At 60.8% G+C, this 57,671-nt stretch carries 53 protein-coding genes (1 of these 53 running past the window's edge); 20 read left to right on the top strand and 33 right to left on the bottom strand.

Annotated features, from left to right (window positions below):
* From maiA to E7813_RS18885, 3 genes are all read right to left on the bottom strand, one after another.
* Nucleotides 1-504, bottom strand: partial view of a maleylacetoacetate isomerase gene (gene maiA, locus E7813_RS18895; RefSeq protein WP_291576444.1) — the 5' portion only. 156 nt of this gene lie to the left of the window's left edge; 504 of the gene's 660 nt are visible here — the first part of the coding sequence; its start codon is at nt 502-504; its stop codon lies off the left edge, out of view.
* Nucleotides 505-556: 52 nt separating this feature from the next.
* A complete protein-coding gene (locus tag E7813_RS18890; RefSeq protein WP_291576442.1) occupies nt 557-736 on the bottom strand; it encodes a hypothetical protein in 180 nt (59 codons plus the stop codon).
* 92 nt (nt 737-828) lie between these two features.
* The gene (locus E7813_RS18885; protein WP_291576440.1) at nt 829-1,680 is read right to left on the bottom strand and encodes an alpha/beta fold hydrolase; all 852 of its coding nucleotides are present in this window, start codon (nt 1,678-1,680) and stop codon (nt 829-831) included.
* A 171-nt stretch (nt 1,681-1,851) separates the two neighbouring features.
* Between E7813_RS18885 and E7813_RS18880 the strand changes: the two genes are divergently transcribed.
* A complete protein-coding gene (locus E7813_RS18880) occupies nt 1,852-2,205 on the top strand; it encodes a hypothetical protein (protein ID WP_291576438.1) in 354 nt (117 codons plus the stop codon).
* A 151-nt stretch (nt 2,206-2,356) separates the two neighbouring features.
* Here E7813_RS18880 and hemC read toward each other — a convergent pair whose 3' ends face one another.
* On the bottom strand, nt 2,357-3,340 hold the full coding sequence (gene hemC, locus E7813_RS18875; RefSeq protein WP_291576436.1) for a hydroxymethylbilane synthase: 984 nt from the start codon (nt 3,338-3,340) through the stop codon (nt 2,357-2,359).
* Nucleotides 3,341-3,430: 90 nt separating this feature from the next.
* Nucleotides 3,431-6,577, bottom strand: coding sequence for a multidrug efflux RND transporter permease subunit (locus tag E7813_RS18870; protein WP_291576434.1), 3,147 nt, complete (start codon nt 6,575-6,577; stop codon nt 3,431-3,433).
* 181 nt (nt 6,578-6,758) lie between these two features.
* On the opposite strand from E7813_RS18870, the gene E7813_RS18865 reads away from it, so the two are divergent.
* The 8 genes from E7813_RS18865 to E7813_RS18830 all read left to right on the top strand — a co-directional run bounded on the left by E7813_RS18865 (nt 6,759) and on the right by E7813_RS18830 (nt 13,120).
* Nucleotides 6,759-7,538 carry an ABC transporter permease gene (locus tag E7813_RS18865; RefSeq protein ID WP_291576432.1) on the top strand — a complete coding sequence of 260 codons (780 nt, stop codon included), beginning with the start codon at nt 6,759-6,761 and terminating at the stop codon, nt 7,536-7,538.
* Between the two features lie 3 nt (nt 7,539-7,541).
* Entirely contained in the window at nt 7,542-8,330 is a 789-nt protein-coding gene (locus E7813_RS18860; protein WP_291576430.1) for an ABC transporter permease, read from the top strand.
* A gap of 10 nt (nt 8,331-8,340) precedes the next feature.
* Entirely contained in the window at nt 8,341-9,126 is a 786-nt protein-coding gene (locus E7813_RS18855; protein WP_291576429.1) for an ABC transporter ATP-binding protein, read from the top strand.
* A 67-nt stretch (nt 9,127-9,193) separates the two neighbouring features.
* Complete coding sequence (locus tag E7813_RS18850; RefSeq protein WP_291576427.1) at nt 9,194-10,252, top strand: ABC transporter substrate-binding protein; 1,059 nt, start codon at nt 9,194-9,196, stop codon at nt 10,250-10,252.
* Between the two features lie 72 nt (nt 10,253-10,324).
* Nucleotides 10,325-11,638, top strand: a complete 1,314-nt coding sequence (hisD, locus tag E7813_RS18845) for a histidinol dehydrogenase (protein ID WP_291576426.1) — start codon at nt 10,325-10,327, stop codon at nt 11,636-11,638.
* 105 nt (nt 11,639-11,743) lie between these two features.
* Complete coding sequence (locus E7813_RS18840; protein WP_291576424.1) at nt 11,744-11,923, top strand: hypothetical protein; 180 nt, start codon at nt 11,744-11,746, stop codon at nt 11,921-11,923.
* Between the two features lie 29 nt (nt 11,924-11,952).
* Nucleotides 11,953-12,165 (top strand): hypothetical protein, encoded by a 213-nt coding sequence (locus tag E7813_RS18835; protein WP_291576422.1) that lies wholly within the window; start codon nt 11,953-11,955, stop codon nt 12,163-12,165.
* Between the two features lie 34 nt (nt 12,166-12,199).
* Complete coding sequence (locus tag E7813_RS18830; RefSeq protein WP_291576420.1) at nt 12,200-13,120, top strand: TAXI family TRAP transporter solute-binding subunit; 921 nt, start codon at nt 12,200-12,202, stop codon at nt 13,118-13,120.
* A 64-nt stretch (nt 13,121-13,184) separates the two neighbouring features.
* On the opposite strand, the gene E7813_RS18825 is transcribed toward E7813_RS18830, so the two are convergent.
* From E7813_RS18825 to E7813_RS18780, 10 genes are all read right to left on the bottom strand, one after another.
* Nucleotides 13,185-13,406: a hypothetical protein gene (locus E7813_RS18825; protein ID WP_291576418.1), complete on the bottom strand. Its 222-nt coding sequence runs from the start codon at nt 13,404-13,406 to the stop codon at nt 13,185-13,187.
* A gap of 231 nt (nt 13,407-13,637) precedes the next feature.
* Nucleotides 13,638-14,513, bottom strand: a complete 876-nt coding sequence (locus tag E7813_RS18820) for an MBL fold metallo-hydrolase (protein WP_291576416.1) — start codon at nt 14,511-14,513, stop codon at nt 13,638-13,640.
* A gap of 84 nt (nt 14,514-14,597) precedes the next feature.
* A complete protein-coding gene (locus tag E7813_RS18815; protein ID WP_291576414.1) occupies nt 14,598-16,220 on the bottom strand; it encodes an ABC-F family ATP-binding cassette domain-containing protein in 1,623 nt (540 codons plus the stop codon).
* 197 nt (nt 16,221-16,417) lie between these two features.
* Nucleotides 16,418-17,167 carry an ABC transporter permease gene (locus tag E7813_RS18810; protein ID WP_291576412.1) on the bottom strand — a complete coding sequence of 250 codons (750 nt, stop codon included), beginning with the start codon at nt 17,165-17,167 and terminating at the stop codon, nt 16,418-16,420.
* A gap of 68 nt (nt 17,168-17,235) precedes the next feature.
* A complete protein-coding gene (locus E7813_RS18805) occupies nt 17,236-18,036 on the bottom strand; it encodes an ABC transporter ATP-binding protein (RefSeq protein ID WP_291576410.1) in 801 nt (266 codons plus the stop codon).
* On the bottom strand, nt 18,033-19,022 hold the full coding sequence (locus tag E7813_RS18800; RefSeq protein ID WP_291576408.1) for an ABC transporter substrate-binding protein: 990 nt from the start codon (nt 19,020-19,022) through the stop codon (nt 18,033-18,035). Before E7813_RS18800 ends, E7813_RS18805 begins: the two co-directional genes overlap by 4 nt.
* Before the next feature lie 24 nt (nt 19,023-19,046).
* Entirely contained in the window at nt 19,047-20,609 is a 1,563-nt protein-coding gene (locus E7813_RS18795; RefSeq protein WP_291576406.1) for a carboxyl transferase domain-containing protein, read from the bottom strand.
* A 7-nt stretch (nt 20,610-20,616) separates the two neighbouring features.
* Nucleotides 20,617-20,838: a biotin/lipoyl-binding carrier protein gene (locus E7813_RS18790; protein ID WP_291576404.1), complete on the bottom strand. Its 222-nt coding sequence runs from the start codon at nt 20,836-20,838 to the stop codon at nt 20,617-20,619.
* Nucleotides 20,839-20,868: 30 nt separating this feature from the next.
* A complete protein-coding gene (locus E7813_RS18785) occupies nt 20,869-22,398 on the bottom strand; it encodes a carboxyl transferase domain-containing protein (RefSeq protein ID WP_291576402.1) in 1,530 nt (509 codons plus the stop codon).
* Nucleotides 22,399-22,416: 18 nt separating this feature from the next.
* Nucleotides 22,417-23,028 carry a GntR family transcriptional regulator gene (locus E7813_RS18780; RefSeq protein ID WP_291576400.1) on the bottom strand — a complete coding sequence of 204 codons (612 nt, stop codon included), beginning with the start codon at nt 23,026-23,028 and terminating at the stop codon, nt 22,417-22,419.
* Nucleotides 23,029-23,547: 519 nt separating this feature from the next.
* Between E7813_RS18780 and hemE the strand changes: the two genes are divergently transcribed.
* A complete protein-coding gene (gene hemE / locus E7813_RS18775) occupies nt 23,548-24,591 on the top strand; it encodes a uroporphyrinogen decarboxylase (protein ID WP_291576516.1) in 1,044 nt (347 codons plus the stop codon).
* A gap of 72 nt (nt 24,592-24,663) precedes the next feature.
* Here hemE and E7813_RS18770 read toward each other — a convergent pair whose 3' ends face one another.
* The 5 genes from E7813_RS18770 to E7813_RS18750 form a co-directional block, all read right to left on the bottom strand.
* Entirely contained in the window at nt 24,664-25,947 is a 1,284-nt protein-coding gene (locus E7813_RS18770) for a TRAP transporter large permease subunit (RefSeq protein ID WP_291576398.1), read from the bottom strand.
* The gene (locus E7813_RS18765) at nt 25,948-26,505 is read right to left on the bottom strand and encodes a TRAP transporter small permease (RefSeq protein WP_291576396.1); all 558 of its coding nucleotides are present in this window, start codon (nt 26,503-26,505) and stop codon (nt 25,948-25,950) included.
* Between the two features lie 71 nt (nt 26,506-26,576).
* Nucleotides 26,577-27,641 carry a TRAP transporter substrate-binding protein DctP gene (dctP, locus tag E7813_RS18760; protein ID WP_291576394.1) on the bottom strand — a complete coding sequence of 355 codons (1,065 nt, stop codon included), beginning with the start codon at nt 27,639-27,641 and terminating at the stop codon, nt 26,577-26,579.
* Nucleotides 27,642-27,701: 60 nt separating this feature from the next.
* The gene (locus E7813_RS18755) at nt 27,702-28,706 is read right to left on the bottom strand and encodes an acryloyl-CoA reductase (protein ID WP_291576392.1); all 1,005 of its coding nucleotides are present in this window, start codon (nt 28,704-28,706) and stop codon (nt 27,702-27,704) included.
* 26 nt (nt 28,707-28,732) lie between these two features.
* On the bottom strand, nt 28,733-29,998 hold the full coding sequence (locus E7813_RS18750; protein ID WP_291576390.1) for a CoA transferase: 1,266 nt from the start codon (nt 29,996-29,998) through the stop codon (nt 28,733-28,735).
* A gap of 322 nt (nt 29,999-30,320) precedes the next feature.
* Here E7813_RS18750 and E7813_RS18745 point away from each other — a divergent pair, with 322 nt between their 5' ends.
* Complete coding sequence (locus tag E7813_RS18745; RefSeq protein WP_291576388.1) at nt 30,321-31,421, top strand: CaiB/BaiF CoA-transferase family protein; 1,101 nt, start codon at nt 30,321-30,323, stop codon at nt 31,419-31,421.
* A gap of 72 nt (nt 31,422-31,493) precedes the next feature.
* On the top strand, nt 31,494-32,648 hold the full coding sequence (locus tag E7813_RS18740) for an acyl-CoA dehydrogenase family protein (RefSeq protein ID WP_291576386.1): 1,155 nt from the start codon (nt 31,494-31,496) through the stop codon (nt 32,646-32,648).
* Nucleotides 32,649-32,655: 7 nt separating this feature from the next.
* Here E7813_RS18740 and E7813_RS18735 read toward each other — a convergent pair whose 3' ends face one another.
* A complete protein-coding gene (locus tag E7813_RS18735) occupies nt 32,656-33,360 on the bottom strand; it encodes a class I SAM-dependent methyltransferase (RefSeq protein ID WP_291576384.1) in 705 nt (234 codons plus the stop codon).
* Between the two features lie 106 nt (nt 33,361-33,466).
* Complete coding sequence (locus tag E7813_RS18730) at nt 33,467-34,390, bottom strand: LysR family transcriptional regulator (protein ID WP_291576382.1); 924 nt, start codon at nt 34,388-34,390, stop codon at nt 33,467-33,469.
* A 210-nt stretch (nt 34,391-34,600) separates the two neighbouring features.
* On the opposite strand from E7813_RS18730, the gene E7813_RS18725 reads away from it, so the two are divergent.
* Genes E7813_RS18725 through E7813_RS18715 form a run of 3 tightly spaced genes read left to right on the top strand, consistent with a single transcriptional unit; the run spans nt 34,601 to nt 37,775 of the window.
* Nucleotides 34,601-35,554, top strand: a complete 954-nt coding sequence (locus E7813_RS18725; RefSeq protein WP_291576380.1) for a tripartite tricarboxylate transporter substrate binding protein — start codon at nt 34,601-34,603, stop codon at nt 35,552-35,554.
* Nucleotides 35,555-35,595: 41 nt separating this feature from the next.
* Nucleotides 35,596-36,237, top strand: a complete 642-nt coding sequence (locus E7813_RS18720) for a tripartite tricarboxylate transporter TctB family protein (RefSeq protein WP_291576378.1) — start codon at nt 35,596-35,598, stop codon at nt 36,235-36,237.
* 11 nt (nt 36,238-36,248) lie between these two features.
* Nucleotides 36,249-37,775, top strand: a complete 1,527-nt coding sequence (locus tag E7813_RS18715; protein WP_291576376.1) for a tripartite tricarboxylate transporter permease — start codon at nt 36,249-36,251, stop codon at nt 37,773-37,775.
* Here E7813_RS18715 and glmL read toward each other — a convergent pair.
* The 6 genes from glmL to purU all read right to left on the bottom strand — a co-directional run bounded on the left by glmL (nt 37,772) and on the right by purU (nt 44,253).
* Complete coding sequence (gene glmL / locus E7813_RS18710; RefSeq protein WP_291576374.1) at nt 37,772-39,220, bottom strand: methylaspartate mutase accessory protein GlmL; 1,449 nt, start codon at nt 39,218-39,220, stop codon at nt 37,772-37,774. The genes E7813_RS18715 and glmL overlap by 4 nt on opposite strands.
* A gap of 25 nt (nt 39,221-39,245) precedes the next feature.
* Nucleotides 39,246-39,701 carry a methylaspartate mutase subunit S gene (gene glmS / locus E7813_RS18705; protein WP_291576372.1) on the bottom strand — a complete coding sequence of 152 codons (456 nt, stop codon included), beginning with the start codon at nt 39,699-39,701 and terminating at the stop codon, nt 39,246-39,248.
* Between the two features lie 13 nt (nt 39,702-39,714).
* Nucleotides 39,715-41,190 (bottom strand): hypothetical protein, encoded by a 1,476-nt coding sequence (locus E7813_RS18700; protein ID WP_291576370.1) that lies wholly within the window; start codon nt 41,188-41,190, stop codon nt 39,715-39,717.
* Nucleotides 41,191-41,319: 129 nt separating this feature from the next.
* On the bottom strand, nt 41,320-42,150 hold the full coding sequence (locus tag E7813_RS18695; protein ID WP_291576368.1) for an aspartate dehydrogenase: 831 nt from the start codon (nt 42,148-42,150) through the stop codon (nt 41,320-41,322).
* 70 nt (nt 42,151-42,220) lie between these two features.
* Nucleotides 42,221-43,141 carry an NAD(P)-dependent oxidoreductase gene (locus E7813_RS18690; RefSeq protein WP_291576366.1) on the bottom strand — a complete coding sequence of 307 codons (921 nt, stop codon included), beginning with the start codon at nt 43,139-43,141 and terminating at the stop codon, nt 42,221-42,223.
* Between the two features lie 251 nt (nt 43,142-43,392).
* Nucleotides 43,393-44,253: a formyltetrahydrofolate deformylase gene (gene purU, locus E7813_RS18685; RefSeq protein WP_291576364.1), complete on the bottom strand. Its 861-nt coding sequence runs from the start codon at nt 44,251-44,253 to the stop codon at nt 43,393-43,395.
* Between the two features lie 355 nt (nt 44,254-44,608).
* On the opposite strand from purU, the gene E7813_RS18680 reads away from it, so the two are divergent.
* The gene (locus E7813_RS18680) at nt 44,609-45,913 is read left to right on the top strand and encodes a sorbosone dehydrogenase family protein (RefSeq protein ID WP_291576361.1); all 1,305 of its coding nucleotides are present in this window, start codon (nt 44,609-44,611) and stop codon (nt 45,911-45,913) included.
* A 159-nt stretch (nt 45,914-46,072) separates the two neighbouring features.
* On the opposite strand, the gene E7813_RS18675 is transcribed toward E7813_RS18680, so the two are convergent.
* The 5 genes from E7813_RS18675 to E7813_RS18655 form a co-directional block, all read right to left on the bottom strand.
* Nucleotides 46,073-47,491, bottom strand: coding sequence for a M20 family metallopeptidase (locus tag E7813_RS18675; protein WP_291576360.1), 1,419 nt, complete (start codon nt 47,489-47,491; stop codon nt 46,073-46,075).
* A 112-nt stretch (nt 47,492-47,603) separates the two neighbouring features.
* Nucleotides 47,604-47,987, bottom strand: a complete 384-nt coding sequence (locus tag E7813_RS18670; protein WP_291576358.1) for a cupin domain-containing protein — start codon at nt 47,985-47,987, stop codon at nt 47,604-47,606.
* Between the two features lie 23 nt (nt 47,988-48,010).
* Nucleotides 48,011-49,384, bottom strand: a complete 1,374-nt coding sequence (locus tag E7813_RS18665) for an FAD-binding protein (RefSeq protein WP_291576356.1) — start codon at nt 49,382-49,384, stop codon at nt 48,011-48,013.
* A gap of 58 nt (nt 49,385-49,442) precedes the next feature.
* Nucleotides 49,443-50,147 (bottom strand): SDR family oxidoreductase, encoded by a 705-nt coding sequence (locus E7813_RS18660; protein ID WP_291576354.1) that lies wholly within the window; start codon nt 50,145-50,147, stop codon nt 49,443-49,445.
* 34 nt (nt 50,148-50,181) lie between these two features.
* Nucleotides 50,182-51,984 carry a thiamine pyrophosphate-binding protein gene (locus E7813_RS18655; protein WP_291576352.1) on the bottom strand — a complete coding sequence of 601 codons (1,803 nt, stop codon included), beginning with the start codon at nt 51,982-51,984 and terminating at the stop codon, nt 50,182-50,184.
* A 193-nt stretch (nt 51,985-52,177) separates the two neighbouring features.
* Here E7813_RS18655 and E7813_RS18650 point away from each other — a divergent pair, with 193 nt between their 5' ends.
* From E7813_RS18650 to E7813_RS18635, 4 genes are all read left to right on the top strand, one after another.
* Complete coding sequence (locus tag E7813_RS18650) at nt 52,178-53,071, top strand: IclR family transcriptional regulator (RefSeq protein ID WP_291576350.1); 894 nt, start codon at nt 52,178-52,180, stop codon at nt 53,069-53,071.
* A 149-nt stretch (nt 53,072-53,220) separates the two neighbouring features.
* The gene (locus E7813_RS18645) at nt 53,221-54,459 is read left to right on the top strand and encodes an ABC transporter substrate-binding protein (RefSeq protein ID WP_291576348.1); all 1,239 of its coding nucleotides are present in this window, start codon (nt 53,221-53,223) and stop codon (nt 54,457-54,459) included.
* A 103-nt stretch (nt 54,460-54,562) separates the two neighbouring features.
* The gene (locus tag E7813_RS18640; RefSeq protein WP_291576346.1) at nt 54,563-55,438 is read left to right on the top strand and encodes a branched-chain amino acid ABC transporter permease; all 876 of its coding nucleotides are present in this window, start codon (nt 54,563-54,565) and stop codon (nt 55,436-55,438) included.
* A partial coding sequence (locus tag E7813_RS18635; RefSeq protein WP_291576343.1) for an ATP-binding cassette domain-containing protein occupies nt 55,435-57,671 on the top strand: 2,237 nt, incomplete at its 3' end. The genes E7813_RS18640 and E7813_RS18635, both read left to right, overlap by 4 nt.

Genomic DNA, 57,671 nt, shown 5'->3' with positions numbered 1-57,671 from the left:
GATGCAGATGTCCGCAAGGCCCGGCTCGGCGCCGAGAGCGAATGGCGCCGGAGCGCGCTGCGCGAGCAACCGCTCGTAGGTCGCGAGCCCTTCGACAGTCCAGTGCTTGCCCCACTCCTCGATCGCCCCGGCATCGGCGCCGAAGGTCGTGGCGAGATGATTGCGGACGCGCGGTACCGTCAGCGGATGCACGTCGGCGATCGTCGTCAGCGCCAGCGAGCGCGCATAGGCCCGCTCTTTGATGTCGCCGGGTATCAGCTTCGGCGTGGGCTGGATGTCGTCGAGATATTCGATGATCGCCAGCGACTGAAAGATCGAATGGCCATCATGAATGAACGTCGGCACCACGCGTTCGGCATTGACGGCCTTGTAGCCAGGCTCGAATTGTTCGCCGGAGAGAATGTCGATGGGGATTTCCTCGAATGGCAATCCCTTGAGCCTGAGCGCTACCCTTACGCGGAATGATGCGATCGACCGCCAAAATCCATAAACCGTTATACTCATCGGAAGTCCCCCTTGCCGTGACCCGCGCCGCGAATGCCGATCGGACGACCCTTCACTGCGCCGGCGTTTCGATGGTGTTGCAGTTGGTCCGTCCCGACATCAGGCAATCCTGCATTTTGCTCGCCGCGGTCAGTTCATGGGCCAGCCATACTCCGACGACCAGCAGGACGACCGCGATGGCAAGCCCCGCAAGTGCGGTGTGCCGGTTGCCGCCTTGATCGGGTTCGTCCATCAGAACTCCTGCATCTCGAAAAAACAGACTATAAGGATTTCTATGGCGCGCCAATTCAGATTGCTGCACTCGCCGGCAGCAAGCGCCCACGATTAATCGATGTTGGGATCGCTGTGGCTGCCGTAGCCGCTGCTCGGGTCCAACACCACCGGCGGGGCGTCGGAGGGACGCAACTCACTGGCGTTATTCTGCCCCAGGAATTTATCGAGGGTCGCCTGGATTTTCTCCTTGACGCTGTCGGGGCCGCGGTCGCTCATCTGGACGTGCTGCGCGTCGGTCTGGACCACTTCGATACCGGCCGCCTTCGATGCGGCCTTGTCGGGGACCACGCCGGGATCGGGCTTCCAGTCATTGGAACGGAACGACAGGATCTTGGGCCCATGCATCACGAACGGCACCCTCAGATTGTCGAGGGTGACGACCCGCTGCACCATGTCAGGATGTTCCTTGGCAAAGAACATCGAGATATCGCCGCCGTTGGAATGGCCGACCAACGTCAGATGGTCATAGTCGGCGTGGGGCTGGATCTTCTTCAACTGATCGATCGCGAACAGGATGTTCTGCTCGCCGCGCTGATAGACCGGAAGCCGGCCGACATAGGGCGATCCTTTCACGGTCATCAGCGGCGCATCGGTCGGCAGATCGTGCTGGATGCTGGCGACGAAATAACCCCGCGCCGCCAGCACGTTTGCGAGAAAGGAATATTCTGTGTACTTGACGGTGTTGCCGTGGCTGATAATCGCCACAGGCATGGTTATATATCCCGCATCGGCCTTCAACTCGTTGTCCCACCGCACTGCAATATCGACGTCAACGGGACGGTTGCGGGCGGTATCCACCAGGTTGAGCGTCTCGTGCCTGATGGCGAATTTGCTGAACGCGAAATAGCCGCCGATGGCAACAACCACCAAAACGCATACCGCTATGAGCCATCCGCGCTTCATTCTGTCACCTGAAAAAATGCCTGCGAGGAACCTCCCGGCTTGGCAGCGGTTAACGAACCAGCCCTGACAATCGCCGGCCCGTTGGAAAACACTAGACGAAAACACTGAACCATGGGCATTCGTTCCCGCACTAGCCGATTTGCTCATATCCTGGAGCGGGTTGGCCTTGCCATGGCCGGCGCGTCTTGCGGGCTGTTTGTTGCGGCGCACTTGGGCCGAACCGGCATTGAAATATTAACCTCGCTCGCCGCGATCTTCGCCATGACGATCTATGGCGCCGTCGGGTTTTACCTCGGGATCGATATTCCTCCGCACGCCGCCCTCGCCGGAAGGACGGATCCCGCCGAACTTTTCAGCGCGATCGGGACGTTCCTTGCCACGATCGCCGCTTTCATTTCGGTCTTTATCATCGTCGTCGACGGCGATCCTGCCTTGCTCTGGACGATGGTGATTGGAGCCTTTTGGCTGCTCGGCGTCACGCTGCAAATCATTGCCGGCGCAATTGCGCGAACCCGCGCCTGCTAGCCGCATCTTGGAGTGTCGGCGCCGGAAAGGTCCTGGCGCGCTTCGACCGGGGGCACCTCGCCGTCTCAGCGGTCTCGACGATCCGGCCGCCGCCCATGAAGAGAACCCGGTTCGCCACACTCAGGGTGCGCTGACTTAGAGTGCGCTGACTTCAAGGCTCGAGTCGCGTACGCGCGATGATTTCGGCGGCACCCTTGTCCAGCAGTTCAAGCCCGACCGCACGACCCAACTCCCTCGGGCGTTCGGCCGGACCGCTGTGCGTCACTTCGATGAACTGCTGCCCGGTCTCATCCAGCAACGACGCGGTCAGCGTCATTTGCGGGCCGTCGATGGTGGAATAGGCTGCAATCGGCGAATTGCAGTGGCCGTTGAGCACCCATAATACCTCGCGCTCGGCGTCGCAGCTTGCATGCGCGGCGGGGTCGTCTATCAGGGAAAGATAGCTTCGCGTCTGCCAATCGCCGGCGGCGCATTCCACCGCGACGATGCCCTGCCCTGCCGCCGGCAGCATCTCCCGGGTTGAAAAATCATAAGCGATGCGATGGGCGAGGCCGATGCGTTCCAACCCGGAGCGCGCCATGATCAATCCATCGGCCGGACCGGCCTCGCCGCCGCCGGGCAAGCGCTGCCTCTCGCCGGAATCGAGCTTCCGAACCCTGGTGTCGGCGGCGCCACGAAAGTGAATAACCTCCACTTCCGGAAACAGCCGCCGCAGGTAGGCTGCACGCCGCACGGCATTGGTGCCGATCTTGAAGCCCTTGCCCCCCGAGCGCCCGATATCCTCGATTGAAACTCCAGCGCGCAGTACCAGCGCATCGGCCGGCGGGGCGCGCACCAGCGTCGCGCCGATCACAAGGCCCGGCGTGTCTTCATTGCCGGGCATGTCCTTGAGCGAATGCATCGCGGCGTGCAGTTCGCCTGACCTGACCGCGGCGCGAATTTCAGCGACGAAAGCGCCGCCCTTGCCGCCATGCATCAGCAGCTTGCCGGTCTGGTCGGTATCCCCCACGGTTTCGAACCTGACGATCTCGACCTCAAGGTCCGATGCAACGACCGACAGGCGCCGCGCAATGTCCTCGGTCTGGGCAATCGCCATCGTGCTCTTGCGGGTACCGATACGCATCGAAACTGCCACCACCGGCGCTCCATTCCATAACCGCGCAAAGGATCGCGGCTTGCTCGGAGGCAGATTAAGACCAGCCCTCGCCGGAATGCAAACGGCGGGCTATTCCGCAGCGTGCTTTTGCTCATCATATGGAATGTCCAGCCGGGAGTGATCGGCCTTGTCGGACCGCGCCCAGCGCGACAACGCATTGGAAAGGTTGTCGAGATAGAGGTACACGACCGGCGTCGTGAACAGCGTCAGCGCCTGGCTGACGATCAGGCCCCCCACCATCGCATAGCCGAGCGGCTGGCGGATTTCCGAACCGGTGCCGGTGCCCAGCATCAGCGGCACGCCGCCGAGCATCGCCGCCATGGTCGTCATCATGATCGGGCGAAACCGCAGCAGCGCCGCCTTGCGAATCGATTGTTTCGGCGACATATGCTCGTCGCGCTCGGCCGCGATCGCAAAGTCGACCATCATGATACCATTCTTCTTGACGATGCCGATCAACAAAATGATGCCGATCAAGGCGATCAGGCTGAAGTCGAATCCGAACGCCATCAGGATCGCGAGCGCGCCGACGCCGGCCGAAGGCAGCGTGGAGAGAATGGTGAGCGGATGAATGTAGCTTTCATAGAGAATGCCGAGGATCAAATACACCACGACCAGGGCGGCCATGATCAGCAACGGAACGGTGCCGAGCGACTGCTGGAACGCCTGTGCGGTGCCCTGGAAGCTGGAGTTGAGCGTGGCCGGTGCATCCAGATCGATCACCGATCTCTGGATCGCCTCGGTTGCCTGCCCGAGCGCCACGCCCTGCGCGAGATTGAAGCTGATCGTAATCGCCGGGAACTGACCCTGATGGCTGATGGAAAGCGGCCGCACCGGAACCGTCGTCCATTTTACGAACTCGGATAGCGGCACCTGATCGCCCGTGGTCGGTGACTTGATATAGAGCTTGTTGAGGGTGTCGAGATTACCCTGCAGTTCCGGGAGGATTTCCAGGATCACGTGATAGGAATTGAGCTGGGTGAAATACTGGGTGACCTGACGCTGGCCGAACGCGTCGTAGAGCGTGTCATCGATCAACTGCGGGTAGATGCCAAAGCGCGAGGCGGTGTCGCGGTCGATCGTCAGCGTCAGCGTGGTACCCCGGGTCTGCTGGTCGGTAGCAACGTCACGCAACTCGTGCAGGGTCTGCATTCGGGCCAGAATTTTCGGCGCCCACTCGTTCAACTCGTCGAGGTTGGCGTCCTGCAGCGTGTATTCGAACTGCGTGCGTGTCGCGCGACCGCCGAGGCGCACGTCCTGCGACGCCTGCATGAACAGGCGCGCACCCTCGACCTTTTCGGCCTGCGGACGCAGCCGCGCGATGATCTGCTGCGCGTCGGATTTGCGTTCGTCGCGCGGTTTCAGCGTAATATACAGGCGGCCCGTGTTGAGGGCGCTGCCGCCGCCACCGATGAACATGGCGATACTGTCAACATCGGGATCGTTCTGCACGATGTTGCCGAGTTCCTCCTGGTGGCGTTTCATGTCCGCAAAGGAAATGTCCTGACCTGTCTCGGAGGTTGCGGTGAGAAAGCCGTTGTCCTGCTGCGGAAAGAAACCCTTGGGAATGATAACGAACAGATAAACCGACAATGCCAGCGTCGCGAAGAAAATCGCGAGTGTCGTCAGGCTCCAGCGCAAAGCTAGGTCCAGACCGCGCTCATAGGAACGGAGCATGGCGTCGAACGCACGCTCGCTCCATTGATAGAATCGGCCGTGTTTCATGTCCTTGTGCGCGCGAAGGAAGCGTGAGGCCATCATCGGCGTCAGCGTCAGGGACACCACCAGCGATACGAAAATGGCCATCGCCAGCGTCACCGCGAATTCGCGGAACAGGCGGCCGATGATGCCGCCCATCAGCAGCAGCGGAATCAGCACCGCGACCAGCGAAACACTGATCGACACGATCGTGAACCCGATTTCGCTGGCGCCCTTGAACGCCGCCGCCAGCGGTTTGTCGCCTTCCTCGATATAGCGCGTGATGTTTTCCAGCATCACGATGGCGTCGTCGACGACGAAGCCGACCGCGATCGTCAGCGCCATCAGCGACAGATTGTCGAGCGTATAGCCGAATGCCCACATCAGGGAACACGCGCCAAGCAGCGCCAGCGGCACCGTGACGCTCGGGATGATCGTCGCCCATACGCTTCGCAGGAAGATGAAGATCACCATCACCACCAGCGCGATGGTGATCAACAGCGTAAACTGCACGTCTTCGACGGCGGCGCGAATTGTCAGGGTGCGATCGCTGATAATCTTGATCTTGATGGCGGGCGGAATGGCGGCAATCAGCCTCGGCAATTGCGCCTTGATGCGGTCGACGGTGTCGATGACGTTGGCGCCGGGCTGCTTGAAGATAACGAGAAACACACCGCGCTTGCCGTCGGCCCAGGCCGCCTGCTTTACGTCTTCAGGACCTGACACGGCCTGGCCGATGTCGCGGATCCTGAGCGGGCCGCCATTGCGATAGGCGATGATGACATCGTTCCAGCCCTTCGGGTCCAGCATCTGGTCGTTGGCATAGATTGTATACGCGCGCTTGTCGCCGTCGATATTGCCTTTCGGGCTGTCGACCGTCGTAATCGCGATCTGGTTGCGGATGTCTTCCAGCGACAGGCCCTTGGCGACCAGTTTCGCCGGATCGATCTGAACGCGAATCGCCGGCTTTTGCTGGCCGCCGATGAATACCTGGGCCACGCCGGCGATCTGGCTGATCTGCTGCGCAAGCTGGGCGTCGGTGCCGTCGCTGACTTCGGTCAACGGCAACGTGTCGGATGTCGCCGACAACAGCAGGATCGGCGAGTCGGCTGGGTTGACCTTGCGGTAGGTCGGCGGCGAAGGAAGATTCTTCGGCAACTGGCCGCTCGCGGCATTGATGGCCGCCTGGATGTCATTGGCCGCGCCATCGATGCTCCGGTTCAGATCGAACTGGATCGTGACGGCGGTGGAGCCTAGCGAACTCGTCGACGTCATCTGGGCGATACCGGGGATTTGCGCCAGTTGCCGTTCCAGCGGCTGCGCCACCGACGATGCCATGGTCTCGGGGCTGCCGCCGGGCAGCGACGCGGAAACCTGGATGGTCGGAAAGTCGACCTGGGGCAGCGGCGCGACGGGAAGCAGCGGATAGGCGACCAGGCCGACAAACAGAATGCCCGCCATCAGCAGTGAGGTTGCAATCGGGTATCGGATAAATGGCGACGAGATGCTTTCGTCCATGCACGATCACCCCTTGGCAGCGTTGCTCCGAGCCTCGATCGCGTTCCGCAATGCGCCGAGGTTTCAGGCTGCATCTTGATGTGCATTTACCCGCGGCCAGAATATCCGCGGTGCGTTGACAAACCAGACGTTCGGAAGGCAAATGAATGCGACTTTATGATAACGGGCTCGGGAACGAACGATGAGCGGGCATCGGCGAATTTGGGCCGGATGGGCGACGCTCGCGGGGCTCGTGTTATTCTGGTTCGGATTGACGACATGGACGGGGATCGTCTCGGCAGGACGCTTTCCATCGCCCGCGGCCTTTTGGCTTTCACTGGTTCAGATCATGACGCGCGGCTACGCGGGGGGACAGCTTGTCACCCATGCGTGGCACAGCCTCGAACTTGTCGCGATGGGATTTCTCGTCGCCATCGCCACCGGCGTGCCGCTGGGCCTGTGGATAGGCTGGAGCCGGCGCGCTGAAGCGGCAATCAACCCGGTATTCCTGATCATCCGGCCGATCCCGCCACTGGCCTGGATCCCGCTGGCGATATTGTGGCTGGGCCTCGGCGACGCGGCCAAGATCATGGTGATCTGGTTTGCCGCCTTCGTGCCATCCGTGATCAACACGTTTAGCGGCGTCCGCACCATCGAACGGCCGGTGATCGAGGCGGCGCAGATGCTGGGAACGCCGCTCTGGCGATTTGTCATCGAGATTCTTTCGCCGGCGGCCGCACCCATGATCTTCACGGGAATGCGGCTGTCGTTGCAGGCGGCCTGGACCACGCTTGTCGCGGCCGAGCTTGTCGGCGCGCTGGTGGGAGTTGGGGTTGTCCTCAACGTGGCGCAGCAGGACATCTATCCGGGCATGATCCTGGTCGGGATGCTGACGGTCGGCGTGTTGGGCTTTGCCACGACCTGGCTGCTGAGCCGCGTGGAGCATCGGGTGCTGGCCTGGAACGTTGCGGCAAAGGATTGAGCGATGAGCGGCCGGCCTCTCAGTTTGGGCGAAACCATTGCGTGGGGCCTGGCCGGCCTGATCCTGTTTCTTGGCATCTGGACGACGCTTTCGATCTCGGGCCTCGTGCCGCGACAATTTTTGCCCACGCCGCTGGGGGTCATCACGCGCTTCGTTCAGCTTCTGACCACGCCATTTGCCGGTGCCACCTTGCCGCAACATCTTGCGTCCAGTTTCCAGCGATATTTATCCGGCATGATGCTGGCCGCGCTGGTCGGGGTTCCCCTCGGGCTTTTGATGGGATGGTTCAGGCTGCTGGACGACATCCTGTCGCCGATCTTCGAAGGGCTTCGTTTTATCGCGCCCATTGCCTGGGTGCCGTTTGCCGCGCTGTGGTTCGGCACCGGGATCGGCGGGCCGGTAATGATCATCTTTGCCGGCGCCTTTCCACCCTGTCTGATCAATGCCTATCGTGGGGCTCGTTTCGTCGATCCGCGCCTGATCGAGGCTTCGCAAATGCTCGGCACCGGCCATTTGCGCACGATCCTGGAAGTTCTGCTGCCGGCTTCGATTCCCTCGATTGTCGCCGGACTGCGCGTCGCCGCCGGCCTTGGCTGGCAATCGCTGGTAGGCGCGGAGCTGATCGTCGCGGCAGCCGGCGTCGGCTTCATGATGGTGCAGGCCCAGGCCAATGTTTCCACACCCACGGTGATGACCGGAATGATCGCGATCGGGATCGCAGGGATGCTGATCGATGTGTTGTTGCGGTACGGCGAGGCGCTGATCCTGCGCCGGCGCGGACTGGTCGTTTAAGGGAATCGCCGTGGGCTCGATCCGTTTCGACAGCGTGAACAAGGTTTTTGGCGGCGTGAAAGCGCTCGATGACATCAATCTCGAAATCGCCGAGAAGGAATTCGTCGCTATTGTCGGCCCGTCAGGCTGCGGCAAAACCACATGCCTGCGTATCGTCGCTGGATTCGAAACCCCGACCTCGGGCATTGTCAGCGTCAACGGCAAACGTGTCACGGCCCCCGGACCAGACCGCGCGGTGGTTTTTCAGCAATTCGTCCTCTTCCCCTGGAAGACCGTCCGGCAGAATATCGACCTTGGGCTGCGCAACAAGAATTTCGCCGGCGACGAACGAGAGCGGCTTATCCGGAGCGTTCTGGATTTGATGAACCTTGAAAGCTACGCCGATGCGTTTCCGCACCAATTATCCGGCGGCATGCAGCAGCGCGTGGCGATTGCCCGCGCCTATGTGCTCGACCCGGAGGTGCTGTTGATGGACGAACCCTTCGGAGCGCTGGATGCGCAAACCCGTGTCCTCATGCAGGAAGAACTGGTCCGGCTCAGTCGCGTCAATCCGCGAACCGTGCTATTTATCACCCACTCGGTTGAGGAAGCGGTTTATCTCGCCGACCGCGTTGCCATCATGACCCGGAGGCCCGGCCGCATCAAGGAAGTGCTCGACATCAAAACCGTCCGTAATGAGGAACGCTGGAATCGCTTCCAAAGGATCGAAGACGTGATGGATCTCGATTCCTTTATCCATTTGCGCACCCACGTTTGGAAATCTCTGAGAGAGGAGAAACGTGAAGATCGGCAATAGTCTTACACTGGACGGCTCGATGCCATCCGGTTCCTCGCGTCAAAAACAAAACCCGGAAGGAAACACCATGATCTCGAAGGCAATCAGGAGTGCTGCCGCGGCAGTCATTATCGTGAGCGGGTGTGCGCTCCCGTCCGTTACCCGGGCGCAAACCGCAATCGGTGTCAGCTATCAGCCATCGCTGTATTGGGCGCTGCCCTTCCACTACGCCAACGTTAAGGGCTGGTGGAAGGAGGTTGGTCTTGTGCCCAATTTCTCGACGTTCCCGGCAGGCGCGCCCCAGATCGCGGCATCGGCGGCAAAATCGTGGGATGTTGGCGGAACCGGGTCGGTGCCAGCCGTGCTCGGCGCGGTGCGCTTCAATATCCTGACCATCGGAATTACCAACGATGAATCCAAGGCCAACGCCATGCTGGTGCGTGGCGACAAGTTCGACGCCATCAAAGCCAATCCGCAACTTCTCAAAGGCCAGCGTCTGCTGCTGACGACGAATTCCACCGTGGACTACGCTTCACGAAAGTGCCTGACAAAATTCGGACTCGCGCAAAACGACATGCAGTTTGTCAATCTCGGCCAGGCGCAGATCATAACGGCGCTGACGTCGAACAACGGAGACATCGCCGGGGTCTGGGCGCCGAACACCTACACCCTGGAGGACCAGGCCAACGCCAAATACCTGTGTTCAGGCGCCGATGCCAATGCCGTCGTTCCCGGAGCACTGGTGGTACGGGCCGATTTCGCCAAGGACCATCCGGACGATGTCGCAAAATTCCTCGCGGTGTTTTTGCGCGGCTGGTCCTGGGCCAAGGCCAATCCCGCCGAAGCACGCACGCTGGCGCTTGATTTCTACAAGCAGGGCGGTCTTGAGGTGACCCCGCGCGCGATGGACCAGGAATTCGCGCTGCGGCCGGTTTTCTCGCTTGATGAGCAACTCAAGATCATGTCGCGCGCCGGCGGCGCATCGACCGTCGACGGCTGGTTCGCCGAAATCGGAAAGTTCCTCACCGATGTCGGAACGATACCGTCCAGCCCGGATCCCAAGGAGTATATCAAGGATGACTTCCTGAAGCGCGTCGCGGCCGACCCCAAGCTGCGCGCCTTCGCAACGGAATTCGACAAGAAGTGATTATCGGCCGGCCCGGCGCAAGATCCGCCGGGCCTGCCTGACCCTATGCCATCGCTGGAAGAGGCCCGCCGGATGTCCGTCACTTATCTGAAGAAGGCCGCAAAAACCCCCGAAACCGAATCCGGCGCGGCGCGTATCGTGGTTGCTGAAATGCTGGCGGCGATTGAAACCGGCGGCGAGCGGGCCGTGCGCGACTACGCCCTCAAGCTCGACAAATGGTCGGGCGATATCGTGCTGGACCAAACGGCGATCGAACGGCAAACCCGCGATATTCCAAAAGCGGTGAAGGATGACGTCACCTTTGCCGTGAGCCAGGTACGGCGCTTTGCCGAAGCCCAGCGTGCTTCGGTTCATGATTTTACGCTGGAGATCGCGCCCGGCCTTGAGCTCGGACAGAAGCTCGTCCCGGTCAATACCGCAGGATGCTATGTTCCCACCGGCCGCTACGCCCACATTGCCTCCGCCTACATGTCGGTCGCCACCGCCAAGGCGGCGGGGGTCAAGACCGTCATCGCCTGCTCAGCGCCATACCGGGACCGGGGTATCCACCCTCACGTCCTGTACGCGATGCATATCGCCGGCGCCGACATCATTATGTGCCTCGGTGGGGTTCAGGCCATCGCCGCCATGGCGAACGGTCTTTTTACCGGACGCAAGGCCGACATCGTCGTCGGTCCCGGCAACAAGTTCATCGCCGAGGCCAAGCGCATGCTGTTCGGCAAGGTCGGCATCGACGTCTTTGCCGGTCCGTCCGAAGTCGCTGTCATCGCCGACGACAGCGCCGATCCGCTCATTGTTGCGACCGATCTGGTCGGACAGGCGGAACACGGCCACGAAAGTCCGGCGTGGCTGATCACGTCATCGTCCCGCATAGCTGACGAAGTCGCCCGTCTGGTTCCTCGCCTCATTGCAAATTTACCTGCGACCGCGCGCGATGCCGCCGGCGCTGCATGGCGGGACTATGGCGAGATCGTGCTATGCGACACCAACGAGGAAATCGCCGAAGTCTCGGATTCATATGCCTGCGAGCACCTGGAAGTTCATTGCGATGATCTCGACTGGTGGCACGCACGTCTCACCAATTATGGGTCTCTGTTCCTTGGCGAAGAGACCAACGTCGCGTTCGGCGACAAGGTATCGGGACCGAACCATATTCTTCCGACGAAGCTCGCGGCGCGTTATTCGGCCGGCCTGTCCGTGCATAAATTCCTCAAGCCGCTGACCTGGCAGCGCATGAACCGGGAAGCGTGCAAGCTGATCGCGCCGGTCGCCGCACGCATCTCGCGTCTCGAGGGCATGGAAGCACACGCCCGCACCAGCGATGTCCGCATGGACAAATATGCGCCGGGCTCCAATGTCGATCTCGGTTCGCCTGTCGAGGCCTGAGGGCCTTTTTCCGGCTTGCGCCGCGGGATCATGGGGCTTGCGCAGCGCCCAGGGTTGCGAAACACTTGCCGCGTAGCGTCAGTTGCAAAACAGGAACGGGTTTACATGAGTGAGCCAAAAGACACGGAAACCGCCGCCAGCAAGTTCGATGACAAGCTTCAGAAGCTTATCAAGCGAGCCAGAAAGCAGCACGGGATGCTGTGGCCCTCGGTGGTTTCCAAACTTGAGCTGGCTCGCGCCGATGTCCGGTCGATGATCAAGGTTTATGAATCAGGACCGAAATGACGTCCTTATCCCCTGCTTGAGATCCTGCGATGATCAAGGCAACCAAGTTTTTTCGAAAGCAGGCCGAGAAGGCCGAGCGAATGGCGCAGGCCACGCCGGACCAAGAAGCTTCGCAAAATCTGTCGAACCTGGCGCAAGCGTATCGCAGCCAGGCGGCCGCGCTGAAGAAAAACGAGAAGAAGTCCGCCAAGAGCAAGAAGAAGTCCGGCAAGAAGCCAGGCAAGGTGAAGGGGCGCGCGTAACGTGATACCAAAAACGGTTGGATGCGTTGCGCTGTTGAGTTTGGCCGTTCTCGGGCACCCGCCGGTAAGGGCTCAAACCACCGTGCCCGTGACGCTGATGACGGCAGGCGACGGCAGTGCGTTCCTGCCATACGGCCAGGGTATCGTCACCTATCTTGCGTCCAAGGGCATCACCGTCGAGATCAAGAAAAGTGCCGGCTCCAACGAGAACCTGTCTGCCGTCGACGCGCTTGCCACGACCATCGGCGCCGCCTTCATGGGCTCGGCCTATGATGCCGTGAACGGCACCGGCTGGGCGATGGGACACAAGCACGAGAACCTGCGTGCGTTGTTTCCGATGTACGATACCTCGTTCCAGATTGCAGCGCTGCGCAAAAGCGCGATTGGTTCGCTCGCCGACCTTGACGGCAAAAAGGTCGGCGTCGGCCCGGCAAAAGGTCCAGCGGAGGTGTTCTTCCGGGCCGCCGCCGAAATCGCACATGTCAAACCGATCATCGTCAACGGCGATCCGGCCCTGCTGGTAAGACTCGTGACCTCCGGCGAGATCGACGCGCTCTGGCAAGGCGCCGTGGTACCCATTCCGTCGCTTGGCGAAGTGGCCAATCAGGCCGACGCCGTGATATTCGGGCTCTCCGACGCCGAGGTCGCCGCGATGCTGGCGAAATTCCCGCAGCTTGCGGCGACGACCGTTCCAGCCGGAACCTACAAGGGGCAAGCAACCGAAATCAAAAGTGTCTCGGCGTGGAATTTTGTCGTCGCCAACAAGGATCTGCCGGTCGATACGGCCTACGCGATCACCAAGGCGGTGCTGTCGGCGAACGACCCGAAATCGCAAATCTATCCGACCGCCGCCGGCACCCTCGCCGTCAATGCTGCCAGGAACCGGATCATGCCGTTCCATCCGGGCGCGATGCGGTTCTATGCCGAAGCCGGCGTCAAGCTTCCATCGCCGTGAAGTTTGACCGGGCCGCCGGTCGCGCAGGGGTCTACCCGCAAAGCAACGGTAAAGGATGAGACACTTACCGCTGCGTATTGTGTATCAAGGCCGAAACGGGGCTCGCGGGAAACAATGAAGCCGGTGAAAAATACCAGATTCTGGTGACCACGATCACAACAACCAGGAGCCAGAAAGTGTACTGACCGACAGCACTTAAAATGACCGAGGCAGCATTCGGCTGCCTCTCATCCGATGCTGCCCCGGGCAAGGGCTCGCCGTAAGGTTCAAATTCTTGGATCGACATCCTGGTCACTCCGGCAACTCCAGCGCGTTGTCCGCACCTCGCTAATGTCGCTAGAATTGCCGCCAAAACAATGGGTCCGGCTTTTCGAAATTTGGCCAAAGGCAGACACTTTCTGCTCCTTTTTCAGTCCGGAATAGATGATTCTCTGCCGCCCGATTACAGATCGAAAATCCGGTCGGGCCCCTGCAGAAAGAAGGCGATTACGGCGGTGGCACGCCGGAGTGTAGGCGGTCAATCGCGCTTGAACCGGTAATTGAAACGATCCCCATCGGCCGTAACCAGGCCCACGGTCGGTGTCGGGAAATGAATCGGCAGAATGAGCGTATCGGTTTCCGCGACCGAGGACAGGAATTTCCGGCGCGACTGCGCCGATTGCTTGGCATCCCAATCCGGCGTTGCCGACCAGTCCGGCTCCCGGCACTGGATCACGTGGTGCATCATGTCGCCGGTCACGACCGCGCGCTGTCCGCGGGAGAAAATGTTGACGCAGCAATGGCACGGCGAGTGCCCGGGCGTCGGCGTCAACGTGATGGTATCGTCGAGGGCGTAATCATCGTCGACCAGAAGCGCCTGGCCTGCTTCCACGATCGGCAGGCAATTGTCCCGGAACACCGTTCCGGGCGGATTGGCCCCCCGCGCACTCTCCGCTTCCCAGGCCGCATATTCGCCCTTGTGAAATATGTATTTCGCGTTCGGGAACGTCGGCACCCAGCGTCCATCACGCAGGGTAGTGTTCCATCCGGTATGGTCGATGTGAAGATGGGTACAGAACACATAGTCGATCTTGTCGTAAGTGACCCCGAGCGCAAACAGCTCGTTTCGCCAGCGCTCCTTGCCGGGAAAATCGAACGGCGGCGGATGACCCTTGTGCTCACCGGTGCAGGTGTCCACCAGGATGGTGTGGTGCGGCGTTCGGACCACGAAGGTCTGGTAGGTGATGACGATCATGCCCAGCGCCGCGTCGAACACCTCCGGCTCCATCGAGGGCAGATGCTTCCTGAACACCGCCTCGTCATAGGCCGGGAAGAAATCCTGCGGCCGCCGCCACGGGCCTTCGCGTTCAATCACCGCGTCGATGGTGATGTCGCCGATCCTGATCTGCCTCATCCTTGCTTTCCCCTGGAATGGTTGAGGCGAACCTAGCGGGAGGCCGTCGATCCTTCAAGCCGCGCGCCGCTCTGCTTACCGGAATCAGCTACGCAAACCCGGAGCCTCGTGGCCGGTGCGCGCCACATATTCCGTGTAGCCGCCGCCATACTGATGAATACCCTCGGGCGTTAGTTCGAGCACCCGATTGGACAGGGCGGCGAGAAAATGCCGGTCATGCGAGACGAACAGCATGGTGCCCTCGTATTCCGACAGCGCCGCGATGAGCATTTCCTTGGTCGCCATGTCCAGATGGTTGGTGGGCTCGTCCAGCACCAGGAAGTTCGGCGGGTCGTAGAGCATCATCGCCATCACCAACCGCGCCTTCTCGCCACCCGAAAGCACCCGGCATCTCTTTTCCACGTCGTCGCCGGAGAAACCGAAGCAGCCCGCCAGCGCACGCAACGAACCCTGCCCCGCTTGCGGGAACGCGTCCTCCAGCGACTGGAATACCGTACGCTCGCCATCCAGCAGATCCATGGCGTGCTGCGCGAAGTACCCCATCTTCACGCTGCCACCCAGCGATACCGTGCCGTCGTCCGGTTGCGCGGCGCCTGCCACCAGTTTCAGCAGCGTGGACTTGCCGGAGCCGTTGATGCCCATCACGCACCAGCGTTCCCTGCGGCTCACCATGAAGTCCAGTCCCTGATAGATGGCGCGGTTGCCATAACCCTTGTCCACTTTCTTCAGGCTCACCACGTCTTCGCCCGAGCGAGGGGCCGGCGGAAAATCGAAAGACACCGTCTGGCGGCGCCGCGGCGGTTCCACTCGCTCGATCTTGTCCAGCTTCTTTACCCGGCTCTGCACCTGCGCTGCGTGCGAGGCGCGCGCCTTGAAGCGCTCGATGAAATTGATTTCCTTCGCCAGCATCGCCTGCTGGCGTTCGAACTGGGCCTGCTGCTGCTTTTCGCTCAGCGCGCGCTGCTGCTCGTAGAATTCGTAATTGCCCGAATACGCCGTCAGCGCGCCGCCGTCGATCTCCACCACCTTGGTGACGATGCGGTTCATGAACTCGCGGTCGTGCGAGGTCATCATCAGTGCGCCCTCGTAACCCTTGAGGAATCCCTCCAGCCAGATCAGGCTCTCGAGGTCGAGGTGGTTACTCGGCTCGTCCAGGAGCATGGCGTCGGGGCGCATGAGAAGGATACGGGCCAGCGCCACGCGCATCTTCCAGCCGCCCGACAGCGCGCCGACATCCGCCTCCATCATCTCCTGACTGAAGCTCAGCCCCGCGAGCACTTCGCGCGCCCGCCCTTCCAGGGCGTAGCCGTCCAGTTCCTCGAAGCGCCCTTGCACCTCACCGTAACGCGCGATGATCTCATCCATCTCCTCCGCCCTGCCGGGGTCTCCCATGGCGGCCTCCAGTTCCTTCAGTTCGGCGGCAACCGCGCTGACAGGGCCGGCGCCGTCCATCACCTCGGACACGGCACTGCGGCCGGACATCTCGCCCACGTCCTGGCTGAAATAGCCGATGGTGACACCCCGATCGACGGCGACCTGCCCTTCGTCGGGCTGCTCCTGGCCCGTGATCATCCGGAACAGCGTCGTCTTGCCGGATCCGTTGGGACCGACGAGGCCAACCTTCTCGCCCTTCTGGAGCGCCGCCGAGGCCTCGATGAAGAGGATCTGATGACCATTCTGCTTGCTGATGTTGTCGAGACGAATCATAATTCACAGGCGTTCGGGAAAAGTTGCGGCCGCTCTTAGGCCATATGGCGCATCCAGGGAAGAACAAAACCGTCAATCGCGGCGCGAACCGCGGCCTGGTTTTGGCGTCCGCAAATGTCGATTGTAGCGATGGGAGCACCAGGGCTCGACCATCGGACCGACGGGTCAAATTGCGATTTGGCCGGTATCGGCTTCAGTCAGGTATTATCAATGCCTTCACGGAGCAAACCCCATCGCATTGTCGTGCGCTGTTCGATCGGTCGCAGCAACAGACGATCGAGTAAAAGCCAAACGATCCCTATGCTCAGCATGCCCACAACGATGCGGGCGGACTGGAAATATTGCTGGGCGTTGAAGATCTGGTAACCGATGCCGTCCGTGCTGGCGATCATTTCGCCGCCGACCAGCGAACGAAACCCAAAGGCGATCCCAAGACGGATACCTGTCATCAAATTAGGCAAGGTGGCCGGAAATATGATGTGACGGATGATGGCTGCGCGCCCCGCACCCAGTGTTTGCGAGGCCTCGATCAGCACCGGCTGAATCAGCCGGATCCCGGTCAGCAGGTTGTGCAGAATCGGAAAAAATACCGACATGACGATGATAAAGATGACGGCGCCCTTGCCCAGTCCGAACCAGAGAATTGCAAAGGGAATCCAGGCCAGACCGGGAATCGCCTGCAGCAGGTTGACGAGCGGATCAAAAAAATCGCGGCTAACGCTGTGAAGTCCCATCAAATAGCCGAGCGGAAGCGCGATCGCCGCACCGACAAAGAAACCCCAGCACAGGCTGATCAGGCTGACACCGAGGCTGCTCAGCAACACACCGGATTCGAGATCGGTCACGAACGCACGGAAAACCTGGAATGGCGATGGAAACAGCACGCTCGGCCAGATATCCAGCACGGAGAGTACCTGCCAGATCAAAACGCCGACGGCGAACGGCATGATCTCCTTGATCAGCCAGGCCAGCCACCATGCTGTCAGCGGCAGCCGCGACGACGGCGCGGATGCCGTCATGACGACATCTCCACAGGAGCATTGGCGCCGTAAAGCAGGCGCGTCAATTGCTCGCGATAGTCGTTAAAACGCCGCTCGCCCGCAAGCTCATCCCATCGGCGCGGCCGATCCAGCTCAATCTTCATGTCCGCGATCACGCGGCCGGGCCGGCCCGACAGCACGACCACCCGATCCGACAGGAAAACCGCTTCCTCAATCGCATGGGTCACGAACAGCACCGTGGTGCGCTCGCTTGCGGAGATCGCGGTCAGCTCTTCCTGCAGACGTTGCCGCGTCATGGCGTCAACGGCCGCGAAAGGCTCGTCCATTAACAGTATCTTGGGATTGTTCGCCATCGCGCGGGCCACCGCCGCGCGCTGGCGCATTCCGCCGGAAAGATGGTGGGGATACTTTTGTTCGGAGCCCTTAAGGCCGACAAGCTCGATGAATCGCCGCGCGATCTCGGCCCGCTCTTCTTTCTTGATGCCTTTGAGAAGCAGGCCGAACTCCACATTGGCCTGGGTGGTCTTCCAGGGAAACAATGCATATTCCTGAAACACCATGCCACGGTCGGCGCCGGGGCGGGACACCCGCTGTCCGGCCACACTGATCTCACCCGAGTTCGGCTGGTCGAGTCCGGCGACGATCCGAAGCAAGGTGGATTTTCCACATCCCGACGGCCCTATCACCGATACGAATTCATGATGATCGACGGTAATCGAAACCGCCTGAAGCGCTTCGGCCTGGCCGCCGATGTTCGGATCGAAATGCGACTTGCAGATATTGCGGACCGAAAGTAATCCAGCGGCGGTGTTCATTTGAGCAAGTCCGCCGCCCTGGTTTTCAAGTCCGCGGTGACCTTGTCGAGGCTCTTGAGATTCTGGTCGATGTCGATCGGCCTGGAAATCAGGCCCTCGGTCGCAAGATACGCCGACGTGCTCTTGATCGATTGCCGTGTGAAGTCATCGACCAGCGGATCGTAGCTCAGCCATTTGAAAGCCGCGGTGATGTATTTCGGGTCGACCTTGAGAAAGGCCGCCTGGAAAGCCGTCGCTTCCGCCGGATGCTGCCTCAGCCACTGCTGGGACTCCCACAACGCCTCGACGGCGTCGGCGACACGATCGGGATGCGCCTTGGCCCAGTTGTTGGTGATCAGGAAGAAACCGCCGCCCTGGACGTATTGTCCAAGGCGCATCAGCAGCGACGCCTTGCCTTGCATCGTGTCTTCGGTGAGCGTCAGAAACGGCTCCAATCCGACCATGGCGTCGACCGATCCCTGCACCAGCATTTGGCCCATGCTGCCGTAGGACGCGTTGACGCGCTTGACGGCGTCGGCCGGCAATCCAGCCTTGAGCACGACCTGGCTCAGCCCCTGCGCCGGCGCAGTGCCCTGCGGCACGGCCACCGTCTTGCCGCGAAGGTCCGCCGGCGAATTGATGTGAGATTCCTTGCGGACCAGGATGCCGTAGGAATCTCCACCCTTGGCATACATCGCATAGGCCGTGAACGGCAGTTCGGTTGCCCAGGCGACGACGGTGGATTCAATCCCTCCGCCCGACCAGTCCACCTGGTCGGCGGCGAGCGCCTGATTGGCCTGCGCGCCAGTCGCCAGCGGAATTACTTCGACGTCGAAGCCGTGCCGGCGGAAAATCCCGGCTTGAACACCGACGGTGAACGCGGCCTGCGAAGCCGTGGTGAGCACTCCGAGACGAACCTTGGTAGGCGGTGCCGATTGCGCACTCGCCGAATTCAGGATCGCGGCGGATGCAAGCGCCAGCGCGATCCAGAATTTCGATATGGTCATGGCTTTCTCCCGTATGTCTGGCGCTTATGGACGCACGCCGTATTTTGGTTTTGGCCCGAGGCTGGTTGCGAGCCTGCCTCGTGCGGCATTTAGAAACCGGCACAGAAATGCCCGGGTCTCGCGCGGATCGATAATGTCCTCGATCGCGAAGGCTTCGGCGGTCCTGAACGGCGAAGCATATTCCCGCAACTCCGCTTCGAGTTCCTTTTCACGCGCGGCCGGATCGGGCGACCGCTCGATCTCACGGCGGAACGCTGCTGCGACACCGCCTTCGATCGGAAGCGAACCCCATTCCGCCGACGGCCAGCCCACCTTCAGGTCAAGACCGTTCTTGTCGCAAGTGGCCATTCCCGCCATGCCGTAACACTTTCGGATAATGACGGTGAGGATCGGAACGGTGGCCTGCATCGCCGCGTGAACGGCGCGCATGCCGTCCCTCAGCGTCGCCGCCTGCTCGGCCTGCAGACCAACCATGAAACCGGGGACGTCGACAAGAAAGACAATCGGAATATGAAAGCAATCGCAGAGATCGATGAAATGAATTTGCTTGCGGGCGGCCGCCCCGTCCATGGCGCCGCCGTAGATCATCGGATTGTTGGCGATGATGCCGACGACCTGGCCGTCCATGCGGCCCAGCGAGGTGATCAACGCGCGACCGAACCTCGGCTGGATTTCAAACAGCGAATCCTTGTCCGCCACCAGACTCATCAACCGCCGCATGTTGTACGGCTTGCGGCGCTCGCGAGGCACGATCGAAAGCAGTTCCTCGTCGGCGCGGTCGGCCGGATCGCTGCAAGCAATCGTGGGCGGAAGCTCCCAGACGTTTTGCGGCATGTAGCTCAGGAACCGGCGGATCTGACCAAAGGCGGCCTGTTCGGTTTCGGCGACGTTGTCGATGGTTCCGGCCAAATCGACCGCAACCTTCGACCCTCCGAGATCTTCCTTGGTGATTTGCTGCCCGAGTGAACGCTTCACCACCGGCGGGCCGGCGGCGAACACTTGGCTGGTGTTTTTCACCATCACGGTGAAGTGCGACAGGATGGCGCGCCCGGCCGGCCCGCCGGCCGCCGTGCCCATCACGCCGCTCACCACCGGCACTTCGCCGAGCAGTCTCACGGATTGCTCAAAGCCGTGAATACCGGGGAGCACCGAATAACCGCGGCGCTCAGCCGAGGTGACGCTGCCGCCCGATCCGTCGATCAGATTGACGAGCGGGATGCGATAATTGTGGGCGAGATCCTCGACGAGTCCGCCCTGCCCGCCCTTTCTGCGCGAGCTGCCCCAACTGGTGCCGCCTCGAACGGTAAAATCCTCGCCGCCGATCGCGACATCGCGCCCGTCGATCCTGGCAAGCCCCATGACGTAGGGCGCTGGCGTCACCGACTGGAGCACCCCATCGGCGTATTTCGCGCTGCCGGTCAGCCGGCCCACTTCCTGGAACGATCCTTGATCGACCAGACCCGCTACCCGCTCGCGGATGGTCATCCGACCGGCGTCATGCTGGCGTGCGACCATCTCGGGACCGCCGAGTTGGTCGGCAAAGGCTCGGCGCCGCGCGATCTCGTCAGCTTCGGCTTGCCAGCTCATGACCGCCTCATGTTTCCAGGGTCACGACGGATTGTCCCTCGGTAATCGCATCGCCCTCCGCGACCAGGATCGAGGCGACCGCGCCTGCCTGCTCTGCGATGACCGGGATTTCCATCTTCATCGATTCGATCAGCACGAGGGTGTCGCCCTCGGCGACCTTCTGCCCGAGCGTCACCTCGATTTTCCAGACCGATCCGCTGACCTCGGATTTCGCTGCGAGCTTGGCCATGTTATGTCGTCCTCTATCGGCTGATGCTGTTCAAAAACTCGTCGGCCAGGCGCGCATCAGATGCTCGCCCACGCCCTTGGTCCGGCGAAGCTGATGAACCTCCAGCAGGCGGATCAAATGGTCACGCGTCTCTTCCGGCCGGATCACCGCCTGGATGCTGAAGATTTCGGCAATTCCATAGACCGAATTGTCGCGCTCCATCTCCCGCAAGGCGTCGGCGAATTCAGGGCTGTCCGGTTGATGCCCGTGAACGATGCGAACCGCAAAATGCGGATCCATGAAACTGATCTCGGCCCCGGGCCACGCCGCCACCTCATCCGAGTTCCGGCCGCCGCCCATGTTGAGGTAGGCCTGGCCGTAGCTCTTGCGCAGGATGACGGAGAGCTTCGGCACCGTGCATAGCGAGAGCGCGTTCATGAAATTCATGATCTTGCCGGGCGCCCGCCGGCGTTCGGCTTCCGGCCCGATGCTGAATCCCGGCGTATCGACCAGCAACACCAGCGGGATGTTGAAGCTGTCGCACAGCACGAGGAAACTCGTGATCTTGTCGCACGCGTCCGTGTCGAGCGCGCCGCCCTTGAACAAGGGATTATTGGCGACGATCCCGATCACCTGGCCGTCGAGACGCGCCAGTGTGGTGACCGCAACCTTGCCGAACTGCGGCTTTAATTCGAACAGACTGTCCCGATCGGCCAACGCGGCGATGATCTTGCGAACGTCATAGACCTGGGTGCGCCGCGGCGGCAGCAATTGTCCAATTCCGGCGGCGTTGGCGCCCGCTCCTTGCGGCACGGCGCGTGGCGGAGATTCTCCGTTGTGGCCTGGCATATAGGACAGAAACTTGCGGAGCGCGGCGATTGCCTCCTCGTCGGTATCGACGAAGCGGTCGACCAGGCCGGTGGTTTCGGCATGAAGCTGCCACCCTCCGAGGGTCTGCGGGTCAACGGTTTCGCTGAGCGCCTGCTCGACCAGGCTTGGGCTCGACACCGCCAATACCGCGCCCTTGCGCATCACCGAGAAATCCGAGCAGCAGGTATACCAGATCGACGAGCCGTAGCAGTCCCCCAGCACGGCGGCCGCCCACGGTGTCTCCCGCATGCGCTGATATTGGGTCGGATCGGCGCCGAGCATGGTGCCCATGCCCCGCGCGCCCATGGTGTCGGGCATACGCGCGCCGGAGGACTCGCCGAAGAAAACGATCGGAATCCCGCGCTGCGTCGCCACGCGCTTGATATGGCCGATTTTCTTGCCGTTGGTGGCGCTGCTCGATGCGCCCATTACGGTGAAATCGTTGGAGACGACGGCCGCTTCGCGGGTATCGATACGTCCGTAACCGACAATCTTGCCATCGGCAGGCGTCCTTGCCTGGTCCTTCGGCGTCACCGAGGTGCTGAGCAGTCCGGCCTCGTGGAAACTGCCTGGGTCGAACAGCAGTTCGATCCGCCGGCGGGCGTCGAGAAAACCCTGTTCACGCCGCCTGGCGAGTTTGGCTTCCCCTCCCATCGCCAGCGCCTTGGCGCGGCGGCGCTCGAGATCATCAGGCTGCGACTGAACGGTCATCGTTGCTCATTTGGTTGCTCACAGTACAAATGACTCATAGCGCTTGAGGTATGCGGCGCCGCTACGGATATTGGCGCGCTTGGCTGCCTCCGCCGCGTCGGCATCGCCTTGCCTCATGGCCCGCAGGACTGCCCGATGCTCTTCCAATCCGATCCGGGCGCGACCCGGCAGCACGATGATGCGCCGGATGATGGCTCGGGTGCGATCCTGAATATTGTCGATCATGTCGGCCAGAACGGGATTGTGCGCGCCTTCGATGGTTCTGCGACGCAGCAACTCGAGTTTGACGATGTAGGCTTCGAGATCGCCGCGCTCGATGTCGTCTTCGATCGGTTTTCCAAATAGATCTACGAGGTCCTGCCAGCTCTCCGGCGCCATCTTGATCGTCGCCAGCCTGGCGCACAGCCCCTCAAGTGCCTCGCGAACCTCATAGACCTCGAAAACCTGGGAAAGATCCAGCCGCTCGACCACGGCGCCGCGTTGGGGAATCCTGCGGATCAGTCCGCGCTGCGAAAGTACGCCGAATACATCGCGAATGCAGGCTCGCGAAACGCTAAACTCTGCACTGAGCTCCGCTTCGAGAAGCTTGCTGCCAGGAGGAAGCTCATGGCGGCTGATGCGCTCGCGCAATGCACCGAGCACATCGAGCATGCGCTTGGTGCCATTCGCCCCCTTGGAACCCCTTTTTGTTGTCATTCCGACAAGCTACCGAGTTCGAAAATGCTGTCAACATTGTAATCAACAATCATGTTGGCAAGAATGTTATTAAATATTTTAGCAAGTTATTACAATGCCTTATGACCACATCGAACAACAATCAACAATTGCAATTTAGACTCGCGCTTGCAAATGCGTGATTTACCGAAGCACGTGCAAGGGACTGCCGAAAAATGACAACCAGTTCGGCCGGGAGACCGGCACAGCCTGTGGCTCCAGCACCTGGTTCGGCTATGGTTCGCCAGCCGCCTCAGTTTCTACGTCACCGGACACCTAGCGAGTCTCCGGCTTTTCGATCGCCCTGCGAATTCCCGTACGACGTCTGCGATGTCGGCACTGGCGACGTCAGGTGCTCGCTCGCGTGGTCAAGACCGTAGCGGCAGTGTATCAGGAACGACAACGCCCAGCAGTCGACCACGGAAGCGCCGCTTGATACAGCCCCCGCCCGCCAAACCCCTCGTTGAAGTGCTTTCAGGCATCAGGCAGCCGGTGCCGCCGCTTTGGATGATGCGGCAGGCCGGCCGTTATTTGCCGGAATACCGCGAAGTCCGCGCCAGGGCCGGCGGCTTCCTCGACCTCTGCTTCACGCCCGAACTCGCCGCCGAAGTGACGCTGCAGCCGATCCGCCGCTTCAACTTCGACGCCGCAATTATCTTCTCGGATATTCTTGTCATTCCCTATGCGCTTCGCCGGTCGGTGCGGTTCGAGATCGGCGAAGGCCCGCGACTCGATCCCCTGGATACACCGGACAAGGTCGGCACGCTGTCATCGTCGGGCGATTTCGCCAAACTCGAACCGGTGTTCGAGGCACTGCGCCGCGTTCGCCGCGAACTCGATCCAAATATTGCGCTGATCGGATTCTGCGGCGCGCCGTGGACGGTCGCAACCTACATGGTGGCGGGACAGGGCACGCCGGATCAGGCGCCGGCACGGATGATGGCCTATCGGCATCCGGAAGCATTCGCGAAAATTATCGATACCATCGTCGAAACCTCGATCACTTATCTGCTGGGACAACTCAAGGCCGGCGCCGACGTGCTGCAGATCTTCGACACCTGGGCCGGCGTGTTGCCGCCGCGCGAATTCCGGCGCTGGTCGGTTGAGCCGACAAAGCGCATTGTCGAAGGCGTACGCGCCAAAGTGCCGGACGCGAAGATCATCGGGTTTCCACGCGGCGCCGGCGCGTTGCTGCCAGGCTATGTGGAAGCGACCGGCGTCGACGCCGTCGGCATCGATTGGACGGCCGAGCCGTCGCTGATCCGCGACAAGGTGCAGAATAGCGTTGCGGTACAAGGCAATCTCGATCCACTGGCCCTGATCGCCGGCGGCGATGCGCTGGATCGCGCGATCGACGATGTGCTGGCGAATTACGCGCAAGGAAGGCTGATCTTCAATCTTGGCCACGGCATCCGGCCAGAAACCCCGATCGCGCATATCGAGCAGATGGTAAAGCGGGTGCGAGCGTATCGGGGTTGATGTTTCTCACCCCCATGGCCACCCGGTTACATGAGCGGCGACCGGGGCATCATCCTGCCAACGTATCCCGGCCTACATTCGCGAAGGAAGCCAGAGCGAGATGGCCGGAAATGCCAGCAGCAGTCCGAGCGCGATCAGATGCGCGACGAAATGAGGCCAGATCCCAAGGAATACTTCCGTCACGGGTCTCTCGGCATATCGCGCCACGATGTAGCAATTCAGACCGACGGGCGGCGTGACCATTCCGATTTCAGCGGTCACGATCTTGACCACGCCGAACCAGATCGGATCGAAGCCAAGCGACACCACCAGCGGCACCACGATCGGGACGGTCAGGACCAAAATCGCGATCTGATCCATGAACGAACCGAGCACGATATAGCCGCACAGCAATATTCCGATGATCACCCAGCGTGAAACAGCCAGACCGCCAACCCATGCCACCAGGCTTTGCGGCACCTGGGCCAGGGTAAAATAATAGCCGAAGATGTGGGCGCCGAGCAGGATCATCGAAATCATGCAACTGCTTCGCGCCGCGCGCCAGAAAACCGGGCCGAAGTTTTTCCGGTTCAGCGAGCCGCGGGTCGCCGCGATAAGGAATGCCCCGAACGCACCGACGGCAGACGCTTCCGTCGGCGTGGCGATGCCGGTGTAAATCACGCCGGTCACCCCCGAAAACAGAAACAGCATCGGACCGACGACGCGCAGCATCCGCAGCCGGACATCGAGCGGCACCACCGGGACGATCGGCGCGCGCGCAGGCTCCAGCCAAACCAGAATGTAGATCGTCAGCATGATGGTGAGAGTGATGAGGAGGGCCGGCAGAATCCCGCTGATCAGCAATTTGCCGATACTGACGTCGGCCAGAATGCCATAAAGCACCAGCGCCACGCTGGTCGGCAGCAGCATGGCGAGCGTTCCCGAAATCGCGACCACGCCGGCGGCCATCTTCGGCTCGTATCCTTGCTTCAGCATGGCTGGAAGGCTGGTCGAGGACAGCGTGGCTGCGGAAGCCGCGCTCGATCCGCAAATGGCACCGAAGCCGGCGCCGGCAAGTGCGGTCGCCATTCCCAGTCCCCCGGGTACCCGTCCAACCCAGGCGGCGGCGGCCAGGAACAGGTCTTCCGCCACGCCGCTCACCAGGACGAATTCCGCCAGCAAAAGAAACATCGGTATCGTTATCAACTCATACGAACTGACCGTCGAAATGGAGGAAGTCTGCAGGATGCCGATCAGGGCAGAGGCCCCGCCGACGAGGTAGAGGCCGGCGCACCCGCTGACCGCCATGGCAAAGCCGACCGGCATTCCGATGCCCAGCAGGCAAAACAGGACGGCGACCACCAGCGCGGTAACCACCTATTCCCCCGTCAAAATCGGATGATCACCATCATCCGGGCGCGCCGACGGGATGAGTTCGGCTCCCGAGGCAAGCACGGCTACGTGATTGATCGCGGTCAGAATCAGCCGCATCACGATGAGCGCCGTGCCAACCGGCACGAAGATCGTGGATACCCAGGTCGGCCAGTCCACGATCGAAGAGATCACGTCCTCGCCGGAATATTGCGTCCAGGCCAGCCGCAGGGTTATCCACGCGATGACGGTGAACAGTCCCGCGGATAAAATACAGATGAACAGATTGAGCGAATGCTTGACCTTCGGGCTCATGTAACGCTGCGCGAGATCAACGCTGATATGCCCGTGTTCCCGGAAGGTGCGCGACAGCGCCAGATAAAATATCGAAATGGTGAGATAGATACTGACGACATCGTAGGCCCATGACCATGGGCGGCCCACCACATAACGCAAGGCGACGTCGCTTGCGACAATCAACATGATGGCGCCGAGGCCGGCTGCGGCGAGCGCGCCGCAGAAATCCTCGACCTTCGAGAGCATCACTTCTGTACGCTTGAGCAACGAAATACCGCCCCAATGAAAATCGATAAAAGCGCGCCGCGTAATTCAGCAAATGCGCATGATCGAAGCAATCAATGGCCGGGCGCCGGAGCCGTTTTGTCGCTGCCGCGAACCTTTGCCATCTCGACATCCCATGCCTGCAACGCCTCGGTCCCCGGTTTTCGGCGGCTGTCCAGCCGCTTGGCCCATTCCGATTTGACGCCCGCGAGCAGCACCCGCCAGCGCTCGAGGTCGGCGTCCGATGGCCTGGTCGCCTTGATCGACGACGACAGGACCTTCTGCTCGGCGAGCTCTTCGCGATCCATATAGGCGCAATAGTTCATGCCGGCTTCCTGCCCCGCCTGATCCATATCCTTTTTAAGGTCATCCGGGATCGCCTTCCACTTCTCGGCTGAAATCAGAAATGCGGTGGCTACCGAACCAACCCCGACGCCTTCGGTTGCGAACTTGATGGACCCGACAAGGTCGAAAGACTTGAGGCTGAGATACGGATACATCGCACCATCGATGGTCCCGCGCGTCAGGGATTCGTGAATGTCCGGCCCCGCGAGCCGTATGGATACCGCACCGAGCTGAGTCAGTGCGATGTCGCTGGCGCCGCCGGCGCTTCGCAGCTTCAACCCCTGGATGTCCTCAGGCTTGTCGAGTTCCTTTTTCGACGTGAATATCTTGTACGGCACCAGGGGTGCTGCCATCAGGACGTGGACTTTCTGCGCGTCATATTCGTTTTTCGCCAGGAACTCTCCCGGACGCGTCAGCGCATAGAACACACGTGTCCCCTCGCAGGAGCTGGTGATCTGGCCGGGAAGTTCGGAAACACCCGATAGCGGGAGTTTGTCCGGAACGTATCCCGGCACCACATCGGCCATGTCCGCGACTCCGGTCTGCACCAGCGCCAGCAAATCCTTGGCCTTGCCGAGCTGCTCGGCGGGATACCACTCGAACTTGATCCGGCCCTTGGAGAGTTCGGTGGCACGATCCATGAAGAACTTGCCGCCCTGGACCGCGGTGTAATGCGATGGCGGGACCGCCATGGCGAACTTCAGGGTTACGGTGTCTTCGGCGCGCGCGTTCGCCGCGGCGCAGGCGATGACTGCAAAGGCCGTCGCGGATAAAACGGTATGGGTCCGCTGCATATTCGTTTCCTCATCCTGTTTTATTTTTATCAGATATCCGATCCGGTCTTCCGATATCGGTCAGGGCGCCTTCGATCCGACCTCCACAACCACCCTTCCGACGGTCGTGACATCGAAAAACCGGTCCATCGTCGTATCAAGCTCCTCAAAGGCGATGGGCCGGGAAATCTGTGCCAGATGCGGCGGTTTGAGATCGGACGCCATGCGAGACCATAGCCGCTTTCTTTCGTCCATATGCAACTGACGCGACACGTTGATCCCGAGAACATCGATCGAACGAAGCACCCATGGCAATACCGTCGTCTTCAGTTCCGCACCAACCGCCATGCCCGCGACCGCCAACTTGCCGAACGGCTGCAGCCGGGCAGCCAGCCGGTCGAAATAGATCCCACCGACATTGTCGAGTGCGGCTGCGAACAGCGGGGGCGCCAGGGGCGCGCGGTCACCCAGCAAATCCTCCCGGGACATGATCCTGTGGGCGCCGATCGTTCGCAAAAAACCTTCCTGCTCGCGCTTGCCGGAAATCGCGACGACATTGAAGCCAAGCTTGGCAAACATATCGATGGCGAGGCTTCCCACGCCGCCGGTGGCGCCGGAGATGGCGACAGGGCCGTCCTGCGGTTTGACGCCGGCTTTTTGCAGACGATCAACTGCCAGTGCAGCAGTCAATCCGGAAGTCCCCAACCCCATCGCTTCATAAAGACTGAGACCGGCCGGAAGCGGCACGATCCAGTCTCCCGGCACGCGGGCGTATTCGGCATAGGCGCCGTCCTGCGTGGTTCCGAGCTTGTAGTTCGTGACGATGACCTGATCGCCGGCGTGAAATCGGGCGTCGGCGGACGACACGACGACGCCCGACAGATCGACGCCGGTCACGCACGGCCGGTCGGTCCTGACGTTCTTTCCAACACCTCGCGCCGCCATCGCATCCTTGTAGGTGATGGCCGAGAACGCGGTTTTGATAACGACGTCGCCCTTGTCCAGATCATCCAGCGTCAAGCGCTCAAACCTGCAAACCGGCTTGCCGTCGATGGTATGAACGCGAAACGCCTTAAACTTGTCCATTGCAGATCCTCAAATCCTTGCGAAACCTAGAGCGTTGCAGTCGCCGGAATAGCTCGATCGCCCTGCTGAGGTTCGCAAAATACAATCTTGTCGCGTTCAAGCGTGTCGATCTCCTGGTCCGAGAGCCGCGCAAAGCGCCGCAGGATTTCCCGGGTATCCTGGCCTGTTCGGTGGCCGGACCAAAGCACGCTTCCAGGTGTCTTCGAAAGTTTCGGCACCACTCCGGCGAGGGTCACGGTTCCCAAATCATCGTCCGGCACTTCGAGCAGCATGTCACGTGCGCTGAAGTGGGGATCACGGAAGATGTCGGCCATCGTGAATATCCGGCTCGCCGGAACGCTGGCGGCCTCCAGAATGCGCTCGACCTCCTCGAGATCGTGGGATTTGGTCCAGTCCGCTACGATTTCATCGATCTGATCGACGTTTTCAGATCTTACATTCTGCTCGGAGAAGCGTGGATCGGTGGCCAGATGCGGCATTTTCATCGCACCGGCCAGACGCCGGTACACGGGATCCGCCAGTGCTGCAATGTGTATGAACTTGCCATCCCTGGTCGAATACAGGCTGTTGGGCGCGCTGTTCGGCAGTCGCGCGCCGGCACGCATGGTAATCGCGCCGGTCTTTTCATAATCAGGCACGGACGACTCCATGAAACTGAAAGCCGAGTCGACCAGGGACGTATCGACAATCTGGCCCACACCGGTTTTCTCGCGCGCCAGCAGCGCCATCACCGTGCCCAACGCCGCATAGAGTGCGGTGATGTAGTCGGTGAGCGGCATGGCAACCCGCGACGGCGGGCGATCGGGATCGCCGATCAGGGAGCGAAGGCCGCTCATCGCTTCGCCGATCACCCCATATCCCGGCCGGTCGCGATATGGACCATACTGTCCGTAGCCGCTGATGCGGGTCATGACGAGATCGGGCCGCAGCAGCTTAAGGTCGTCGTAACCGAGGCCCCAATTTTCCAGGGTACCGGGCCTGAAATTTTCAACGACCGCGTCGAATTCCGGAATCATCCGCTTGAGCAGAACCTGCGCTTCGGGTTTGCGAAGATCGAGCGATGCAATGGTCTTGTTGCGGCAGATGCTCGCCGCGTAGAGGGATTTGCCGTCAACGGTCTGTCCGAGTTTCCGGATCGGATCTCCTTCGGCGGCCTCGATCTTGACGACCTCCGCGCCGAAATCAGCCAGCAGTCTTGTGCAGAACGGCCCCGCTGCCGTCGAACCGAGCTCCAGCACCTTATAGCCCAGCAGCGGACCGGTTCTGCTGGGCGACGTATCTTCGGCACTCATGGATTTCCTCAACCTGTTTTAGGGTCGCAAGATAGGCCTAATTACAATGTTGTAAAATACGAAATCTTGATGCTTCCATATCGTGATTGATATGTACTGAGACGCCTCCGACGCTATGTGCATGGCTCGAAAAGCTTTGCGCTTTTCGACTGGCGCAAGCTCGAAATCGACCCGGGAGCTTTCCGCGGGAATTCAGCGCCGAAAGCCCGCGTCGGAAAAGCCCGTCATACCAATTCGGTAATAATTTTATCCGGCTTTGTCATTTTACGCACACCGGCCCAGTGTCTAGCATCCGGCTAAACGGAACGACCGGGAGGCTGCTTTGGGGCCACTAAAGGCGATCAAGGTCGTTGAGCTTGCGGGGGTTGGCCCGGGGCCGATGTGCGCGATGCTGCTTGCCGATCTCGGCGCCGAGGTGCTGCGTATCGAGCGCCTGACGCCAAGCGACCTCGGGGTTCCAAGACCCCGCCGGTTCAACTTGACGCTCCGGGGTCGAAAGACGATCGCGCTCGATCTCAAAAGCCCCGACGGCAAAGAGACGATGTTGAAACTGGTGGAGCGATCCGACGTCCTGATCGAAGGTTTCCGGCCCGGCGTCGCCGAAAGGCTCGGGCTTGGTCCGGCCGATTGCTTCAGCCGCAACCCGATGCTGATTTACGGACGCATCACCGGTTGGGGTCAGAGCGGTCCGCTCGCCAACGCCGCCGGTCACGATCTGAATTATATCGCCCTGACCGGCGTATTGAGTACGATCGGTCGCCGCGGGCAGCCGCCATCTCCTCCCCTGAACCTTGTCGGCGACTTCGGCGGAGGTGCCTTGTATCTTGCCGTCGGAATTCTGTCGGCGCTGCTTGAGCGACAGCAAGCCGGCCGTGGCCAGGTCGTCGACGCCGCCATCGTCGATGGCGCGGCTTCACTCATGACGCAATTCTATGGAATGGCAGCCGCGGGCCTGTGGAGTGAGGAGCGCGGAACCAATGCGCTGGATTCGGGCGCACCGTTTTACGACGTCTACGAGTGTGCCGACGGTCGCTTTGCGTCGGTGGCGCCGATCGAGCACAAATTTCTCGTCGAGCTGGTGGCGCGGCTGGAGCTTCCGCAAACGGCCGCCTACCTCGCGCGGGACGTTCGAAACTGGCCCCAGCTCCGCCTGCTGTTATCGGACAAATTCAAGAGCATGCCGCTCGATCACTGGTGCACCATTCTGGAGGGAACAGATTCGTGTTTCTGTCCGGTCTTGAGGATCGACGAAGCCCCCAATCATCCGCATCTGAAACAGCGTCGGACATTCATCGAGATCGACGGCATCGTTCAACCGGCGCCCGCGCCACGTTTCAGCCGGTCGGTGCCGGAGACGCCCTGCTCTCCGCAAGCTCCCGATCCGGAACGAAGTCGCGAGATTGTCGCCGAATGGCTGTCATAGCCGTTCAATCCGCAAGGCGGCGCCCAACAGAGCGGCGCTCAAAGAGCTCGCGTTCGCAAAGAGGTTTGAAAAATGGATTTCTCACTGACGACCGAACAACAGATGATGGTCAGTGCCGCCAAGCGCATGGTCGAAACCGAAATACAGCCGGTGCTCGATGCGAACGATCGCGACAAGGGCTTGCCCAAATCCGCCGTGCTCAAAATAATGGCCAAGGCGTCAGACCTCGGCCTGACTTGCGCTCGCATACCCGAGGCCGGCGGCGGGGTCGGCATGAACATGCTCGACTACGGGCTGATCGGCGAACAGATACCGCCTTGCGTTGGCCTGATCCTGCAGCCGCATGAAGCGACGACGACCCGGATCTATTTTGGCTGCTCGGAAGAACAAAAGGAAAGATACCTGCCCGATCTGATGTCGGGACGGCGCATCGCCTGCACCGCCAGCACCGAGCCCGATGTCGGTTCCGACCCGGGTGGGATCAAGACCCGGGTTACCGAATCCGGCGAAGAACTTGTCATCAACGGCAGCAAATTGTGGATTTCAAATGCTCCGATCTGCGATGTGATGAACGTAACGTGCCGGCTGACCGCTGCGGATGGCAAGTCGAGCGTGGTGCGTGTCCTCGTCGATCGAAGCGAATCTGATTTTTCGACAAGGGAACTGGACATGCTCGGCCTGCGCCAGGCCCCATTGGGTGAGGTGTCGTTCAACGACTGCCGCGTTCCCAAACGTAACCTTTGCCCCGATACCGGCGACACGGCAAAGTTGCTGACGTTGACCTGGCTGGCCAATCGTCCGCTGGTGGGGTTGATGGCGGTGCACCTTGCGCAAAAGGCGCTGGACGCCGCACGAAGCTATGCCGGAATAAGAAAGCAATTCGGCCGTTACATCGGCGGATTCCAGCTCATTCAAAATGATCTTGCGGAAATCGAGACCGCGGTCCTGAGCAGCCGGCTGGTCTGCTACAACGCACTCGCTGCGATCGACCGCGGGGAACGCGCCAACGGCCTTTCCGCAATGGCCAAACGTTACGCCGTCGACGCCTGCGACCGGGCCATTGCACTGGCGATGCGGATTCACGGCGCGATAGGACTGAGCCGCGAACTGGGCCTTGAGCAGATGGCCCGGGACGTCCGCACGATTTCGATCCCGGACGGAACGCCGGGCATTCTGACCTTAATTCAAGGCCGCGAACTGACCGGCATCGATCCGTTCCGCGGCTAACCAGCTATTATTGCCTCGGACGCGAATAAAGCTTGACCAGGACCGGCTGATCGAAGTTTCCGCCGTCTTGCGCGAAAAGTTCGTCAAACCGCCTGATCACCTCGGGAGCCTCGACGTCCCTGGCGTCGTATCCGTTGAATCGAGTATTCGCATTAGTGCGCCTGGCGAACGCCTCAAAATCGGCGAAGACACGACGCTCCGCGTAATGAAATATCTCGGCCGCCTCGAACTCAGGTTCGACGAATTCTCCGAGCGCCGCCTGCGCATTTGTTCTCACCTGCATCTCGTCATGGAACGGCTGGGTGAGGTGGTACAAAGGCCCCTTCGCCAGGGGCTCGGCGACATAAAGCCGTCCTGAAGACCGGAGCAGACGTTTCGCTTCTCCAAGGGCTGCCGCGAGAGCGGTGGGCGGCACATGGTGCAATGAAAAGATGAAAGTGACGATGTCGGCCATGCCCGCCGGCAGCGGAACGGCTTCGGCTCCCGCCTGCAAAATGCGAAAGCTGCCGGTTGCGAGCCGCTGCTCCGGCACCGGCGCAACCAGCGGATCGACGCCTATGACTTGGGCACCCTTAGCCGCCAAGCCCCTGGCGAAATATCCTTCGCCGCAACCGAGATCGATGACCTGAAGACCGCTCACATCGCCGGCAATATCGAGCAGCGCATCGACATGCGTCCGTAATCCGAAATTGCGTTGCCGGCCGGCGCTCATCTGCGATCGCTCTGCTGGTGAGAATGATAAACCGGCTACGCCCTGACATGAAATCAGAAAGCGGAATGTTACCATGCCAATGTCGACATGGCAGAGCGGCGCTTGATTATCGCCGCTTGATCCTGGGCGATGGCTTGGCCGTACCGAGATATTGCGTGTCCTTCATAATATGTTCCGCCAGCACTTCGCACGCGTTGCTGATCTCGCCCCTTGGCTGCCGGAACATCGCATATTCCATCCGGATCGACGGCTCAAAGGCCCGGCTGACAAACGAATCGTCGACGGGCTTTCGAACGAAAGGATGGACGATGGACACGCCGAGGCCCGCCGCCACCAGTTGGCACATCACCTCGGTATTGTGGCATTCGAACAGCATCTCGCGGGTAATGGCCAAGCGGTCGAAAACATCATCGACGCGCTGCCGCAGCAGGGTTTCGCGCCGCGCCGAAACGAATGGTATACCGGCCAGATCCGCGGCCTTGATCTTCTTCCGTTGGGCCAGAGGATGCTTTACCGGCAAAATGCAGATCGCCGGCATCGCGCCGAGGGTATCGATCGTCAGCGAAGGCGGCGCTTTCACCGGCAACGTCGCAAGCGCTATGTCAAATTGACGCTCGTGAATGACTTCCTCAAGCCGTGCGCGGTTGAGCATGTCGATCGTGATCCGGACCTTTGGGTAGGCTGCCGAGAACCGCTTGATCGCGGTCGGAATCAGACTGTTCACCAGCCCATAAATCGAAACGATCCTCACTTCTCCCTTGGGATCCCTTCGCAAACCTTCGGCGATGCCTCCGAGCTCGCGCATGGCCGAAAGCACTTGCTCCGCCTTCTCGTAAAAGCGGACCCCCTCCTCCGTCAACCTGACGCGGCCACGGTCGCGTCGCAAAAGCTGGCAGCCGACCTCTTCTTCAAGTTGCATGATCAGGCGGCTCATGGCGGGCTGGGTGACGCCGAATAGCTGAGACGCCGCGGTCATGGTTCGGCTCGACAGGACATAGTTCAGTGCTTGCAGTTGCCGAAGCCTGATCATGGATTTCCCTTATACCAGCCTGGATATAAAAGCATCAGAATTTCGTATTTTACAACATTCGTATTCGCCCTATCGTCCCGGCTGGACATCTGCGTCATCGTGACCAAATGACGTTGCAGAACAGCACGCTAAGCTGACGGACAAGCCGGCGCGGCGCTGCAGCATTGTATAAAAATGCGGACGCGACAGTCCGACCGGTGGAGGAGGAACATGAGCTATTACGCAAAGCTGTTGATCGCAGCCGTCGGCGTCGCGCAGTTGGTTGCCGCCTGCCCGGCTGATGCCGCCGATGTTTATCCCAACCGGCCGGTTGAATTCATTGTTCCCTGGGGCGCCGGCGGCGGCTCCGACCAGACTGCGCGGGAGTTGTCGAAACTGCTGCAGGCCGAGCTCAAGGTCTCCTTTCCGGTGGTCAACGTACCCGGCGGAACCGGAAACGCCGGCATGGTGAAGATGCTGTCCGGACCGAGCGACGGCTACTCCATTTCACTTCTGGCATGGGATACCTTCGCGCTATTGGCCAGCCGGCCGCCAAAATGGAAAATGTCGGATTTCATTACGCTTGGAATCGTCATTCAACTGCCGTCCGGCTTCTACGTTTCGCAGGACAGCGATTACAAAAGCTGGGCCGACGTCGAAAAGGCGGCCAAGGCAAATCCGGACGGGCTAAAGGTTGCGATTTCCGGATTCGGCAGCCCCGACGATCTGACTATTCATCAGCTCGCGAAACAAGGCATCGTACTCAAAGCCGTTCCCTATGCCGAGCCGGGCGAACGCTACAGCTCATTGCTGGGTCATCACGTCGATCTGCTCTATTCGCCGATCGGGAACATCGGCAGTTTCGTATCCGGCCAACAAATGCGGCCGATCCTTTTCTTCAGCGACGAACCGATCAAGGGTTTTGAAGACGTCCCGACCGCGAAACAATCGGGACATGACATCAGTCTCCCGCAGCGCCGCGCCGTCATCGTGAAGGCCGACACCCCGCCAGCACAGGTAAAGGTCCTTTCAGATGCGATCGCGGCTGTTGTCGCAAAGCCTGAATATGCGGAATTTCTGAAACAGGAGCTGGCCAGTCCGGCCAGTTATGTGCCCACCGAAGCCGCCGCTTCGCTGATGGAGAGCGACCTTGCTGCAATGAAGAACATGGCCGCTGGCAAATAATGCCTCACCTGGGGTATATCCGAGAAGTGGATCCCGACCCCATGAGTGCGCCACCGCAACATGAAGCGCCGATTGCGCCCGCACACGATGCAGATCCGGAACGGCAAACCGTACGTCGCCCGTTGCGGACAAGGTTGCTTGCAGGTGCTCCCTATATCATCACCGTTGTTGCGGCCGTTCTGCTTCTGACCAAGGCGAGACAATTCGAGTTCGATCGTGTACCGGGACGTATCGGTCCCGACGCGTGGCCAAAACTGGTATTGCTGCTGACCATCATGGCAGGAGTGTGGGGGATCCTGAAAACTTTCCTGTTCGATGACGCGTCGTCGAACGGGGTCGGGAAGCAGGCTGATCTAACGGCATCCGACGCCGGCCAGCCGGATGTCGCCTACATCGACGAACCGGAAATTCATCCGGCACGGGTCTGGGCAGCCCTGGCGGGAACGTTGGCCTATCTCTGGATTCTTCATTATCTCGGATTTTTCATCAGCACTTTTATCTTCCTGGCATTCGTTATCTACACCGGGGGATACCGAAGATTCACCTGGCTGTTTTTCATCTCGCTGTTCGGAAGCCTGTTTTTCATGACGATCTTCGTTCGCGTCGTCTATGTCTCGCTTCCCATCGGCATTGAGCCGTTTTCAACCGTCTCCCTGGCCCTTCTGGCTATCCTCAACCTCTAAGGCCCCGGGAAATGGAAACGCTTCATCTGCTGTCCCAGGGAATGATCCACATCATCGCGGATGGCTACCTGACGATGCTGGTGATCGGCCTGATCGTCGGCATGGCTGTCTCCGTCATGCCCGGCCTCGGCATCGTGATGGGCATCGTGCTGGCGTTACCCTTCACCTACAGCATGGCTGTCGAACCCTCCATCATCATGCTGACCGCCATCTACATGTCGGGAACCTACGCCGGGTGTTTCACCGCGATCCTGTATCGAATCCCGGGGGAGCCGAATGACATCCCGATGCTTTGGGACGGCTACAACATGTCCCGGAACGGACAGACCGCTGAAGCTCTCGGCTGGGCATTGATATCGGCATTCATCGGCGGAATCGTATCGACCGCCTTCATGGTCGGTTTGGCGATCCCGCTCGGCAAACTGGCGCTGCAATTTTCGACCGCTGACTATTTTGCGGCGGTTTTTCTCGGTCTGACCTCGGTCGTTTCGCTTGCCGGAGCTTCGATCGTCAATGCGTTTATCGGCCTGTTCATTGGCCTGCTCATTTCTACCGTCGGCGTCGACAGCATTTACGGCTCGGAGCGGTTTACGTTCGATTCCCCAATTCTGGTGAACGGGATTCCCTATATTACCGTACTCGTCGGCATGTACGGTTTTGGCGAGGTCCTCACCCGCATCGGACGAAAGCCGATAAATTTCTCGAAGGTCGGAGAACCGATTCGAACCAACACGGCTTTTCCATCGTTGAAGCAGATATGGGACATCAGGGAGACTTTGCTGCGAAGCACGGTTCTCGGGACCTTGCTCGGGATCGTGCCCGGCGCAGGCGCAACCGTTACGTCGTTCATCGCCTATGGAATCGAAAAGCAATACAGCAAGCGGCGCGACCTGCTTGGCTCCGGGCTTCCGGAAGGCATCGTGGCACCTCAGATCGGATCGACGGCTTCTGTCGCCGGTCACATGGTGCCTTTGCTAACTCTCGGTATCCCCGGAAGCGGGGCCACGGCCATCATCCTTGCAGCTTTTCTTTTGCACGGCGTGCAGCCCGGACCGCTGCTGCTGTCTACCGCCCAATCCAAACTGACGGTCTATACGATCTTTGCCTCCATGTTCATGGCCGTCGTCGGAATGTGCCTGCTGAGCTTTCTGTGGATCCGGGTCGTCGTCAGGGTGCTCAGTATCCCGCCGGCGGTTCTGGCTGCCGTTGTTATCATGTTCAGCCTGCTCGGCACCTACGCCAACCGAAACAGCATTTCCGACATGATGCTGATCGTGGTGTTCGGCGCGCTGGGATATGCCTTCGAAAAATTCAAGTTTCCGATCTCGCCGCTGGTGCTGGGAGTGGTGCTCGGACCTCTCGCGGAGAGCTCATTCATGCAGACCATGATCAGCCACGACAACGATTTTACCGCATTCTTCAACGGTCCGATCCGGGGCACCTTCATGGCGCTCTCGCTGGCCGCGCTGTTGTTCCCGGTCGTCAGGAACAGTTTGAGCCGCCGCAAATCCTCGATGAGCCAGACGGTGTCGGACTAGGCGGGCGTCACCGGCGGCAAAAGCTGCGAAGAGGATGACGGCGGCAACAGAACCTTGCTGGCAATATCAAACGCGGCGTCGGGGAATTCCTCGGCCAGCAATCCTATTCCATACAGCAAATAGGATTGGTCGATCAGGAACTTCGGTCCATTGGGGATCAGTGCAACGGGAGCTTCGGGGGTTGAAACGGCTCCCTGCAAGGCGAATTCGCCGTGCTCGCCATAGGCAATAACCCCGCCAACACCAATGACGGTCGAGACATCTCCGAGATCCTTGCCATACTGCACCAGCGCCAGTCCTGCACCGGTATAGACTTCCTTTACCGAGCCGGCGTGACGCTGGATCGCGATCCTGATCGCGGACCGCGCCAACGCCGCATCGAGCGCCGCTTCCTGCGCGCCTCGAGGAACATGATTGGGATCGTCCGACACCCTTTCGGCATAGGCCCGGACATCGTCGGCATTCAGCCCTCCGGGGTGAAGCGTATTTGCGAAATCACAGATAGCGTCGGCGCCGATCCGCTCGACAATCGTCATCGCATTGATACGGACGCCGAGATCGCCCTCAACGGTACGCTTGAGAAACAGCTCGGGCAATCCACGCCGAATCACGCCGGGCCGGGTTGGCGCGCCGTTGCTGGCCGAATGGACGTCCGTGGTGGCGCCACCGACATCTACAATCACGACGTCCCCCAGGCCCGCCCGCTTTGGAGGACCTTCGGCCAGCAGTTGACACGCCCTCAGGACGGCCGCCGGCGTCGGTATGATCGGCGTGACCAAATTCAATTCCTGCGCGACCCGTTCGATGCCCTTTGCCTGCGTGATGTGTTTGACGAACAGCTCACGGATGAGTTGATGAACTTCGCCCACCTCTATCCGATCGATCTCGGGGAGAATGTTCGCCGCCAATGTGGCGTTGCGTCCGGCCCGGGACAGAATTGAAACGCAGTCTTCGGCCACGAACTGATTGCCCGCGACGATGACAGGACTCGCCAATCCAAGTTCCGCCAGCGCCCGCGCATTATGCAGGATGGTTTCCTCGTCACCGCCGTCGATTCCTCCCGCCAGCAGGATCAAATCGGGCCGCGCGGCCGCAAGCGACGATAAAACGGATCGCGACAGCTTATGACCGAAAGCCCCGACGATCTTGGCGCCCGCGCCCAGCGCTGCCCGCTGCGCCGCCTCGAGGCTTAGTGAAGGAACAAGACCGACGACAACCATGCGAAGGCCACCGGCCGCGCTGCTGCAGACCCGCGCCGGAACCCTGGTGAGGTCGTGGGAGGTATGTTGCTTGAGCCGGGCAAGCACGGCATGAAGCCCGATCGCGACATCGGACTCCACCGTGCTCGGCTGATATGCGATCCCGACCACCCGCTGCTGCGCGAGATCGAACAGGCTGCCCTTGGTAAAGGTGCTGCCAAAGTCAATCGCTAGGGCAAGGTCCATAATTGTAATGGATCGTCCGTTCAGTTCAGGATGACAGACCGAGATCTTTCTTCAGGTCCGAAATCGCGGTTTCGGCCTTGGTCTGCGGCGGATAGACCCGATCAAAGCCGTAACCCTTGAACAGCGCCTCGGTCTCGGGCCAATGCTCGGGATCGGTAACGAGGATTCCACCGAGATAGAGTTTTACATGGCCGAGTCCGGCTTCCTTGCACTTGTCGCCGAAATCGGCGCAGTCGATCCGGCCCATCCCGTACATCGAGGATACGAGAATCGCATCGGCCGCGCTCTCCTTGGCGGCCGAAATGAATTCTTCCGGCGGCACCACCGCGCCGAGAAACACCACTCTGAATCCGGCTTCTTCGAACGCGAACCGGAGAACCGAGCTTCCGACGATATGGGCATCGTGGCCGATCGTGCCGAGGACAATAACGGGTTGGCGCCCCGACGGCCGCGCTGCGGCCACTTCCCCCGATTGTTTCATGCTGCTTTCCGGACTATTCACGTGCAGCGATCTCCTCGGCTAGAGAACGGGAAGCCCATGTCGCCTCCCGGATGATCCAATTCACGCCCGCGGTGGTATTTTCCTTGCGCTCGCGCTCGGCGATACGGGAGCGGTGATATTCGATGACTTCGTTTGGAAGCGGCATCAGGCCGTGGTCGAGATAGCGAAGCGCGCCGTTGCGGTCACGCACCACCTTGACCTTGCTCTTCAGGAATTTGTAAGGCGAAAACATCGTGTCCAAAGCACCGGACAGGATTGCGCGGGCTCCCCCGATCGCAAAGTCGCCGTCTCCCAATTCAAGCACGCGTTTCATGATGGAGCGGACTTCAAGCTCCATCATGTTGCGTTCCAGCGACAAATCCTCGGAATCCGGCAACCGCTGGTCCGCGATCAGGCGCACGATCTGCCCGCAAATATGCAAACCTTCGCGGAACCCGGCCGCCGTCGGCGTCGTGGAAGCTTCATCGGGCGACTTGATGAACATGCCGTTGCAGCCCGCCAGCGCCGACACCGCCGCGTTCCATGCAAGCTGACCGGACATCTGGCCTCGCTCGAGCGGCCAATCGCCCAGAAAGAAATAGGTCCAGGAAAATATCTTTACGTCGTTGCAGCCCATCTGATCGAGGTATTCACGGGAAAGCTTGCGAAGAACCTGAATTGCCGCGACGTCCTGAAGCAGGTTCATCCCAATTCCAAGGCTGAGATCGATCCATTTCACGCCTTGTGCCGCCGACAGCAGGACTTCGAGCAGCGCCACCGTGACCTTAAAACCCAGAGAATCCCATCCCGGCAAATTTGCCGATGCGCGCCTCAGGATTGGCACGCCATTCTCGGTGAAATGCGCGGCAAGCCGATCGATATATTGTTGGTTGTGAATATTCTTGTCGACCGGATAGTCACGCGAATGCTGGATCAGTTCCTCGATGCTCTTGATCGTTCCCCAGGTCCAGCCGCCCGCCAGCGCGAACTCCCACGGCAGCCGTGCATCTTCGTCGTTGTTATCGGTGCCGATGGCGGCGCGAGTTGCTTCGTTGACCGCGCGGGCGCCGGGAACGCCATGCGCCACCAGAGGATAGCCGTTGAGGTAGGAAAAGCCCTTTGCCCTGCTGCGATCGACTGCATCCTGCGCCTTCGCGTATTCCGACTTTCGCGTGTAGGTATCGGTCAGCACGTACCAGCGATCGGGGCTGAGATCCTCGGAATGTTTGATGTGATCGACGGTCTGCTCGACCAGCGCATGACCGACCTGAGGCACGATCTGAATTCGTCCCTCCTTTTCGGCTTTTTCATTGCGCAAGGAGGCATATTTCCAGGCGGGCTGGGCCTTGTGGTAAGCGATGGCCTCGGCGATCGAATCCGGACTTTCGATTTGCTTTCCGGTAGGCCAAAGACCGACTACTTTCCGCCTTTCAGACAGGAAGTAATCCCAATCCCATTGCTTCATCCTAAGATCGATACCGGACAGCATCTGTCCTCCCACTTGCGCAGCCGTGTGCGGCTGTCTTTTTAGCAGGATAAGGCGATCCTGAATGTTGTAAAATACGAAATATTGATGTTCTCATATCCAAGTTGGTATACGACGGTAAACGATTGAAGGTCAGGTTCCAACACGCAGGGATGCACGCCACTTATGAAGATAGGCAATAACCGAGAGCGCGGTGATCAAGCCCGTCTTTGGGTTTTCCGACGGCACATTTTCGATCGACATCGAAAAGCGGGCAGTATCGGATTCCACATCCACGCGATGCACGTTACGCGTTAACCCTGGATCGGCCCAAATTTCGAGCTTGGTCCGATCGGGACCTATGCCGGCAAGCGAGAGCGCGACAGCGACATTCAGATTTGCCGGGAATCCTTTTGCGGCCTCGCGCGCCGTACCATCGAATATCTTGAGCGGTTCGGTAATCCTTTCGATATCGATGTTGTTTTCGACGATATAAGGTGCGCCAGCAAGACCGGTCACCGGTTTTCGCGTTACCATGCGGACAGAGTGGATGGTCCCGACCGCGGCTGCGGTCACAGCGTCGAGGCCAATGAGAGCCCCTGTCGGCACTACGATTTGACCGCCGTTCTGTTTGGCAAGATCGACAAGATCTTCATTGTCGAGAAGCGCGCCTGCGCTCAGGACGATCGCTATCTTTCCGCCTGTTACAAAGGGAGCGACAATCGACCTCAAGAGTTCGGCCGGGGCGCATTCGATGACGACATCGGCTACATCGCAGAGCCCATCGATCGGCAGGACGGCAGGCGGACGCCTCAAGGAGGCCAGCCTGCTGCGGTGCTTTTCGGCATTTTGGACCGACACGGCGGCGAGCACCAACCCGTCTATGCCGCGGTCAAGCGCCTCGACTACTTTCATGCCGATGGCTCCCAACCCAACTACTGCAACGCGCAGATCGGCCGCCGAACGTTTCGATAAATTTGCCATTGGCTGACCGCTCTCTACTGGAGACAAGACCGCAACGTTGGGGACACGCGATTCTCGTAGAGCATATTGGCTAGCCTAGCTTTCCGCGCTTGCTGTCACCGGACTTTACCTCCACTCCGGCCCATTGCTCCACTGGCTGAACGATTTGTGTAATGTCCGAGTCGGCACCATTGAGCGCTTTTGCAATCCCGACCAGTTGACGCACGGCATTGCCGACGATCATCGGCACGCCGAGGCGTTCAGCCTCTTCGAGACAAAGCCGTACGTCCTTGTAGAGAAGCTCGGTCGCAAAACCAAAATCAAATTTTCGGGGCAGCACGCAGCGCGGAAACTTGTCGGCAGTCGCGGTATTGCGGCCGCTGCCGGCATTGATCACGTCAAGCATGACCGCCGGGTCGAGCCCGGCCTTCGTCCCCATCACGAGAGCTTCCGACGTAATCGCGATGGCAGTTGCCGACAGAAGATTGTTGCACAACTTCATCGTCTGCCCGAGACCCGGTTGTTCACCGACCCAAAATACCTTGCCAATAGCGCCAAGGATCGCCGTCAATTCGCCGGCCAACCGTTTCGGGCCCGAAACCATGATTGCGAGCGTTCCTTTTTCGGCACCCGATGGGCCGCCGCTCACCGGCGCATCGACGGCGACGATGCCCTTCTCTTCCAGACCCTTGGCAACCTCGATCGCAATGCGCGGACCGGTCGTCGACAAATCGACGAACATTTTCGCCTTGCTGCCCGCCACAACGCCATTTGACGCAAGCGCAACCGCCTTGACGATGTCGGGTGTCGGCAAACTGACCATGACGATCTCGGCTTGAGACGCGACATCCGCCGGTGAATGCGCCGCACTTGCGCCTTCCGAGGTAGCCTTCTGCAATGCGCGTGGGTCGGCATCGTAGACCACCACTTTGTGACCGGCCGCAACAAGGCGTCGTGCCATGTGGCTGCCCATGCGGCCAACGCCGATGAATCCGAGAATTTTATCTGTCATCCGCTCGTCCCTGAGTTTTGGGCAAATCCCGACGGCGGCCGACAGTCGTCCCACCGTTCCCTATTTCAAGATTAATGCTTTTGCCGCTCATGGCATACATATTTTGAAATCCAAACAGAGGCCTGGGGTGACCCCGAAGGATGTACCAACCCTTTTTGCCAGGAGTGGTGTGGTCTGCCTTGGCCAGCCGACCAGGGCGCCGCGGATGAGGAAAGATTCAGCGAGCGCCTTTCCGTCGATTAGTCGCGCGGTCAGTCCCGGAACACGACGGTGGTCTTCCCGTTAGGGAGCGCCCGCCCGTCAAGATGGAATGCGACGGCCCGGGCAAGTACCCTGCGCTCGATGTCGCGGCCTTTGCGAATAAGATCGTCAGGACTGTCCTGGTGACTGACCCGCTCGACGTCCTGCTCGATAATCGGCCCTTCGTCGAGATCGGCAGTGACGTAGTGCGCCGTGGCGCCGATCAACTTGACACCACGTGCATGCGCCTGGTGATAAGGTCTGGCGCCCTTGAATCCCGGCAAGAAGCTATGGTGGATGTTGATACACCGTCCGGAGAGAAAGACCGCAAGATCATCTGACAGGATCTGCATATAGCGCGCCAGCACAATCAGTTCGGCCTGGGTTTCCAGGACGATATCCTTGATTTTCGCCTCCTGTGCAGCCTTCGTGTCCTTCGTCACCGGCAGATAATGGAAGGGCAAACCGACGAGGTTGATGGCATCGAAGGTCTCGCGCGGGTGATTTGAAATGATTCCGACGACATCCATCTTCAACTCGCCGATGCGCCAGCGATAGAGCAGATCGACCAGGCAGTGGTCGGACCTGGAAACCATCAACAATACCCGCTTGCGCTCGCTGCGTGCACGGATTTCCCATTTCATGTCGTAGCTCGTGGCAATCGAGTGGAAATCAGTCGTCAGTCTCGCCACGTCGCCCCCCTTGGGCTGATTGAAGACTACCCGCATGAAGAAAAATCCGGTGGCGATATCGTCGAACTGATGGGCTTCCTGGATGTTGCCGCCGTGTTGAAAAAGCGCGGTCGAGACCTTCGATACGATGCCCGGTTGGTTAGGACAGGATAATGTGATCAGATACTGCTCAGCAGACATGGTGGGTCTTTTGCGGTTGGAGGGCGGGTATTCGTTTATCCCGGCAGAGCCTGAGCACTGCCGGGAGAATTGAAGCCGATGGCGACGCCGGTTGTTTCTTGGCGGTGAAGTCTGGCGATCGCTCCGATCGCAACTGGAAGATCGAGGCGGACGCGACAATATCGGTGACGTTGACTCCCCGTGCGCTGTTCATTTGGGGTCTCCCTATTCTACTCTTACAAAGCCGAGTTTACGTTCGCTCATTTGATTTGGCACACCGAATTTGCCGGGCAGGCGCCAGCGAGATCGCATGACGACAAGCTTTTAACGCAACCTGGTGTCGGATAGTGTGCCGCGCGATCGATAGGGCAATTACATGAGCTTTTCGGGTATTTTTGCGCGAATAGTCGCGCTGATCGGCGCTGCGGCGCTGCTGTGGCGGCGGCTTCAGGGCACAGCGCCCGAGCCGGCCTGGGGCAGTTCGCCGATCGTCCCGGTGGCAAGGCCGCAGGGTGCCATCCCGACGCTCAAGATGCCGTCGGCCAGGGGATGGACCGAAGGGCAGAAGCCGGTGGCTGCGCCGGGGCTCAGGGTCAATGCGTTCGCGACCGGCCTGGAACATCCGCGCTGGATCGAGGTGCTGCCCAATGGCGACGTTCTCGTCGCCGAGTCGAACCAGGTCGCCGGACCGGTGCGGAGCATGTTCAGCTACGCGATGCAGGCGACGATGCGACGCGCCGATGCCCTTGGCGTCAGCGCGAACCGCATCACGTTGTTCCGCGACACCGATGGCGACGGCGTGGCCGAACAGCGCAAAATCTTCATGGAGAGGCTGAACCAGCCGTTCGGCATGGCGCTACTGGGCGACACGTTCTATGTCGGCAACACCGACGGCGTGATGGCCTTCCCGTATGTGGCGGGCGCGGACCGCATCACTGCACCCGGCCGGAAGCTCACCAGCTTCAAACCAGGCGGACATTGGACGCGGAGCCTGCTGCTGAGCCCGGATGGACGCAAACTCTTTGCCGGGGTCGGCTCGCTTACCAACATCGCCGATAACGGCATGGCCGTAGAGGAAGGCCGCGCCGCCATCTACGAACTCGATCTGGCAAATGGTTCCAGCCGCATCTTTGCGAGCGGCCTGCGCAACGCGGTGGGCATGGCATGGGAGCCGCGGACCGGCGTGCTCTGGACGGTAGTCAACGAGCGCGACGGCCTGGGCGACGAGACACCTCCCGACTATCTGACCTCGGTCCGCGACGGTGGTTTCTATGGCTGGCCCTATTGTTACTGGGGGCAGACCGTGGACGATCGGGTACCGCAAGATCCGGCCGCGGTCGCCAAATCCATCACGCCGGACTACGCGCTGGGCGGCCATACCGCGTCGCTCGGCCTATGCTGGCTGCCAGCCGGAACACTTCCAGGTTTTCCGGACGGCATGGTCATCGGGCAGCACGGCTCCTGGAATCGCAGCACGCTGAGTGGTTACAAGGTTGTCTTCGTGCCGTTCACGGACGGACGCCCGGCCGGGCCGCCGCGGGATATCCTGTCGGGATTCCTCGCACCGGACGAGCGAGAGTCCTATGGACGGCCGGTGGGAGTAGCACTCGGTCCCGGCGGCTCGCTTCTGGTCGCGGACGATGTCGGCGATGTGATCTGGCGCGTCACCGGCGAGCATTAAAGAGCGACAGTGCTTTCGAGCGTCGTGCAATAGAGGCTCGCATTTAACCAATCGCCAGCAGCCCGGAATAGAGAGACCGCACTTCGCCGAGTTGCTTCAGCAATCCGGCGCTATCCGTGCGCCAACTTGCCCTCGGTCGCAAAAAATTGTTTGCCAAAATCAGGTCAACGACATGTCGAGTGGGGGTGCAATACTGTTCGGTAGCGGGCTGACATAGGGCGTACGGGCAGTACGCTTTTTGAGATCGGCCTTGGCGGCGGCGATCAGATCCGGTTCGGTCAGCGCCTTGACGCCAAGCCCCGCCATGGCCTTGGCGGCCTGCACCATGGCCTTGTGGGCTGCCGGGCTCTTGCCCTGCGCCACCACCTGCCAGGTGTGGAAGGGAGTGCCGATCGCAACCGTCGGGGCATGGACCTGAACGGTAGGGACGACCCAGCTCACATCGCCCACGTCGGTCGAACCGATGAGAGGGTTACGCTTGGCATCGAGCGGCACAAGGAAATCGCCCAACGGGCGGTCGGTGGGATCCATGCCGATGGTGTGATAGACGGTGGCGATGTCCTTCTCGGTTAAGGTCGAGCGGATTTTCGTGGCGAAATCCTTGTCCGCCTCGTCGAAATGCGGCGGACCGAGTTCCTCCATGACCCGGTGGAGCGTTTCTTCAAGCGGAGTGTTTGGCAAGACGTTGGAGACGGCGGAAATGATCCGCATCTCCATCTTGGTTTCGGTCATCAGCGCCGCCCCCTGCGCGATCTTGTGGACACGCTCGACCAGTTCGTTCATGCCGGGCAAGTCGCGGGCGCGGATGGAATAACGCACGCGGGCATGGGCCTGGACCACATTGGGCGCAATGCCGCCTGTGTCGAGCAACGCATAATGAACGCGGGCATCGCTGGGCATGTGTTCGCGCATGTAATTCACGCCGACATTCATCAGCTCTACCGCATCCAGGGCGCTGCGACCGAGATGGGGCGAGGCAGCGGCATGCGACGTCCGCCCGGTGAAGATGAAATCGGCACGCGTGTTTGCCAGCGAAGGCGTCACCACCACCTCCCAGAAGCTGGAAGGGTGCCAGGTGAGGGCGATGTCGGCGTCATCGAAAGCCCCAGAGCGCACCATGAAGGCTTTCGCTGCACCGCCCTCCTCCGCAGGGCAACCGTAATAGCGCACGCGACCGGGTGCCTTGTGGGCGGCAAGCCAATCCTTCACCGCCGTAGCGGCGAGCAACGCGGCCGAGCCAAGCAAATTGTGGCCGCAGCCATGGCCATGCCCTCCCACCTCCAATGGACTGGACTCCGCCACACCCGCCTCCTGACTTAGACCGGGCAGCGCGTCGTATTCGCCGAGGAACGCGATGACGGGACCTCCCTCACCCCATTCGCCCATCAGGGCTGTGGGAATGTCCGCGACATTCTCCGTGATGCGGAAACCGTGATGGCGCAGTTCTGCCAAATGTTCGGCAGAGGAACGCGCTTCGGTGTAGCACACTTCGGGCATCGCCCAGACCCTGTCGCTGAGGGCGATAAAGCGCGCCTTGATCGCATCAACGCCGCGCCAAATGTCGTTGCGGTTGTCCATCCAAAGGCTCCTGATCCAATATGATGGTGAAATCGATATCAGCTTCGCCAGGCCCCGCCTAGCGCCGACCGCATCCCCAAGGGTTCCGATGGCACGGACCCGGTCTCCCGGATCAGATCGGTTTCTCGTCGTCCGTCACTGGCGAAGTGACCACCAGAAAAACCAGATCGACCAGCCCCGAATTCGAGATGGCATGTTCCACGCCGGGCGGCAGAAAGATAAAATCGTGTTTGCGCACGACGTGACTCTTGCCGGCGATTTCCATCAGGCCTTCGCCTTCGAGCACGTGATAGACCTGCTCTTGAACCCGATGCTTGTGCCGGGCCACATGGGCCATCGGCTGGTACATCGAGATGCGGTAGTCCAGATGACGCGAGCCGGCCGTTTCCGGCATCACCAGCGGTTTCGACAGCGCGCCACCGAAGTGGTTTGGAAATTGCAGCCAGGGCACTTCGGCGATGTTGCGGATGAAGGCGCCGTTGTCTTCTGAAACCATTGTCGTCTCTCCCGATCCGATTGCTAACGTGTCCGCAGGAAATCCACCGCTTGCCGCCCTGCAATTTTTCCGAACACCAGCGCGCGAAGCACCGAAACGGCGTTCGGCGCCGTGCCATAAAAATGTCCGGTGGTTTCCCCCGCGGCGTAGAGGCCTGATATCGGCCCGTTCTCGCCCAGGACTTCGGCTTTCTCGTTAGTAGCGAGTCCACCGAATGTATAGGCGATGGCACCGACCAGAGGATAGGCGAGATAGGGCGGCTTTTCGATCGCCCGCGCCCAATTCGATTTGGGCGGCTGCAACGAGCCTGACGCCGCCAATCCGTCGCATCGCGTCGCGTCGAACCTGGCAGCGTCGCCGGTCGCCGCGGCGTTGTAGCTATCGACGGTTTCTCTCAGGTTGCGTGCGGGAATCCCGATCCGCGCAGCAAGCTCTTCCAGCCCTTCGGCCCGATATGGCGGCACATCCGACCTGATGGCCCGCTCGAATCCGGAAATGTCGGATAACCGGGAGTCGAGGATCGCATAGGCGATGTTCTTCGGCCGCGCGAAATGGATGTCCCGCGCAAAACCTTCCCAGGTCTCATGCACGAGATCGGCCCCTTCGTCGCAGAAGCGCCTCCCGTCCTGGTCGACGACGATGCCGTAGGGATACACCAGCACGACTGGCGCGGAGCGATCGCTGCGTGGATCAATCGGCTCGATATGCATGCCGTTCCAGTCGCCCGAGACGCAAGCACCGTGCTCTCGCGCCATGCGGATGCCGTCGCCGGTGTCGAAGCGCGTTCCCGGTGATATCAGCCGGATGGTCGCGCCCGCGACGCCGAACTGCGCGCGCATCATCGCAGTGTTGCCCTGGAATCCGCCTGAAGCGAGGACGACGGCACCGGCATCGAACGTTGTGATGACGCCGTCACGCGATTGAATGTCGATGCCGGCGACGCGGTCGTCCGCCACTGTTAGCCGCCTCGCTTCGGACTGGTAGAGAAACCGGACGCCGGCTTTACTGGTGGCTCGACTCAGTTTTTCGATAATGGCGCCGCCACCTCCAACCGGTTGAATGCGGGTGGGGCCGGCGCTCAGATAATAGACAGGCGTGGAAAACGCGACGCCGTGGGTTTGCAGCCATTCAATTGTGACCGTGGCGTTTTCGCTCAACGTGCGGAAATACGTTGGGTCGGCCAGTCCGCCCGATGACCGCTGCATGTCTTCCTCAAAGGAAGCTGCGACCCGATCCGGCGCATCGAGCCGCATATGGCAAGGGCTCCAGCGGGTATTGCCGCCGGCGTCAGCCTCGACAGCTTTTTCGACCAACGTGATTTCGATGGACAAACCGTTGTTGCGCGCCTGTTCGGCCGCCGCGAGCGCCGCGGCAAGGCCGGCGGCGCCGTGGCCCACGATAACCAGCCTTAGAGGGTTTTGCGCCATTCAGGGAATCACGGCTCAGACCTCAAGGTCAGGTTACCAGGCCGCCGCCATCGAGGTAGACGATGGACCCGGTCGCAAAACCAATGGTCATAAAGGCGAAGATCTGGCGAGCGATATCTTCTCCCTCGCCAACGCGGCCAACCGGCAGGCTTGCCGCCGTCTTGGCCAACATGTCCAGCCGCGCGGCCTCCGGCATAGCGGCGCGAATCGGCGTGTCGATAATCCCTGGCGAGACGCAGTTGACGCGCACCGGCGCCAGTTCGAGCGCAAGCGCCCGCGTTAGCGACTCCAGCGCGCCGTTGGCGACTGCGATAATCGCGGAATTAGGTCGCGGCCGAATACTCAGATAGCCGGACACCAGCGTCAGTGATCCGCCGGGGCGGATGTCCGCTGATCGGGCGACACGCCAGGCGCCCCAGAGCTTGCCTTCCAGGGTACCGCGCACGTCTTCCATCGCAACGGTCTTGAACGGGCCGGTCTTGAGTTGCGCGGCGGTGACCACGACATGGTCAACCGGACCGCAGGTCCGAAACAAGCCGGCGACGCTTTCATCGCTGGTGACGTCGGCCGGGATCGCCGTGACGCCGAGCTTGGCCGCGGCCGCGTTCAGGCGATCGGCATTTCGCGAGGCAATGACAACCTCGGCACCCTCAGCCTTGGCGAGTTCGGCCGTGGATAGACCAATGCCCGAGGATCCCCCCACGACGACGACTTTCTTGCCTGTGAGCATCATGACGTTTCCCCTTTTGGCTTTTGCAAAAGCAAGCTCAGGTCGGCTCGAATTTAACGCCAATGCCTGGCTTGCTGCGTCCGAGCCCCGGCAGTTCCCAAACCCCCGCGCCCATGGGATTGATATCGGCGGCGATATCGACATCAACCAGATAAGGTTTGTTGGCAGCGATACCCTTGCGAATAGCCTCGCCGAGGTCGCCGGCGCGATCGACGCGCACGCCCTCGACGCCGCAGGAGCGTGCCATCGCGGCGAAGTCCGGGTTGTAGCGCTCACCGGTCACAGGATGGTGGAAGTCGGTGGCGAGTTCGCGCCCCTCGAGATAGCCGCGCTGCAGGCCGCGGATCGAGGCATAGGCATAATTGTTCCAGACCACCCAGACTACGGGAAGATTATATTCGACCGCGGTACCCAGCACGTTGGCATGCATGAAGAACGCGCCGTCGCCGCATACTGATATGCAGGGCCGGTCTGGTGCGGCGAACTTTGCGCCCATCACACCGGCAACGCCAAAACCCATCGGGCCAAAGCCCATCGAGCCGATCAGCGAGTCCGGCCGCTTCGGTTTGCAGAAACTCAATAGCCAGTTGTGATGTACGCCGATATCGCTGACCAGGATCGCATTCTCAGGCAGCGCCTTGTCGATCTCGAACGCGGCGCGCTGCGGATTGATCGGCGTGGTATCGTCGGAAAAGCCGGGCGCGACGAACTTGTCCCATTCCTGGCGATAGCTATCAATCTGCGCCAGCCATTTCTTGCGGGCATCGGCGCGCTTGGTCAGATCCGGGCGACGGTCGAGCTCCGCGTGAATCTGGCGCAGGAAGGTGCGTACATCGGCCATCAGGCCGAGCGCGACCGGATAATTGCGGCCGATTTCTTCCGGATCGATATCGACATGGATGAGCCGCGTCGGAGGAATGGTGAAGGAATAGCCGGGTATCCACGAACTCGAGGTACGATCGTCAAAGCGCATGCCCATCGCCAGCAGCACATCGGCCTGACGCGTGGCGTGATTGGCCTGGTAGTGACCGGCGCGCGCGACGAGGCCGAGCGCCAGCGGATGGTTGCAGTCGAGCGCGCCAAGACCGCTGGCGGACGACGCCACCGGAATCTGCAACCGCTCCGCCAGCTTGCGCAATTCTTCCGCCGCGCCGCCATACCGCACGCCTTGCCCGACGATCACGACCGGCCGCTCGGCGCCGAGCAGCATATCGACCGCCGTGATGACGCCTTCCGGATCGGCGCCGCAGCGGCTTGAGATATTGCCGTTCCACGCTTTCGCGTTCGGCGCCTCCTCGGCGGCCGATTCCAGGAACACGTCAAAGGGAACATCGAGCACGACCGGGCCCGGACGTCCCGTCGTCATGGTCTTCCAGGCCTGCCTGACCGCGAGCGGCACCATCTCGCCGCGTGTCGGCTGGAACACCTTCTTGCAGTAGGAACGCACAGTAGAGGGAAAGTCGGCCTGATAGTGCCGGTACAATTCCTGGAACGCACCGCGGTTGAACTGGCTGGTCGGCACATTGCCGGTCACCGCCAGAAACGGTACCGAGTCGAGAAACGCATTGCCGAGCGAGATCGGCAGGTTCGCCGAACCCGGCCCGCACGACGTGAAGGTGGCGGTCGGCCGCCCCGAGACCCGGTAATAAACATCCGCCATGAAGCCGGCGACGCTCTCGTGATGCACCGAGATGGTCTTGAGTTCGTCCGATCGTTCGTAGAGCGCGTCGATGAACTGGATATTGCCGTGACCACAAAGGCCGAACACCTGCGGCACTTTTTCCTGGATCAGATAGTCGACGATGACCTGGGCACCATTCAACGCATTGCGCGGCGGCATCGGACGACTCTCCCGGTTGCTCGGTGTTTCGGAAAAGGCAGCCTGAAACGCCTCGCCGTCCACGTCGCTGTTCAGCGCACGAAACCCTATTTCTCATAATACTGTACGTCAATTGATATTGTGGTATGATCGAAACCCGCGGCCGGCGCCGTGATCATGGTGTCCGGCACCATCCCTGTGGAGACCCGATCCGGTGAGAGCGCGTACCAAGGCAAAGACCAGTGAGAAGCCGGCCGGCCTGCGCAAGGCTGCCATCGCCAAGCTGGTGCTGCCACCGCGGGGCGATATCGACGACGATGCCGATGACCGGCAGCGGGTCGGCGTCCAGTCGCTCGGCCGGGCTTTTGCGATCCTCGAGGAAGTCGCGCGACATCGCGAAGGTATCGGTCTGGCGGAACTGAGCAAGCTGGTCGGGCTGCACAACTCGACCACATTCCATCTTGCCAAGACCATGGTGTCGCTGGGCTATCTGCGCCAGGAAAAGGATTCCAAGCGCTATCGCGTCGGCCGGCCGTTGTTTGCGCTGGCTGCCAGCGCCCTCGACGAAATCGAGATGGTGAATGTCGCGACACCCGTGCTCGAAGACCTGTCGCGGGAAACCGCTGAAAGCGGTCATTTTGCGGTACGGATGGGCGACACGGTCGTTGTGATCGCGCGCACCAGCGGCCCCGGCGCCTTTCAACTGACCGACCGCGTCGGCGTGGTGCGGCCGGCGCATTGCACCGCGCTCGGCAAGATCATCCTGGCCTCGCTTCGTCCCGATCAGCTCAAGCGCTTCCTCGAACGCGTCGACATGAAACCGTCGACCGGCAAATCGATCACGGATATTCCAGTGCTGCTGCGCGAAATTGCCGAGATCAAGCGCACCGGCATTGCCTTTGACGACGGCGAATTCAATCCGGAAGTGCGTTGTATCGCGGTACCGGTGATGGATTTTACCGGGCAGGTGATCGGCGCGCTCGGCATTTCCGGCCCGATCTGGCGCATGACCAACCAAGCGCTGCAAAGCCACGCCCGGACGGTGCGGGCTGCGGCCAACCGTCTGTCCGCCGAGTTCGGCGCCAAAAGCGTCGCTAAATCATCCTAAGGAAGAAGCCGGGCGCCGTATTTGGCGTTGACAGCAGCCGCCGCCTCCGGAAATATCATTCGATAATAAAGAAACGTCTCTCACATTCTCGCATACGCCGGAATTGAAGGGGGGACATCGGTGACCGCGCCCATTGGAGGAGACCAACGATGACCCGCTACAGCCGAAGAACCCTGTTGAAAGGAAGCGCCGCCTTTGCCGGCGCTGCCGCGCTTGGATTTCCATCCATCGTCAGCGGTCAGACCGACAAAATCAAGATCGGCCATCTGACGCCGCTGACCGGTTTTCTCGGTGCGCTCGGTGCCTATGCTCAGCTCGGCATGCGAATGGCCGAGGAAGAAATCAACGCGGCTGGCGGCATCATGGGGCGCCAATTGGAGGTGATGTCGGAAGATTCGGTCAATCCCGCCACCGCCGCGACCAAGTCTCAGCGCATGCTCGAGCAGGACGGCGCGCTGGTGCTGATGGGCGAGGCCAATTCGGCCTCGGCGCTGACCATCATGCAGGTGGCCACCCGCAACAAGCGGCTGTTCATCCAGACCGGCGCGCGCTCCGACGCGCTGCGCGGCAAGAACTGCAACCGATATACCTTCCACACCGATATCCCGAACACGGTGATGGTGAATACCGTCGGCAAGGCGCTGCTGCGCGACAACATGGTGAAGGACAAGAAGTTCTTCGGACTGACCGCCGACTATATTTTCGGCCATGATCTGTTGGCCGCAGCCAAGCGTTTCCTGGCGGCCAATCAAGGCAATCTGATCGGCGACGAATTGATCGCCACCGACGTCACCGACTTCAGCCCCTATCTGCTCAAGATCCGTCAGGCCAAACCCGATGTGGTCTGTTCAAACCTGGCCGGCAATCAGGTGACGACCCTGATCAAGCAATATGCCGAATTCGATCTGCCCTATCCGATCGTCGGCTTCAATCTCAACACCGCAGACGCCTGGGCGGCCGGTGAAGGCAACCTCGCCGGAATCTGGCCGACGGTCTGGTATCACACGCTGGAGGTGCCGGCCTCCCAGACCTTTGTTGCCAACTTCACCAAGAAGTACGGCAAGCCGCCGGAGAATCATGCCTGGATAGAATACATCGCGTTCAAGATCATCGCGCAGGCCATGAACGAGACCAAATCGACCGACACCGACCCGCTGATCGCCTATTTCGAAAAGGAAACCCAGTTCGACATTCTCAAGGCGCGCAAGGCCTATTTCCGGTCGTGGGATCACCAGCTGATCCAGGAAGCCTATACGTTCTCGCCGAAACCAAAGGGCCACGCCAAGGATAAATGGGATCTCATCGCGCTGGGCGCTGCCGTGCCCGGGACGGACGAGCCGATGGAAGTTCTCAATCCGACGAAAGAACAGAACCCCTGCTCGCTGTAACCGCGCGTCGGTCACCCGGTTGCACCTGTCGTGGGCGCGCCGAGTGAGCGCGCATGACGCGGCATTGCGGCACGGCTGATATCAAGGTCTTCCTGGAGCGAGAATGCAGTTCGGGTTCTTGCTGGAACAGGTGGTGAATGGCCTCGTGCTCGGAGGCTATTATTTGCTGATCTCGCTCGGCCTGTCGCTGATCTTCAGCGTCGGCGGCGTGGTCAACCTGGCGCATGGCGCGTTTTATGCGCTGGGTGCTTATCTTTCCCTCGAAATCACCAGATATCTCGGCTTCGGCGCGGCCGTCGTGGTTTCACCGATCGCGGTTGCCATGCTCGGCATCCTGTTCGAGCGCTACATTCTGCGCCGGTTCTACAGCGCCGACCCGATCCTGAGCCTGCTCGTGACCTTCGGGCTTGCGATGGTCGCCGAGCAGGCGATCCGCATCATCTGGGGCGCGTCCCCGTTGCCGGCCTCGATCCCGCCGGCGTTCCGCGGCTCCGTCATCGTCGGCGAGTTTCTGTTTTCGCGTTACCGTGTGATGCTGCTGGCGGTGGTCGCAGCCGTACTGCTCGGGGTCTGGCTATTGCTGCACAAGACCTCGTTCGGCCGCGTGGTGCGCGCCGGCATCCAGCGGCCGGACATGGTCGCAGCCCTCGGCATCCGGCTGCAGCCCTACATGACCGCGATCGTCATGCTCGGCGTCGGCATGGCCGCAATGGGCGGCGCCTTCTTTGCACCGATCACGATCGTGCATCCGGCGATGGGATCCGAGATCATCACGGTCGCCTTTGTCGTGGTGGTGATCGGGGGCCTGGGGAGTTTCTGGGGCGTGGTGATCGCGGCCCTTCTGGTCGGCGTGGTCCGCGGTATCACCATTCATTTTGTCCCCGCCGCGGGCGAAGCATCGGTCTATGTGCTGATGTTTGTGGTGCTGCTGGTGCGGCCGCGCGGGCTGCTTGGCGAGCGGATCGAGAAATTCGAATGAAACCCGCCTCGCCGATCCGGAAATATCGGCCGTTGCTGATCGCGAGCCTCGCGCTGGTCGCGCTGCCGTTCGCCTTGCGGATGCTCGGCCTCTCCTTGAACACCGGAACCGTGGTGGTGACGCTGGCGATTGCGACCATGGGCCTCAACCTTTGCGTCGGCTACACCGGATTGGTGTCGTTCGGCCACGGCGCCTGGTTCGGCATCGGCGCCTACGCCGCGGGGTTGATCCAGCTGCACTGGTTCGGCGGCGAAATATGGTTGCCGCTGCTGTTGTCCATGCTGCTGGTCGCCGTGCTGTCCGCGGCCGCGGGTATCGTCATCCTGCGCCGCCGCGGCGTCTACTTCTCGCTGCTGACGCTGGCGCTGGCCGCGCTTACCTACACCGTCGCGTTTCGCTGGAGCGAAGTGACCGGCGGCGAAGACGGCCTGCCCGGCCTGAAACGCGGCAGCATCGGAACCTTCAGCCTGGACGACGCGCTCGCCTATTACATCGTCGTCGCGCTGATCGGGTTGGGCGTTCTCTACGCGCTGCTTCGGCTGGTGCGCTCCCCGTTCGGCCACGTGCTGGTGGCGATTCGCGAGAACCAGCTGCGCGCCACGTTTCAGGGCTATCCGGTCGAACGCTACAAGCTTGGGGTTTTCGTGATCTCGGCGGTGGTGACGGGACTCGCCGGCGCACTGCTCGCGTTCCAGACCTACCTGGTTTCGGCCGAAGCGGTTTCGGTGCCTTTTTCCGGCGAGATGCTGGCGATGGTCGTGATCGGCGGCATGCGCAGCATATTGGGACCGGCGCTGGGTTCGCTGTTCTTCATCCTGTTCCGCGAACTGTTTTCGATCTGGACGCCGAACTGGCTGCTCTGGTTCGGACTGATCTTCGTTGCCTTCGTGATGTATTCGCCGGATGGACTGGTGGGCATCTGGAGGGTGCTGATCCGGCGCTGGCGGCCGGCGCCGGAGGAATCGGCGGCCATGAGCAAACGCAGGATCTACGAAGGCCTGCCACTGCCCGGCTTTTTGATGCCCGAGAGCATCCGGGGAACGGTGCTGGAGGTCCAGGGCATCTCCAAGAATTTCGGCGGCATCCGTGCCGTCGCCAACGCCAGTCTCCAGATCGGCGCCGGCGAGATCCACGCCTTGATCGGCCCTAACGGCGCCGGCAAGACCACGTTGTTCAACCTGGTTTCGGGACTATTCGCCCCCGATGGCGGAATCATTCGCCTCAACGGCCGCGAGATTCAAGGCGTGCCCTCGCATCTCATTTGCCACCACGGCGTCGCGCGTTCGTTCCAGATCACCAACCTGTTCCGTGGTCTTTCGATCTATGAAAACTTGCGGCTGTCGCTGCAGGCGCAAAGCGCTATGCGTTTCAACATCTGGCGCGATATCGACAGCTACGGCGAAATCCACGCTGAAACCGCCGAGCTGATAAAATTCCTCGGCCTCGAAGGAATCGAAGAAATCGAAGGCAGTGAACTGTCCTATGGCGGCCAGCGGCTGGTGGACCTGGGTATTGCGCTAGGCTCCAAACCGCAGGTGCTGCTGCTCGACGAGCCGCTGGCCGGTCTTGCCGCCGCCGAACGCGAGCGCGTCTCGAACCTGATCAGGAACGTCGCCGCCAACATTCCGGTCTTGATCGTCGAGCACGACATCGATCGCGTGCTCGGCTTCTCGCAACAAGTCACCGTGATGAACCAGGGCGAAGTGCTGATGACTGGCGGGCCCGGTGCGGTTCGCGCCGACCGGCGCGTGCAGGAAATCTATACCGGCAAAGGCATCCCTGAAATCGCGCACAGCCGCTCCGACGCGGCGCGCCAAAACGCCCCGCAGGTCCTGCGTTTTGCGGGCGTCAATACGTTCTACGGCAAGAGCCATATTCTCAACGGCGCCACGCTCGACGTGCACGAGGGCGAGATCGTCGCTTTGTTGGGGCGTAACGGCGCCGGCAAATCCACGCTGTTGAAGACGCTGGCAGGGCTGGTGCCGCTGGCATCGGGCACCATCGAATATGAAGGCAGCGATATCGCTGGATTGCCGGCGCCGGATATCGCCCGCCTCGGCATAGGCTACGTGCCGCAAGGCCGCGGCCTGTTCGCGGGCATGACGGTGCGGGAAAACCTCGCGCTCGGCCGTCTCGCCCGCAAGACTGACGGCAGCAATGGCGCAGTCTGGAGCGAGGCGCAGATCCTCGAATATTTTCCGCGCCTGAAGGAGCGCATGGACATCGCGGCGGA

The organism is Bradyrhizobium sp., from assembly GCF_004799405.1.
Taxonomy (GTDB): domain Bacteria; phylum Pseudomonadota; class Alphaproteobacteria; order Rhizobiales; family Xanthobacteraceae; genus Bradyrhizobium.
This window is presented reverse-complemented; position numbering and strand designations above follow the sequence as displayed.

Coding starts and splice junctions, on each gene's coding strand:
- E7813_RS18755 (WP_291576392.1), bottom strand. CDS start 28,706: ATGGACAAGTTTAAGGCGTTTCGCGTTCATACCATCGACGGCAAGCCG.
- E7813_RS18800 (WP_291576408.1), bottom strand. CDS start 19,022: ATGACCATATCGAAATTCTGGATCGCGCTGGCGCTTGCATCCGCCGCG.
- E7813_RS18850 (WP_291576427.1), top strand. CDS start 9,194: ATGATCTCGAAGGCAATCAGGAGTGCTGCCGCGGCAGTCATTATCGTG.
- E7813_RS18795 (WP_291576406.1), bottom strand. CDS start 20,609: ATGAGCTGGCAAGCCGAAGCTGACGAGATCGCGCGGCGCCGAGCCTTT.
- E7813_RS18675 (WP_291576360.1), bottom strand. CDS start 47,491: ATGGACAACCGCAACGACATTTGGCGCGGCGTTGATGCGATCAAGGCG.
- E7813_RS18670 (WP_291576358.1), bottom strand. CDS start 47,987: ATGGTTTCAGAAGACAACGGCGCCTTCATCCGCAACATCGCCGAAGTG.
- purU (WP_291576364.1), bottom strand. CDS start 44,253: ATGTCTGCTGAGCAGTATCTGATCACATTATCCTGTCCTAACCAACCG.
- glmS (WP_291576372.1), bottom strand. CDS start 39,701: ATGAAACAATCGGGGGAAGTGGCCGCAGCGCGGCCGTCGGGGCGCCAA.
- E7813_RS18715 (WP_291576376.1), top strand. CDS start 36,249: ATGGAAACGCTTCATCTGCTGTCCCAGGGAATGATCCACATCATCGCG.
- E7813_RS18870 (WP_291576434.1), bottom strand. CDS start 6,577: ATGGACGAAAGCATCTCGTCGCCATTTATCCGATACCCGATTGCAACC.
- E7813_RS18740 (WP_291576386.1), top strand. CDS start 31,494: ATGGATTTCTCACTGACGACCGAACAACAGATGATGGTCAGTGCCGCC.
- E7813_RS18810 (WP_291576412.1), bottom strand. CDS start 17,167: ATGCCGTTCGCCGTCGGCGTTTTGATCTGGCAGGTACTCTCCGTGCTG.
- E7813_RS18720 (WP_291576378.1), top strand. CDS start 35,596: ATGAGTGCGCCACCGCAACATGAAGCGCCGATTGCGCCCGCACACGAT.
- E7813_RS18730 (WP_291576382.1), bottom strand. CDS start 34,390: ATGATCAGGCTTCGGCAACTGCAAGCACTGAACTATGTCCTGTCGAGC.
- E7813_RS18825 (WP_291576418.1), bottom strand. CDS start 13,406: ATGTCGATCCAAGAATTTGAACCTTACGGCGAGCCCTTGCCCGGGGCA.
- E7813_RS18790 (WP_291576404.1), bottom strand. CDS start 20,838: ATGGCCAAGCTCGCAGCGAAATCCGAGGTCAGCGGATCGGTCTGGAAA.
- E7813_RS18690 (WP_291576366.1), bottom strand. CDS start 43,141: ATGACAGATAAAATTCTCGGATTCATCGGCGTTGGCCGCATGGGCAGC.
- glmL (WP_291576374.1), bottom strand. CDS start 39,220: ATGGACCTTGCCCTAGCGATTGACTTTGGCAGCACCTTTACCAAGGGC.
- E7813_RS18725 (WP_291576380.1), top strand. CDS start 34,601: ATGAGCTATTACGCAAAGCTGTTGATCGCAGCCGTCGGCGTCGCGCAG.
- E7813_RS18655 (WP_291576352.1), bottom strand. CDS start 51,984: ATGCCGCCGCGCAATGCGTTGAATGGTGCCCAGGTCATCGTCGACTAT.
- E7813_RS18890 (WP_291576442.1), bottom strand. CDS start 736: ATGGACGAACCCGATCAAGGCGGCAACCGGCACACCGCACTTGCGGGG.
- E7813_RS18880 (WP_291576438.1), top strand. CDS start 1,852: ATGGCCGGCGCGTCTTGCGGGCTGTTTGTTGCGGCGCACTTGGGCCGA.
- E7813_RS18660 (WP_291576354.1), bottom strand. CDS start 50,147: ATGATGCTCACAGGCAAGAAAGTCGTCGTCGTGGGGGGATCCTCGGGC.
- dctP (WP_291576394.1), bottom strand. CDS start 27,641: ATGCAGCGGACCCATACCGTTTTATCCGCGACGGCCTTTGCAGTCATC.
- hisD (WP_291576426.1), top strand. CDS start 10,325: ATGTCCGTCACTTATCTGAAGAAGGCCGCAAAAACCCCCGAAACCGAA.
- E7813_RS18865 (WP_291576432.1), top strand. CDS start 6,759: ATGAGCGGGCATCGGCGAATTTGGGCCGGATGGGCGACGCTCGCGGGG.
- E7813_RS18815 (WP_291576414.1), bottom strand. CDS start 16,220: ATGATTCGTCTCGACAACATCAGCAAGCAGAATGGTCATCAGATCCTC.
- E7813_RS18680 (WP_291576361.1), top strand. CDS start 44,609: ATGAGCTTTTCGGGTATTTTTGCGCGAATAGTCGCGCTGATCGGCGCT.
- E7813_RS18640 (WP_291576346.1), top strand. CDS start 54,563: ATGCAGTTCGGGTTCTTGCTGGAACAGGTGGTGAATGGCCTCGTGCTC.
- E7813_RS18700 (WP_291576370.1), bottom strand. CDS start 41,190: ATGCTGTCCGGTATCGATCTTAGGATGAAGCAATGGGATTGGGATTAC.
- E7813_RS18645 (WP_291576348.1), top strand. CDS start 53,221: ATGACCCGCTACAGCCGAAGAACCCTGTTGAAAGGAAGCGCCGCCTTT.
- E7813_RS18735 (WP_291576384.1), bottom strand. CDS start 33,360: ATGAGCGCCGGCCGGCAACGCAATTTCGGATTACGGACGCATGTCGAT.
- E7813_RS18860 (WP_291576430.1), top strand. CDS start 7,542: ATGAGCGGCCGGCCTCTCAGTTTGGGCGAAACCATTGCGTGGGGCCTG.
- E7813_RS18885 (WP_291576440.1), bottom strand. CDS start 1,680: ATGAAGCGCGGATGGCTCATAGCGGTATGCGTTTTGGTGGTTGTTGCC.
- E7813_RS18835 (WP_291576422.1), top strand. CDS start 11,953: ATGATCAAGGCAACCAAGTTTTTTCGAAAGCAGGCCGAGAAGGCCGAG.
- E7813_RS18785 (WP_291576402.1), bottom strand. CDS start 22,398: ATGACCGTTCAGTCGCAGCCTGATGATCTCGAGCGCCGCCGCGCCAAG.
- E7813_RS18750 (WP_291576390.1), bottom strand. CDS start 29,998: ATGAGTGCCGAAGATACGTCGCCCAGCAGAACCGGTCCGCTGCTGGGC.
- E7813_RS18840 (WP_291576424.1), top strand. CDS start 11,744: ATGAGTGAGCCAAAAGACACGGAAACCGCCGCCAGCAAGTTCGATGAC.
- E7813_RS18695 (WP_291576368.1), bottom strand. CDS start 42,150: ATGGCAAATTTATCGAAACGTTCGGCGGCCGATCTGCGCGTTGCAGTA.
- E7813_RS18805 (WP_291576410.1), bottom strand. CDS start 18,036: ATGAACACCGCCGCTGGATTACTTTCGGTCCGCAATATCTGCAAGTCG.
- E7813_RS18820 (WP_291576416.1), bottom strand. CDS start 14,513: ATGAGGCAGATCAGGATCGGCGACATCACCATCGACGCGGTGATTGAA.